Source organism: Pseudomonas sp. KSR10 (genome assembly GCF_022355455.1).
Lineage (GTDB): Bacteria > Pseudomonadota > Gammaproteobacteria > Pseudomonadales > Pseudomonadaceae > Stutzerimonas > Stutzerimonas stutzeri_E.
The window spans coordinates 1-56,437 of sequence record NZ_JAKOEN010000004.1 but is presented as its reverse complement, the minus strand read 5'-3'; the positions used below and the strand labels follow the sequence as shown (position 1 = coordinate 56,437).

Here is a 56,437-nt window from a genome sequence, read left to right as displayed (position 1 = left end):
GGCATTGACGCCGCCGAACCCGAACCCGTTCGACAAGGCGTACTCGATCGGCATTCTTCGCGCCGTCAGGCCAACTAGATCCAGGCCGTCGGCGGCTTCGTCGGGGTTGATGAGGTTCAGCGTGGGCGGGACGATTTGATCGCGTAGCGCCAGCACCGTGAAAATGGCTTCGATTCCACCGGCGGCGCCGAGCAAATGGCCGGTACTGGATTTGGTCGAGGTAATCGCTACGCCCGACCCTGTCCCGAACACGGATCGGATGGCGCCTAGCTCGCCCCGATCGCCCACCTGGGTGGACGTCGCATGGGCGTTGATGTGCTGCACCTCGCCGGGAGCAATACCGGCCTGCCGCAGCGCCTGCTCCATCGCGCGTCGGGCGCCGCGGCCATCCTCAGGGCCGGCCGTCAGGTGATAGGCATCGGCGCTGGTGCCGTAACCGACCAGTTCCGCAAGAGGCTGCGCGCCGCGTGCCAGAGCATGTTCCAATGACTCGATTACCAGCAGGCCAGCGCCCTCAGCCATGACGAAGCCCTCGCGATCACGATCGAACGGGCGCGACGCTTGCTGCGGGCGGTCATTGAAACCCGTGGACAGCGCACGCGCCGCCGCAAAGCTGCCGAGCGTGACGCGGTGGATGGCTGCCTCGGTCCCGCCGCACACCGCAATGTCCGCTTCGCCGCTGCGGATCATCCGGGCGGCATCGCCGATGGCTTGCCCCCCTGCTGCGCAGGCGGTTACCGGCGCGCCGAGCGGCCCCTTGAAACCATGCTGGATGGACACGTGGCCGGCCGCCATGTTGGCGAGAAAGGAAGGTGCGGTGAATGGCGAAAGCCGACGAGGTCCGCGTTGGTCCGTGGTGCGCACCGCCTCGGCGATCGCATCGAAACCACCCACGCCCGATGAGATGATGGTGGCGGTTCGCTCGCGTCTTGCCTCGTCGGTGGGGTGCCAACCTGCCTGGTCAAGCGCTTCGTGTGCGGCCACGAGCGCAAACTCGATGAAACGATCCATCTTCTTGCGATCTTTGGCAGAGATGTGGCGATCTGGGTCGTAGCCCGCCTCGCTGTCCTCGGCCAAGGTCGGTACCTGACCCGCGATGGCACAACCGGTGCCCTCCGATATATCGCCAGGCAACGGACGGATGCCTGACTGCCCTGCCAACAGGCGGGTCCATACCGCCTCCGTGCCACATCCCAGGGGCCCAACGACACCTGTTCCCGTCACTACGATACGGACTGAATTTCCACCACTCATTTCATACCTCGCTTTCAAATGGTCGACACACCATCAGGCTATGCAGGTGGCGGTCTGCGTACTGTCCTGCAGGGTCGCCGCAGAAAAGGCGCCTTCGACGGGCTTAGCCGCGAGCGCTCAGATCAAGAATCAGGCAACTGGTCGAGCCGATGGCATAGAGGCGGTCCTCTACGTCGTACAGCCGCCCCTCGGCGACAGCGGTCGATCGGCCTACATGCACCACCCTGCCCTCCGCGCGCACGGGCCCGACACCGGCGCGCAGTGCGCGAATGTAGGTGATCCGCAGGTCGGTCGTCGTATAGCCCTGCCCCGCCTGGAGTCGGGTATGCACCGCACAGCCCATGCAGGAGTCCAGAAGCGTCGCTGCGTAGCCGCCATGCACGCTTCCCAACGGGTTGTAATGGCGCTCGTCCGGGGTGCCCTGGAACAGGAAATAGCCTGACGCCCAATCCACCGGTACGAAGCCCATCAGCTCGCCCATCGGTGGACGCGGCAGTTCACCCCGACCAATGGCATCGAAGAATGCATGAGGCGTCATCGCGGCGGCCTCAGCGAGCGGCACGGTACCGAGCGTTCCCAATTGGGCGCGCGCAGCCTTCTCTGCATCCAGCCAGGTGGCCAGACGTTCTTCACGTTCTGCATATTTCATGGCGAGTCCTCGACAGATGGGCGGTTGCAAGCCTTATTAAATTATGGTCAACATATAAAACACATGATGACCATCATGTAAAGCACGCAGCATCCATCTATCGAGGAAAGCCCCATGCCACGGCCGCTATCGCCACCACGCCCCTTGCTGCCCATCCTCATGCTGCTGACAGCGCTGGGCGAAGTCTCCACGCAACTGATCATCCCCAGCCTCGGCGAGCTGGAAGAGGTCCTTGAGGCGGTGCCAGGCAGCGGTGTACATGCGCTGTCCGCGTTCGTCGCCGCCTTCGGGCTCGGACAACTGGTGCTCGGCCCGTTATCCGATCGCGTCGGCCGGCGACCGGTGATGATTGCTGGCCTGATCATCTACATCCTGGCGACGCTGTGGATGCTCGCCGCAACGAGCATGACCGAGTTCACCTTCGCCCGCCTGCTACAAGGGTTCGGTGCCTGCGCCTGCCTCGTGCTGGCACGCGCGATGGTGCGGGACATTTGGAAGGCGCAGGCCGGCCCAGCGCTGGCGAAGACGGTGATTGGCATGCTCGCCACCATCATGCTTTCTCTGATGGCGGGCGGCGTGCTCAATGCCTATGGCGGCTGGAAGGCCCCGTTGCTCGCTTCGCTGATGCTTGGCCTCGCTACGCTGATAGCGGTGGTGCTACTGACCAGTGAAACCAACGAGGCACCCGATCCGACGGCGGGTCGCCTTCGCACCCTTGCGCGGCAGTACGCCGACTTGCTTGGCAGCCGAGGCTTCTCCGCCTTGGCGTTGGCCATTGCCGGTACCTACGGTGCGATGTTCGCCATGATCGCTGGATCTTCGGCGGTATACGTCGGCCTGTTGCACCTGACGCCGGCCGAATATGGGTTTACGTTCGGCGCCATCGTTTCGGGGATGATCGCTGGCGCCTTTATTACCCAGCGCTACATCACGCGGCTCGGGCCACAGCGTCTGGTAGGCATCGGAATCGGCCTGGTCGCCGGAGGGGCGCTGATTACGGCGCTATTTGAGAGGCTGCTCGGGCTGAGCGTTATCGGCTTCTCGGCGCCGCAGCTGCTGGTGACCCTGGGAGGCGGGATGGTACTGCCCGCGGCGGTGGCCGGCGCAGTGATTCCCAACGCGCATCGGGCGGGTCTGGCTGCCGGCTTCATGGGCTTCGCTCAGATGGCCGGAGCGACATGCAGCGGGTTGCTACTCGTGGCCCTGAGCGATGGCAGCGCCTGGCCGCTGCTACTGGTTCATCTGCTGTTCGCGGTGGCCGGTTTCGCGGCATTCCATCTTCTAAACGCAAGGCTCGTCGCTCGGCTGGCCGATGCCCATGCCGACTGATTCGGCAAATCTCTAGAGACATTCCATGCACATCGCCTACACCCACGAAACGGCACTGATCACCGGCGCTTCCAGCACCGAAATATGGGAGCGCAGCGGAGGCGGCCTCGACCACGTGCCGGCGCAGATGGTGATGGAAGTGGAAGCGATGGTGAACTCCGCCTTGTGCGGGTTCGACCTGGGCGAGACAGTCACCCTGCCGTCGTTGCCGGACGTCGAGGACTGGAACCGCCTGCTAGCGGCACGCGCGGCGTTGGGGCCGAATCTCTCGCGTAACCAGCCGGCACCGCGCTACAGAGCGAACGCCTAGGACTGCGGTATATCCGCGCCAGTCAGCTTCAGCAGGCTGGCGCGGGTGTCCTCGAGCAAGCGGTCAGACAATTGCGGATCGACCACGCTGCGCGACAACATCAACGCGCCTACCATGGCGCTGAGCACCATCGCCGCGTGCTGGTCATCTTCAAGGTGGGCGCCAATCTGCGCCAATCGGTTGCTCACCGACTCGTCGGTGACCGGGCTGGCCTGACCACGCTGGCCCAGCTCGGCCGACAGAGTGGGAAACGGGCAGCCCTGCGCCGGGGTGGCGCGGTGGCCTTTCGACAGGTAATGACGAATGAACGTGGCCAGCGGTTGGTCGCCTGAGAGGCTGCTGGTGGTGATTTCGTCGAGCTCACTCGCGCAATAACGCAGTGCCTCCTCGACCAGCTCATCCTTGGATTTGAAATGGGCGTAAAACCCACCGTGCGTCAAGTCCAGCGCTTTCATCAATGTCTGCAGGCCGGTGGCGTGCACACCGTCGCGGCGAAAACGCCGTGCGGCCTCTTCGACGATGCGTTGGCGGGTCTGGGCTTTGTGATCTTCGGAATATCGCATCAGTGCCTCGATGATTCATATGCTACCCGTCATGCTACGCCTTTAGGCTGGTTGGGCAAGTCCACAGTCGCGGCGAATCCCAAGCGGTGGCAGCGAATAACAAGGGCGGCCTGGGCGATCACGTCAGCCCCCATCGGCCTGCGCCCACGGCGCGGCGGCGAAGCGTTCGGCCAGGTATTCGATCAACGCTTGCACGCGAGCCGGACGGCTGCGCCCTGGCGGGGTCACGATGTGCAGCGCGATCGACTCGACTTGCCAATCGTCCATCGCCGTCTCCAGCGCTCCCGATTGCAAGTCTTTCCAAGCCAGGAACTCCGGTTGCAGCGCCATCCCCAGTCCCGATCGCAATGCCGGTGCCAACGCCTCGGCATTGTTGGCCAACAGCGACGCGGACAGCGCCTGGGCGAACTCTCCATGCCGTTTATGGCGAAACCGCCAGTTGTTGCCACCGCGAGAGTAGCTGTACTGCAATATGCGATGTCCGGTCAGATCGCGTGGGTGGCCGGGACGCCCATGGCGTTCGAAATAGGCCGGTGAGCCAACCAGCAGGATGCGCACGGCGCACAAGCGCCTGGCCAACAAGCTGGAATCGACCAGGGTCGAAATCCGCAGTGCCAGATCGACCCCTTGGGCAACCAGATCGACCATCTCGTCGCTGAAACTGACGTCGAGCACCACGTCGGGATGACGCGCCATGAATTCCGGCAGGAGCGGCGCGAGGTGCGAAACACCGAACGACATCGGTGCCGCAATCCGGATGGGCCCGCGCAGGCTGGTTGATTGCTCGGTTACCTCGGCCTCCACCGCCTCGCCCTCGGCCAGGATGCGAGCGGCGCGCTCCAGCGCGGCATGCCCGCTTTCGGTTAGCGACATCCGCCGTGAGGTCCGGTGGAAGAGCATGGTTTTCATGCGCGCTTCCAGTCGCGTGATGGCCTTGGAAATGGTGGCTTGCGACAGGCCCAGCTCGGCTGCGGTCCGGGCGAAGGAACCCGTTTCGGCCACCTTGGCGAAGATCGCCCAGGCTTCGAGATCCGGTAGCCTCTTCATAACACGCCTCGAATTAATTCGATCATGACCATTCCTGACTTCCTCGCGGTTACTTAGCAGGCGCCTGATATTAATCTAATAAATGGAAAGTATCTTATTCCATCCATTCCATTCTAAAGATTGTTCCTGCTGCCTATAGTGGCTCCATCGAAAACGAATCGACCTGGAGAAACAGCATGATCGAACATCGCCCTTTTAATACCCTTGGTGGCGCCCATCACGGTTGGCTCGATGCCAAGCATCATTTTTCGTTCGCCGAGTACCATGATCCGGAGCGCGTGCACTGGGGAGCACTGCGGGTCTGGAACGATGACACCATCGCTGCCAACACTGGCTTTCCACCACATCCCCACGCCGACATGGAAATCATTACCTATGTGCGTGAAGGAGCGATCACCCATGAGGACAACCTCGGCAACAAGGGTCGCACCGTGGCAGGTGACGTACAGGTAATGAGTGCCGGCACCGGTATTCGCCATTCCGAGTACAACCTCGAATCGGAGGTCACGCAGATCTTTCAAATCTGGATCATCCCCGACCGCCGTGGCGAGCCGCCAGCCTGGGGTTCCAAACCGTTTCCCAAGGATGACCGTTCCGGCCAGTTCGTGGCCTTGGCCAGCGGACTGAAAGGTGACGAGGATGCGCTGCCGATCCGCGCCGATGCGCGAGTGCTAGGCGCAACTCTGAAGGCCGGTGAGACGATCGAGTACCGCTTCGCCGATGCTGACCGCTACGGTTATCTAGTGCCGGCCAAGGGCAAGGTGGAAATCAACGGCGTGGCGCTGGAGACGCGCGATGGCGCCGCTATCCACGGCGAGACGCTCATCAGGGTCACCGCCCATGAGGACGCCGAACTGGTGCTGGTGGACGCCGCAGGCTAAACGGCCCTGGGCATGTAAGGACGCCCAGTCGGTCGAAGATGGCAGATGTTGGCGCGATGCAGCGATGCCGGGCAACCGCATTTGGCATCGCTGGGGTCGTAGGAAACGCGGGATTGCTTCGAGATAGCGGCAGCCGATCATGCCCGGCTGCCGTCTATCGATCAGTCGGTGGTACTTAAAACGCCACGCTGAATCTGATCACGCTCGATGGATTCGAACAGCGCCTTGAAGTTGCCTTCGCCGAAGCCACTGTCGCCCTTGCGCTGGATAAATTCGAAGAACACCGGCCCCAGCAAGGTGCCGGAGAAGATCTGCAGCAGCAACCGCTGTTCGCCGTTCTCGGAGGCGCCATCGAGCAGGATGCCGCGGGACTTTAGCGCTTCCACCGGTTCGCCGTGGTTGGGCAGCCGCCCTTCGAGCATCTCATAGTAGGTTTCCGGCGGTGCAGTCATGAAAACCGTGCCACTGGCCTTCAGCTTGTCCCAGGTCTGGATCAGGTCGTCGGTGAGGAAGGCGACGTGCTGGATGCCTTCACCGTTGAACTGCATGAGGAACTCCTCGATCTGCCCCGCCCCCTTCGACGACTCCTCGTTGAGCGGGATACGGATCATGCCGTCCGGCGCGGTCATAGCCTTGGAAGTGAGGCCGGTGTACTCGCCCTTGATGTCGAAGTAGCGAATCTCACGGAAGTTGAACAACTTCTCGTAGAAGTCCGCCCAGTAGGCCATGCGACCGCGGTACACGTTGTGGGTCAGGTGATCGATGATTTTCAGCCCGGCACCCACAGGGTGACGATCGACACCTTCGAGGAAGACAAAATCGATGTCATAGATCGAGCTACCTTCGCCGAAGCGGTCTATCAGGTACAGCGGCGCACCGCCGATGCCCTTGATCGCAGGCAAACGCAGTTCCATCGGGCCGGTAGGCAGCTCGATGGCCTGAGCACCCAGCTCCAGCGCACGGGTATAGGCCTTCTGCGCATCTTTCACACGAAACGCCATGCCACACACCGACGGGCCGTGCTCGGCGGCGAAATACGCCGCGACGCCCTTGGGCTCGCGGTTGACGATGGCGTTGATTTCGCCCTGACGGTACAGCGCCACATCTTTCGAGCGGTGATTAGCGACATGGGAGAAACCCATGCTCTCCAGCACCGGTTCGATGACGTTCGGGGTGGGCGAGGCGAATTCGATGAACTCGAAGCCCATGAGGCCCATTGGGTTTTCAAACAGGTCGGCCATGATTGGCTCCTTGATTAACTGTGCATGAGAGGGTCGACGCGAAAGCGTCAGGCCGGTGGTGCACAGGAAATGCCCCGAACGCTGCGACCGAGGTGGTCGCCAAGCGTGAGGCGGAAGCCAAGGATTTTCATTCAGCGACTCACTGGGGCTTCGCTGATCATCGGATAGAAATCAGCGGATCGCGGCGCCACCACCCTGCTCTGCCGGGTCAAGGTGAAACGGCGCGACTGCTTATGCTCATCAGCGTGACAGCACCGAATAGCCGGAACCGTGAGGCCATTCATCTCTCTGGACGCCCAGGCGCTCCGGAGCCGACGAGGCGAAGGGGTACGGTAGTAGGTGTGTGCATCCATATTCTTTGCCACGACTGCATGTTGGGGCGCGCTATTGTGAACGCCATTCTTATTTTCGCGTAATCAGATTACGTTTAGCGCAATCTGCGGTAGCCATGCTCGACTGTCAAGCCTTTATCGGTGTGGTCACCACAGCGCCGACGATCACGCCACTCATCCACTGCTGAGAACGAGTTGTCGCACGACGATGCCAAACCTTATGACAACGACAAGCCACATAAGGAACCATCATGAATCGACTTTTCGACAAGGCCCCTCCCCAGAATGTGCATGGCTGGGAACGCAGCGCGTCAGTCGCTGGCGGGCTAGTGCTGTTGGGCAAAGGCCTGCGCCGCGGAGGCATAAGCGGCCTGCTGCAGCTGGCAATGGGCGGCATGGCATTGGCGCGCGGGATCAGCGGACGCTGCGAGGCCAAGCGCATCCTGACCGAGGTCGAGCAACGGACACGGCATCAGAACGTGACGGATAAGCAGCGGTACAGCCACATGCCCCTCGATTCGGAAGTGCACAGCCCCGACTTCGCAGAGCCTGAAGTGACGCTGCCCAACACCACGCCGATGGGGCATGAAACGCATCCAGGGGAGCCGCGCAGAAGTACTTGATACGGCACTGGGGCGCCACGGGATTCGCTCATTTCGATGAGGCGCCAGTCAGGGTCGGCACAGGCAGCTTGTCGGCTTATTTGCATTTCTGAGCGCTAAAGCCGACCTCCTTTAGCCCTGCCGCCGAACGGCAATTGTCGATCTTTTGACGGCATGCTATCTATGCGCCGTGATTCCGTCACACCTCGTAACATTTCTAAGGAAGACATCATGGACATGACGAAAATGGACACAGAAGACGCTGGCCAGTGGGGAGTCGTTTACTCCTACGGCAGCGTGCTGGCAGTGTTTCAAAACGAGCAGGATGCCCAGTACGAAGCCGCTAGCTTTGGCGGTGCGGTCGTTCGCATAGCGCGAAACCTTTTCACTGCGGTCAGCGAAATGGGTGCAACCGCTACATTTGGCAATCAGTCCCGACCGGCATGATTCAATCGGTTAACGTGAACCGCCTCCCCATTCACGCTAGAAGGACCCAGGGCGTCCAACCACGCCCCGACTTGGCCTCTGGCAAAGGCATCGGCACCGAGACTGGCGGCGCCGAAGATAAGGGACGGGACTCATGGTGATACGGGACCAGACCGGTCCCGGTTCGCTGGAACTCGACGAAGCTGTAGCCGTCTGCCCAGATTTCCGCCTCGTCTTGAAGCTTGTTCATTGTTCCTGAACCTGCTGAACGATCCCATCCGGCTGGCTGCGCAACTGGCCCCGCTCCATCACTTTCTGACGCTGTTGGAAAACGAGGTCCAGGGCGCGGCTGGGCTGTATCTCGATATCGTCGAAGGTGATCAATTGCCCTTGCTCGACGGCCCGTTTGAGCACGGTGTTGCGCAGCAGACCGATGGGCACATGGTCGAGTTCATCGGCGAGCCGCACCGCTTCGCCGCGCACATCGAAGCCGCCAATACCCCGGCTGATCATGTCGCCCGCCCGCATATCGCGCTTAGCGATGGCCGCAACACCTAGGGTGGGCTCAGTGGAGTTGTTCAGTAGCACGCCGCCGCCGGCCAGAACACGGCGCACTGTCTTTCCGACCTCGAGTGAGCACAGATGAAACGGGCGTGTCAGCACGTAATACGGGCCGGGACCCAGTTTGAAGTACTCGATCGCCGGGGCTTGCTCCTGGTCGTGACGGCAGACCAGAAAGACCCCGCCAGCCGGGTAGCCGCTTGGCAGAACGTAATCGACGATGGGTTGGCCGATGCCATCAGCGATCAGCCCAAGGATATTGCCGCTGCGGTTCAGATCGGTAGAAGCCAGGCCTTCCAGGCCACGTCGAGTAATGGTCGCGCCGAAACCATTGCCGACCACCACCTGCTCGATCTGCACTTTGGTGCCATCGGTGAAGGAGGTGGTCTGCTCGATGCTGATGCCCTGCCGCTTGGACCAGTAGGCCATTTCTTCGCGGCTCGGGTCGTGGTTCAGGTAGCCCTTCATGTTGCCGTATACGAGCGGCTGAAAGCCCATCTGCAGGGCCTCCTCGCGTAACGCGGCCAATGACCCGGGCTGGTCGCCTTCGGCTTCGGTCAACAAACCCTTGCCGGCCAGATAGGACCCAGTGGTGACCTGGAGTTCAGCATTGACGGTAACGACCGGCAATCCGGCTTCGAATGCCCGCTCGATCACTTCCGTCCCGAAGAATACGTCCCCAGTGCACTCGACGATGATGTCCGAGTGAGCAATGAGTTCGTCAATGGAATTCGTCAATGTTTCCGGCAAGGGGAAATCGCCTAACGTGCCGATAGTTCTGCGGGTCAGGACCCGGCTGACGTGCAGGTCCTTATAGTGCTGCATGATCAGCCGAACGAAACAGTGCGAGATCATCCCTGTACCTGAAACACCTACGCGTCGAACAGCTGAATCGGTCATCACGGAATTCCATTCGCTAAACGTGCAGCTCAGACCGTTACATTCGGAAAAAGTTTTCACCCTGAACGGTTCAGCGTTGGCCTGCTCCTTGCGCAATCGCAAATCGGGCCAGGCTAGGCCCTTCACCGCCAATCTGTGGATAGGCTCTGAACGGTACACGGCTGGGTGCCGGCCCGAAGGGCACGGACGGAACATCGTTCATCTGCCTGATCACATGGCGCAGCTCGTCGCGCCACGGCTTGGGCTTGATGCCAAAGGTAGTTTCGATCCGACTGCAATCGAGCACCGACCAGGCCGGTCTGGCCGCAGCGCGCGGCAGGCTCCCGCTGGTCACCGGCAACACCTTGGGCGCCTTGTCGATCAAGCCGACCCGCTCGGCTTCCCGGAAAATCTCGACAGCGAACTCAGCCCACGAACAGGGCGACGTGCCGCTGTAATGATAAAGCCCCCATTCGAGATCGCCGTCGCGGCAGTAGCGCAGCGCCAACTCGATCAGCACCCGCGCAACACTGCGTGAGCGGGTCGGGCAGCCGATCTGGTCACTGACAACTGAAATTTCGTCGGTCTTGCGGCCCAAACTCAGCATGGTCTTGACGAAGTTGTTGCCGTGCTCACCGTAGATCCAGCTGGTGCGCAAGATCAGGTATCGGTCCAATGTCTCGCTGATGGCGATCTCCCCTGCCCGACGCGTTTCGCCATAGACGCAGATCGGCACTGCCGGGTCGGATTCCCGATAAGGCACCGAGGCTTCGCCCGAGAAAACGTACTCGCTGGACAGGTGGAACAATGGAATCCCGAAGTGCTTGGCGGCCTGAGCCAGATTGGCTGCACCGTCGCTGTTCACCGCTTCGGCATGAGCGACCTCGGCTTCGGCATGATCGAGGTTGGTATAGGCCGCCGCGTTGATGATGAGCGCCGGCTGGTACTGTTCGATCGCCCGATTGATCTGCGCAGGAAGGGTTATATCGAGATCCTGATGCGTCAGCCCGATGGCCTCCAGCCCAAAGCTGGCAGCTTGATTGACCAGACAGCTGCCCACCTGGCCTCCGGCGCCACACACCAGGACACGCATGTTCGACTTGGGTTGAGGTGCAAGCGCCGAGCCCATGGTTTCCTGCGTCACTGTAAGCTCACTTGCTACAGCGGTTGGCGCATCGACCGGAGCCTGTGAAGGGTCAGCTGCCTTCAGAACAGCACTCGACAACTTTGGGATCAGTTCGCGCACGCTTACACCCAGCGCCTCCACCGGTGCGTCGGCCGCTTCTGGCTCTGGCGAAAAGCGCACGCTTTCAAGCAGGCCATTCACAACAATCCTGGCCTTGGTAAATTGACGGCGCCGCAGCATCTGCAGGACTTGCCCCATGCGTGAGAACAGCAAGCCCAGGATACGGCGCTTGCGAAAGTATTTACGCGCCACGAAGAGTTCGTTGCGCACCAGATGTCGATGCAACGCAACCCGCTTCGGATCCGTTTCCCGGAGGATATCGATGGCACCGCTGACCCGCCGCACATGCAGCACCCTGCTCGCCGCCACCAGATAACCCGGTACCTCCTGGCTGATGCGCAAGGTGAATTCGGTATCGTCGCCCCACATGAACATGGGTGCGATAGGCAGGCCATGCTGTTGCAACGACGCCCGAGGCACGAGGATCGAAACGAAAGTAGCCGGACGTACGGGGATCACCCCAATGTCGAGCAGTGCCGGCCAATTTTCATAATCAATCGCATTGGTACGTTCATCGATGCGGGGAACATTAGTCAGCAGCCCCTCGTCGGTATGAGCCGTCGAAATGAGGAATGAGCATGGCTTTTCACGCTCCCGGAGCCGCTCATTAGCCTCTACCAGCTTTTCCAGAGCATCCGGTTCGGGGATGACGTCATCATCCATCATCCAGACAAAATCGGCTCCTTGCTGATAGGCGATGCGAAACCCGGCACTGAACCCCCCCGAGGCACCGGTATTGCGCGACAGCACGTATACCTTGAGATTTGCAATTCCTGAGTCGAGCAGCATCTCCTCAGTTCCGTCATGGCTGGCGTTGTCGACGACGATGATGGCGTCGCATGGCCGGGTCTGAGCACTGATGCCATCCAGGCAACGCTTAAGCAAGCCTTTACGCTTGTACGACAATACGACGGCGTATATCTGATCCATAAGTCGCTTGATCCATGATCGAGAGGCAGGTGTCATTCCGGTCTGGCGTTTGAGCACAGCGCTCAGCTCGGACCGAGGAACGCGTATGAGGTTCAGTGCCCCGCAACGAAATGAAGCAAAAATCGAACGTGACCTATTGACACGCGCAAAGAGCGACCGTTTCAGCCGTTTCGAAAGGGGCCCAAACGCCGTACTTGCCTGGCTAAGCCGCACCGGTAGCGGCAATGCGCGCCCGTCGCCAAAGCTTCTCGAACTCGGCTGGCCCGCCCTGTTCAGATGCTGGGCAGCCTGGCGACGGCAAACGATCCAAGCGTCCCTGGTGAACACAGCGTTAGATACACCCGCCCGCTGAACATCGGCACAGGCTGCTCCCTCCATCAACTTCATTTCGGCTATACGTTGCCCAGACGTTGGAGACACCTCGATGACCCAGAATCCGCAACATAACCGTCGCGTTCACCTCGCCTCCCGTCCCAACGGCGCACCGACGCCCGATAACTTCCGCCTGGAAACCGCTCCAGCCCCTAAACCCGAGGACGGCCAGTTGCTGCTGCGCACTGTTTACCTGTCCCTGGACCCTTACATGCGCGGACGCATGAGCGCCGGGCCGTCCTACGCCGCGCCCGTGGAAGTAGGTGATGTCATGGTCGGCGGCACGGTCAGTCGGGTCGTCGAATCCCGCCATGCGGAGTATCGCGAAGGTGACTGGGTGCTTAGCGGCAACGGCTGGCAGGACTACGCCGTGTCCAGCGGTGAAGGCCTGCTCAAGCTCGACCGGGAAATGCAACATCCCTCCCATGCCTTGGGTGTGCTGGGCATGCCGGGCTTCGCCGCGTACATGGGCCTGCTCGATATCGGCCAACCGAAGGCCGGGGAGACGCTGGTGGTTGCCGCAGCCACAGGCCCCGTTGGCGCTACTGTCGGCCAGATCGGCAAATTGAAGGGCTGCAGGGTTGTCGGCATCGCGGGCGGGCCCGAGAAGTGCCGGCATGCGGTCGAGACGCTTGGCTTCGACGCTTGTATCGACCACCGCGCGGACGATTTCCCGCAGCAGTTGGCCGAACGCTGCCCGAACGGTATCGACGTGTATTTCGAGAATGTCGGTGGCAAAGTCTTCGATGCGGTGTTGCCGCTGCTCAATACCAGCGCACGGGTACCGGTCTGCGGGGTGGTCTCGCAATACAACAGCACCCAGCTGCCAGATGGACCGGATCGCCTGCCGCTGCTGCTCGAAACCATCCTGAAGAAACGCATGCGCATGCAGGGCTTCATCATCTTCAACGACTACGGCCATCGCTACAGCGAATTTGCCCGGGACATGAGCGCCTGGTATGCCGAAGGCAAGATCAAGTATCGCGAGCAGATTGTGCAGGGATTGGAAAACGCACCCGAGGCATTTATCGGCCTGCTCGAAGGCAAGAACTTCGGAAAGTTGGTGGTGCAGGTGGGCGAGGCCTGATAGGCCTGTCGTTGTGCTTTATTGTGGCAGGCTAAAACCACCCTATGCCGGACAGGCTGGCGTGGAGCGTCGCTTGTTTTCAGCAAAGCGCTCATCTGCACCCCAAGCGGATCAGCCCGTGCTCAGGCCTGTCGACGCATCGCAGCGGCGTGCATCTCTGGCCTGCCCCGTGGGCGGCGGACGCACGCCGGGAATCGGATTAGCCAGGCGGATTTTCAGGAACTCGGTTACGTCCGCATTCAAGGCCCGCCCTCCTCCGTAAGGAAAATTGTTGTCGTTGACGACCAACAAGGTGCGCGAATCGAGTGGTAACAAGCTCTCGATGGTCGCGTAGGGGAACGTGAAGGTGCGTTTGCCGTCGCCGTTCAGGTCATCGGGGTCGGCCAGCCGCATGAGGTCGACCACCTCTGTCTTGGGCACTTCCGCGCCACTGGCGACACCGCGGATGTCGATCAGGTAGATCTTCTTGAATGGAGTGCCGTTAGTGGCCGTCGCGCCATTGCGCTCGATAACCAAAAAGCGTGTCTCGTCGATCGCAGTCATTTCGCCGATGGCGAGTTCGGGCTCTTGCAGCCGGTAGAGCAACACCTTACCGGTGTAACGCTCCTGATTGATGTCGAACTCGTTGATGCGCAAGGTACCGGTTGCATCACCGCTGACGGTCTTCTCCAGCAACGCGTACAGTCGGTCCCCAATCGGATTGATCGCCATGCCTTCGAAACCGCCTGAGCCTTCCAGGTTCGCGGTTGCGCTTCCAGCCACCACATCGACATGCTGCGGCGCGTAGACGCCTGGCAGTGAGATGGCGCTGCGGGTGACGGTGCCCGACGCATCGGTCTTGATCAGGTAGGGTCCGAACTCGTCGCCAAACCACATCGCGCAATTCTTGTCACGGCGCACCGATTCGATGTCCAGGTCAGCGCCTGTCAGCAAGCGGCCGAACTCGATTGCACTGTCAACGCGTGGCCTGGAGTCGTCGTTGTAATAAAAGCGGTAATCGGCCTGTATCGGCAGTTCGAGCTTCTGGTTGATGTCGTTCAGAGTGAGGCGCGACGCGTGAGTGAAGCGAGCCAGTGGCGCACCGCTGAGATAATCGCTCGCACTGACATTCCCGCTCCCGCCCTTGGCCGAGCGGAAATCAGGCCGCACGCTATAAAGCCGCAACAGCGTATCTGCAGAGTTTGTCTGACCACCGAAGCCGTTGTCGGTCATGAATATGAAGCTGTTTTCATCCGCACCCGGCAGCACGGCGGAAAAACCCTGCACAGGCTGACGATTCTCATACGGGGGCACGAAGGTGCCGTAGGGGTTGGCGTTGGCCATCTGAGCCGATGTCGGACCGTCAGAGAAGGTGTCGGCAGGCATCATCGCCCAACCCACCAGGGTGTTGCTGCCGGCCATCGCAGCGGTGGAGATCGCAGCGGCCAAAGCCACGACCAGCGGCTTCGAGATTCCCATGAGCAGTGTCTCCATCCGGCGGAGCCGGCTAGCTGACGCTAGACCACTCAATTACGCGATGCAACTGGCCTCAAGCTCTCGTACTAGGCCACCCCGTGTCCACGTGCCGCCTGGGCGAGATGGAACCATGTAGGCGTATCCAGCTGCAGATCGGCTCCCTGCAAGGCCTCCTCGATGCGCTCCCAGCGCAGGCTACCGAGGATCGGCACTGGCTTGCCTGGCAGTTTACGCAGCCAGGCCAGGGCGACCTGATTGGCTGTGGCGCCCAGCGCCGCGCCAACCTCTTCGAGCGCCTGTTGCAATTGAGGGCCGAAACGTCCACCTCCCATCGGTGACCAGGCCAGCACATGCAACCCTTCGCTTTCCATGGCGTGCAGCCGCCCATCCCACGCCGCCGACTGCGCCTGCAATGACAGCTCGATCTGGTTACAGCGCAGGGGCAGCTCGCGGGCCAGTATCTGGCAGTGCAGGAGTTCGGCGTTGGATACGCCAAGCCAGCCGATCTTGCCGCTGCCGACCAGATCGTCCAGCGCCCGGGCAACCTCGTCGACCCGCAGCAAGGGGTCTGGGCGATGCAGCAGAAAGCCATCCAGGCGTTCCACGCCCAGCCGCTTCAGCGAGCCCTCCACCGCCTGGGTGAGATAGTCCGCCTGGGTGTTGTAATGCTTGACCTGCCAGCGCGACCGGTCCTGCGCAGCCGGCACGATGTCGGCCTTGCCGATCAACTGGATCTGCTCGCGCAAGGCAGGGCGCAATTTCAAAGCGGCACCGAAATGCGCCTCGCATTCTCCCGCACCATAAATGTCGGCATGGTCGAAAGCGGTTACACCGCGATCCACGCAGCGTTCCAGGAAGCCGAGCAGCGCCTGAGGCTGCGCCAGTTCGGGGTACTGCATCAGGCGCATCATGCCCAGCAACAAAGGATGTTCGACGACCTTGTTCAAGTGATCTCCGCGATTCATCAGTGATTGAGGCAGGCGGCAAGGTTAACCGTGCCGAGGTTTGGACGTCGTACTGACCGAGCCCGCCACGCAAGGTTCGGCTCCGCTCGGTTGCACCAGTCGTTTTCAGATGGGCGACGGCAGACGAATCGCCCCAAAAAAGGGAGCGGGTTACGAGTACCGCACCCTTGTGGTTCGCGTGGACAAATAGGTCCGGTATGTAGGGTGAGCTCCAGCCCACCAAATACGGCAGTCAGCCCCGGCGCACTACCCGCTACACACCGCTGGCACGCAACCTGCTATGGGACAGGTATCGCCTGCCGAACGATCCGGCAGCGCATCCCGCCGGTCAACGAAGACCATCAGCCGCGAACGGCACGGGACGGGTGCTACGAGCAACGCCGCTCGAACCATCACCTCACAATTCTTGAATACCAGGCAAAGGCGCCTGGAGCTGCCCGACAGCTCCAGGCGCCTTTTTGTTTTTGTACGACGACGCCGAACAGGGCTTCGACGGAGGAACCGGTCATGAACGCAATCGTCACCCCGATCAAGAGTGAAACGCTGGTGGTCATCGGCAATGGCATGGTGGGGCATCACTGCGTCGAGCAGCTGGTCGAGCGCGGCGCCCTTGGCCAGTACCACATCCATGTCTACGGCGAAGAACGCCAGCGGGCGTACGACCGAGTTCATCTCTCCGAGTATTTCGGTGGCCGCGACGCCGAATCGCTGGCCATGTGCGAAGCCGATTACTACGCCGCTCACGGCGTGCACATCCACCTTGGCGTGCAGGTGTTGGAGATCGACCGCGAGCGCAAGGAAGTGGTCACCGCCGAGGGCCGCCAGCCCTACGACAAACTGATCCTGGCCACCGGCTCCTACCCGTTCGTGCCGCCGATTCCAGGCGCCGAAGGCAGTTCGCGCCTGGTCTACCGCACCCTGGACGATCTGGATTCGATTCGCGCCGCTGCCAACAACGCCAAGCGCGGCGTGGTCGTCGGTGGCGGCCTGCTCGGACTGGAAGCGGCCAACGCACTCAAGTCGCTCGGCCTCGAAGCCCATGTCGTCGAGTTCGCCCCGCGGCTGATGCCGGTACAGCTCGATGACGAAGGCGGCAAGGCGCTCAAGGCCCGTATCGAGGCGCTGGGCGTCGGCGTGCACCTGTCCCGCGCCACGCAGGAAATCGTCATCGGTGAGGAATACGCCTACCGCATGAACTTCCAGGACGGCGAATACCTGGAAACCGACTTGATCGTGTTCTCCGCCGGCATCCGCCCGCAGGACGCGCTCGGCCGCAGTGCCGAACTGGAAATCGCACCGCGCGGCGGTGTGGTGATCGATGCTGACTACCGCACCAGCGACCCCTCGATCTATGCCATCGGTGAGTGTGCCTCCTGGAACGGCATGGTCTTCGGCCTGGTCGCACCGGGCTACACCATGGCGCGCAACCTGGCCGCCCTGCTCTGCGGCGAGCCGCACCAGCCCTTCAGCGGTGCGGACATGTCGACCAAGCTCAAGCTGCTCGGTGTCGATGTCGGCTCCATCGGCGATGCCCACGCTGCCACGCCAGGCGCCAAGAGCTATCGCTTCATCGACGAAGCCAACGCCAGTTACCGCCGCCTGGTGCTGTCTGAAGATGGCAAGCGCGTCATCGGCGCCGTGCTGATCGGCGACAACAGTTATTACGACACCTTGCTGCAGTACGCACAGAACGGCATCAAGCTGCCGGCCGATCCGTCCAGCCTGATCCTACCCCTGTCCGATGGCGCACCGACGCTGGGCGCCGATGCCCTGCCGGACACCGCAACCATCTGCTCCTGCCACAACGTCACCAAGGGCGCAGTGTGCTGCCAGGTGGACGCCGGGATCACCGATCTTGGCGAGCTGAAAGCCGCGACCAAGGCCGGCACCGGCTGCGGTGGGTGCTCGGCCCTACTCAAGCAAGTGTTTGAGCACGAGCTGACCGCCCGTGGCATGGAAGTCGACAAAAGCTTGTGCGAACACTTCGCCCACACCCGTCAGGAGCTGTACGGCATCGTCCGGGTCGAGGGCATCATCAGTTTCGAGGAGCTGCTGGCCAAGCACGGCCGCGGTCACACCGGCTGCGATATCTGCAAGCCGGCGGTGGGCTCGATCCTCGCCTCCTGCTGGAACCAGCCGATCACCGACCCTGGGCTGATTCCGCTGCAGGACACCAACGACACCTTCATGGCGAACATGCAGAAGAACGGCACCTACTCCGTGGTACCGCGCATCGCCGGTGGTGAAATCACCCCAGACAAGCTGATCGCCCTCGGTGCGGTGGCCAAGAAATACGACCTCTACACCAAAATCACCGGCGGCCAACGCATCGACCTGTTCGGCGCCCAGCTGCATGAGCTGCCAGACATTTGGGGCGAGCTGATCGAGGCCGGTTTCGAGACCGGGCACGCCTACGGCAAGTCGCTGCGCACGGTGAAATCCTGCGTCGGCAGCACCTGGTGCCGCTACGGCGTACAGGACAGCGTCGGCATGGCGCTGCGCCTGGAGGATCGCTACAAGGGTTTGCGTTCGCCACACAAGATTAAATTTGGCGTTTCTGGCTGTACCCGTGAATGCGCCGAGGCGCAGAGCAAGGACATCGGCGTGATCGCCACCGAGAACGGCTGGAACCTCTACGTCGCGGGCAACGGCGGCATGCGTCCGCGCCACGCTGAGCTGTTCGCAACAGACCTCGATGACGAGACCCTGGTGCGCTACATCGACCGCTTCCTGATGTTCTATATCCGCACCGCGGACAAGCTACAACGCACCTCGGTGTGGCGCGAATCCCTCGAAGGCGGTCTCGACTACCTCAAGGAAGTCATCATCAACGACAGCCTGAGTCTCGCTACCGAGCTCGAAGCGCAAATGCAGCTGGTGGTCGATCGCTACGAATGCGAGTGGGCCAACGCCATCAAGGACCCGGAAAAGCTCAAGCGCTTCCGCACCTTCGTCAACGACCAGCGCGGTGACCCGGACATCCACTTCGTCAAGGAACGCGGCCAGCGCCGACCGGTACACGCACACGAACTTCACCTGATTCCCGTAACCGAGGAGGTGCTCTGATGAGCCAGTCCAACGCCGTACGTGTCGATTCCGTTCAACCCGCCGGTTGGCGCGCCCTGTGTAGCCGCCGCGATCTGGTGGCCAATTCCGGTGTGGTTGCCTGGCTCGACGGCGAGCAGGTCGCCCTCTTCCACCTTCCCGAGACCGAGGCCGGCGAGCAGGTGTTCGCCATCGCCAACAAGGACCCAAAGTCCGGCGCCAATGTCATCGGCCGCGGCATCGTCGGGCAGCTCAAGGGCGATCTGGTCATCGCCTCGCCGCTGTACAAGCAGCACTTCCGGCTGCAGGACGGCACCTGCCTGGAATATCCCGAGCAGCGCCTGCAGGTTTGGCCGGTGCGCCTGAACGGTGAAGCGGTGGAAATCGCCGCAGCCTGAGCCTTACCGCAGCGGGCCTTCTGTGCGGTACGCCAGCACCGCCCAGGCCCACGAAAAGAGAAACCCGACCTCAGTCGGGACCGGATCGCCAATACAGAGAATCGAATATGTCCTACATCATCCCTTCGGAATTCGTCACCAAAATGGTCGACGCCGGTGAGTCCAAGATTTACATGTCTACCCGGGACACCTTGATTCGGGCCTTCATGGCCGGCGCGATCCTCGCCCTCGCGGCGGTCTTCGCCATCACCATCACGGTGCAGACGGGCTCGCCGCTGGTAGGCGCCATGCTCTTCCCGGTCGGTTTCGTCATGCTGTATCTGATGGGCTTCGACCTACTGACCGGCGTGTTCGTGTTGACGCCCCTGGCGCTGCTCGACAAACGCCCGGGCGTGACGGTCAATGGTGTGCTGCGCAACTGGGGGCTGGTATTCCTCGGCAACTTCGCCGGCGCGCTGACGGTGGCGGTGATGATGGCCTTCGTCTTCACCATGGGTTTCTCAACCGACCCCGGCGCAGTGGGCGAGAAAATCTCCCATATCGGCGAAGCACGCACCTTGGGCTATGCGGAATTCGGCGCAGCGGGCTGGACGACCATCTTTCTGCGCGGCATGTTGTGCAACTGGATGGTGTCGATGGGTGTGGTCGGCGCAATGATCTCCACGACGGTCAGCGGCAAGGCCATCGCCATGTGGATGCCGATCATGCTGTTCTTCTATATGGGCTTCGAGCATTCGGTGGTGAACATGTTCCTGTTCCCTTCGGCCATGATCCTGGGCGGCGACTTTTCGGTGATGGATTACATGATCTGGAACGAAATCCCCACCGCGTTGGGTAACCTTGTCGGCGGCCTGGCATTCACGGGTCTGACGCTCTACACCACTCACATCAAAACCGCACCCAAGCGCGCCCTGCGTTGAGTAGCCCAGCGAACCCCGGCCCTCCCTGGGTTCGCTGCATTTCATGACCGCACAACTCACGGTTTCGGTGGGCCAACACACCGACAAGGGTCCCAAGGAAAGTAATCAGGATTTCCACGGTGCCTATATTCCCAAAGAACCGCAGCTGAGCGCCAAGGGCATCGCCCTCGCCATCGCCGATGGCATCAGCAGCAGCACCGTCAGCCATATCGCCAGCGAATCGGCCGTTACCGGATTCTTCGCCGACTACTACTGCACCTCCGACGCCTGGTCAGTCAAAACCTCTGCGCAGCGGGTGTTGATGGCGACCAACTCCTGGCTGCATGCGCAAAGTCAGCAGAGCCAGTATCGCTACGACAAGGACCGCGGCTACGTCTGCACCTTCAGCGCACTGGTAATCAAATCGACCACCGCGCACATCTTCCACGCCGGCGACTCGCGCATCTATCGCGTTCAGGGCAAGACGCTAGAACAGCTCACCAACGACCATCGTCTCTGGCTATCCGAAGAAAAAAGCTACCTGAGTCGGGCCCTGGGTATTCATCCGCAGCTGGAAATCGACTACCGCGCCGAACGGGTGGAACTCGGCGATACCTTCATCCTGGCCACTGATGGGGTATACGAGTTTGCCAGCGCGCAGTTCATGAGCGAGACCATCGCACGACATGCAGCCGATCTGGACGCCGCCGCGAGGGAGATCGTCAACGAAGCGCTGCAACGCGGCAGCGACGACAACCTCACGGTGCAGATCCTGCGCATCGAGCAGCTTCCGATTCAGGCCCCGGACGAGCTCTACCAGCACCTCACCGAACTGCCCTTCCCGCCCATGCTCGAGGCACGGGCGCGGTTCGATGGCTACACCATCGTTCGCGAGGTGCACGCCAGCAGCCGCAGCCACGTCTATCTGGCGACCGACGACGACAACGACACGCCGGTGATCATCAAGACGCCGTCGATGGAGCTTCAACAAGATGTGGCCTATCTCGAACGCTTCCTCACCGAGGAGTGGGTCGCGCGACGAATCAACAGCGCACATGTGGCCCAGCCGTGCCGGCAGATGCGTAAGCGCAACTTTCTCTACAGCGTCAGCGAATTCATCGATGGCCAGACGCTTACGCAGTGGATGATCGACCATCCGCAGCCGGACCTGGAGACGGTGCGCGGCATCATCGAGCAGATCGCCAAGGGCCTGCGCGCCTTTCACCGGCTGGAAATGCTGCATCAGGACCTGCGCCCCGAGAACGTCATGATCGACGCGACCGGCACGGTGAAAATCATCGATTTCGGCTCCACCCGAGTTGCCGGCATCATGGAGATCGCCTCGCCAACCGAACGCAGCGAGTTGCTCGGCACCGCTCAGTACACGGCGCCGGAATATTTCCTTGGCGAGAGCGGCACGCCTCGCTCGGATATGTTCTCGCTGGCCGTCATCACCTATCAGATGCTGACCGGCAAGCTACCGTATGGCTTTCAGGTCGCGCAGTGCCGCACCCGCGCCGCGCAGAACAAGCTCAGCTACAGCTCGATCCGCGAGCACGACCGCGAGGTGCCGGCCTGGATCGACGATGTGCTGCGCAAGGCACTGCATCCTGATCCGTACAAACGCTACGAGGATCTATCGGAATTCGTCTTCGAGTTGCGCCACCCCAACAAGGCCTTTCTCAACAAGGCCCGGCCGCCGCTAATGGAGCGCAACCCGGTACTGTTCTGGAAAGGGGTATCGCTGGCGTTAGCCATTGCCCTGGTCGTACTGCTGGTGCGTTGAAGGCTGCCGCCCCACCGCGGGCGATCTCACTCGGGGCGCTGCGGCGCGTAGACGTTGAGCGCAGGATCGGTGATGCCATCTTTCGAAGGGTCGAGAATCCAGCGCAGCTGGGTGACCAGTTCCTCGCAGTTCTCACCGCGTTGCAGCCAGTCCTGGAAGGCAATTCGCGATGCCGTCAACGCCACTTCGGCTACCTGCTCAATCTCTGACGCCCGATTGCCAGGCTGCCACTGGTCAAACACAGCCTTGAGTGCCTGCTGCGCTTCCTCGGCGCCCAGCTCCCCATCCGACCAGCGTGAAGTGATGTCCTGAGCCTTCTGCAAGGCCGCTACCGTGGGGTTCGGTGATTCCATCTTGAGCTACCTCCCGCAATTCGTTGTATAGCTTGGAGTCTGCATGCGTCGCTGAATTCGTCTCCGCCCATCAGCGCCGTCTCTGATCGTACCGTTGATCCGTACATGCTCCATGCAATAGTGCCGGCCGCGCCTGCCCGTGGTCGGATCAACAAAGCCCACCGCCCATCGGAGCTGCGGCATGTACCTGACCCAGTTGCTGCTTCCCCTTTATGACAATGACGGACAAGCGCTGCCCAAGGCCCTTTTCGCCGAGGTGAGGAACGAGCTGGTGGAGCAGTTCGGCGGGCTCACCGCCTATGCCCGTGCGCCCGCGAACGGCCTGTGGCGCGATGATGACAGCCGAGCGGTGCGCGACGATCTGGTCATCTACGAAGTCATGATCAGCGAACTCGACCGTATCTGGTGGGCCAACTACCGGACCTCGCTGGAAGCCCGGTTCCGCCAGGAACAGCTTCTGATCCGGGCCCACCCGGTGGAAGTGCTGTAACGTCGTCCCTGAGCACGGCCAGCGTTGGCCGGAACGAGCTCGACCTAGCATGAAATGATGAACATTCAGTGAACCTACAGCGCTCCCTGCTGTCAGTCCTGTCTGCAGGACCATGTGGGGCCTAGGCTCAACCGGAGAGAACGCATCCTCCCGCTCACCCATCAGCACATCCGACCAGCCAGCTGCCGCCCGTAGCGGCAAGCTGACGGCACAGTGCCAGCTCCGGATCCGCTTTTGTTTCGGCCCGTTCATCGGGGCCATCATTCTTTTGTCAACGCGAAGACCACCATGTCCATATCCCGTCATCTTCTCGCCCTTCTCACCCGTGTTTCGGGATCTGCCACGCAGCGCCGCGCGTTGCGTGGCAGCCTGTTCGGTACCCTGCTGGCCGTCATCGTGCCGGCCCATGCGCAGCAAGCGACCAATGAACGCTGGGTCAGCGACAGCCTGACCACTTACGTACGCAGCGGCCCAACCGACGGCTATCGCATCGTTGGCTCGCTCACGTCCGGCGAGAAGGTCGAATTGCTCGATACCCAAGGCGATTACAGTCAGGTTCGTGGCGCAAATGGCGACCGAGTGTGGATCCGCAGCGCCGATCTGCAAGAGATGCCCGGCCAGGCGGAGCGCTTGCCGGAGCTGGAGCAGAAGGTTGCCGAGCTCAGCGAAGAGCTGCGCACCATAGACGACAGCTGGAAGACCCGGGTACAGGGCATGCAGGAGACACTCGACTCCCGCAAGGCGCTGATTGATGAACTAGAAGCGCGCCGCCAGGCGCTGGATACCGCGCTCACCGCAACCGAATCGGATCTGCGCGATGCCCAGGCGCGTCTCGGCGACGAAAACAATCAGGTACTGATGCGTTACATGGTCTATGGCGGCAGCATCGCCGGCGCAGGCTTGCTGGCCGGGCTGATCATTCCGGTGATGACACGCGGCCGCAAGCGCAACGACCGCTGGTTCTGAGCAAGCTGAAGAGTCGCCGGTGCGGTTAACCCCTGCTTACCCGGCGAGAGTGCAGGCCGGCTCGACCCGCGCGCGCTCGGCGCGCTCAAGTACCTGTGCCGCAGTCATCGGTCGATCAAGCAGAAAGCCCTGGAGCGTTTCACAACCGAGATCTGTGAGGAACGCCTGCTGTTCAGGTGTTTCCACACCTTCGGCGACTATCTCTAGACCCAACGCTTTGGCCAGTGCAACGATCGCCGAGACGATGACCGAATCTTCGTTGCCAACGCTCATTTCCTTGACGAATGCGCGGTCGATCTTCAGCTCGCTGGCGGGTAACCGCTTCAGGTAGAGCAGACTCGAATAGCCCGTTCCAAAATCGTCGATGGAGGCCTTGACGCCAAGATTCGTGAGTTTCTCCAACGTCTCGATGGTCACTTCCGGATTACGCATGGCAACGGTTTCGGTGATTTCGAGCGTCAGCTGGACCGCCGGAATGGCATAGCGATCGAGAATCTCGGCCACCATACCCGGCAGATCCGGCTGGTCGAACTGCACCGCTGAAAGGTTGACCGCGATCGTCCACTGGCTGAAGCCTTGTAGATGCCACTCGCACAACTGTCGGCACGCCTCCTCCAGCACCCATTTTCCCATCGGGATGATCAGACCGGTTTTCTCAGCCAGCGGCAGAAACGCATCAGGGCTGAGCAGGCCACGTTTCGGATGCTGCCACCGCAACAATGCCTCGAAGCCACGTACGGGACCGGCGGGTGCCTCGAACTTCGGCTGATAATGCAGGCGTAACTCACCGCGCGCTTCGGCCAGCCGCAAGTCATGCAATAGCTGCAAATGCTCCGCGGCGTTGGCGTTCATTGAAGGTTCGAAGAAGCTGTAGCCGTTCCGGCCGGCGCTTTTGGTGTGGTACATGGCGGCGTCGGCGTGCAGCAGCAGATCACGGGTGCCCTCGCCATCATTGGGGTATATCGCAATGCCGACGCTGAGCGAGACACGGAGCTCGTAGCGCGACAGCTCAAAAGGTTCGTCGATGCGCTGCACCAGCTTGTCGGCCAGTGTCGCTGCATCATCCGGGCTTGTAACGACCGCCAGCAACACGAACTCATCTCCGCCAAGGCGTGCGAGTGTGTCCTGGGCGCGAATGCACGAACGCAACCGTTCAGTGACGCTAACCAGCAGCTCATCGCCGATATGGTGTCCATAGGCATCGTTTACGGCCTTGAAGCCGTCCAGATCCATGAACATCACGGCAAAGCAGGAGCGCTCGCGCTTGGCGATCTCCAACGCCTGACTCAGGCGATCCTCCAGCAGGAGTCGGTTGGGTAAGCGGGTGAGGTTGTCATGCAATGCCAGCTGGACCAGCTCGCTGTTGGCCTTCTCCAATGAAGTCGCCAGCAACGATGTACGCGATTGCATTCGGCTATCCAGAATCGAGACGATCAGCGTGATGGCCAGCACGGCCAAGGTCAGCACGATCACCAACAGCGCCAGCCAATGGGTTTCCACACCCGTGATGGAAGCCCCGCAAAAGCTACCTTCGGGAAAGCGCGCCGCTGCCATGCCGGTGTAATGCATGCCGGTGATCGCGAGCCCCATCACCAGGGCGGCCAATGTACGCCAGAGTTTCAGGTGGGCCAGATTGCCGCGCAGGCGAAACGCCAGCCACAAAGCGGCTGCCGAGGCGAGCACGGCAATGGCAACCGAGGCAATGAACCAACCCGTGTGATAGTCAATGCCTGGCTGCATGCGCAGCGCCGCCATCCCGCTGTAATGCATTGCGGTAATTCCGGCACCGATCAACAACGCCCCCACCCCGATACGGGACCAGGGCAGCTCACGCTGACATACCAGCCACAGCGCAACGGCAGAGGCAGCAATGGCAATCACGAGCGAGCCGGCAGTGATCAGCGGATCGTAGCCGAGCGGAATCGGCAGACTGAACGCCAGCATGCCGATGAAGTGCATCGACCAGATTCCCAGGCCCATAGAGAAGGCGCCACCGGCCCACCACAGGCGCGCCGCACGACCTTCGGCAGTCGCGACCCGTCCCGCCATGTCGAGCGCGGTATAGGAGGCAAGCACAGCGACGACGAACGAGAAAAACACCAGGACGTCGTTATAGCTACCAACTAGCATGGTCAGGTTCCTGCGTGGGCTGCGAATGTTCGGTCTGGATCCGAGACGAGCGGCGCTCCGCCCGGACAGCCCCACGAAGAGGCCACGGTGAACCCGCAACGTGGCCGCCGCACCAGTTCATCGTTCGCTTGGAGATTTTCTGAAGTTTGCAATTGAAGCAGATGCCGAACGGTTGTTCGACCTGCCTTGGCCAAAAGGCGGCGAAGTGTACCTGCGGTTCGGTGGACCCGCTATTTCCTAGGAAAAATATCTAGCTAGAAGTTGCAGGCCGGAGGCTTAAGCTTTTTTCTCGTCCGGCTTGTCGGTGGCAATCAAATCGAACCCCCAATCGCCGTACAGGTACCAGTCGTCACCCATCATCTCCGCAGGATGCTGAGTACGACCTGCGCCGTTGCCGCAGGCAAGCGAATCCGCTGGACAATATCGATCGCATCCCCAGCAGATGCGCTCGGGATGCGGAGGATTCATCGGGAATTTCTTGGCCATCTCAGGGGCCTCGTCTTGATCTCAATCGAGCCTTCAGACTAGCCAGGCGTCCTTTGCAGGGACTTGATCAGGCTCAAGAACGCAGCCCTGGACGTTCACACCAATACCTCGCTCATCTTGAGAATGTGAGTGATCGCGCCCGACCGGGCATCCCACACGTAGCGCAGATGTGGCCCCTGCACCGGCAACGAGACCGCCCGCGGACGAAAGGCCGCGACGCATTCGTGCCCTTCCAACCGCACACTTCGATAGAGCAAACCCCAGGTCTTGCCGTCCCGTTGCTCACGGGCGAATGCCTGACTATTGCCATAGGCGGCCGGATCGGGTTGGTGCAGCTCGGGCATGTCGCGCACGTCGATCAGCGGTTTGACGACCTTGTTGACGTACGCGCGCATGGTGATTTCGACGTTCGCCTCGCGGGTGGCTGCCAGAAAACGCTCTTGATGGAATTTGGTCTCGGCGATGGCGGCATCCAACGAACTGGCACAGTAATAGACACCGTAGCTGCCGTCGCTGAAGCGGCTGGCATTGCCGATATGGGTAAAGGCCGCCATCACCGCAGTCGAACCCGGCCCGCTGACACGGTCACCCGGCGCGACGCGCTGCAGGGCGCCCAGTTCCTCGCGCAGCCGATCGTTGGTCATGGCTTCCAGCGCGAAGGCGATCTCCAGGTCATCCGGGCTGAGCGTGTCCTCGAACACGTCCAGTGGCGGGAACGAGCTGTTGATGATGCGATACGCTCGCCGCCAGGCCGGCAGGATTTCCTGCATCAGCCCCGCACCCAGTCGAGATAGCGACGTACATCGGCCAGATCGACCACCTGCCCACCGAGCATGTAATCGAGCGCGCTCACGCCATTGAACGGCGCGGCATCATTGGGCTTGTGCACCCACTCATATGCCCGCTCCGCCTGATTGCTGAAAAGGATACGCAGCGCCTTGTGAATACCCATCAGGTAGGAAATACGCTCCAGCGTATCGCGCGGCAGACGAACTTCAGGAAGTTTCTTGTACTTGAAGTAAGTCGTATTACCCACCGAGCCAAGCAATATCCGCTGCTGCTCGGCGCTGCAGTTCCATAACCGCATGAGGTTGAAGAAGAACGTCAGCGCGACTCGCCCTGCCTCGGGCGAAGCAGTGTCTGGCTTGCTGACCGCCTGTTCGAGTTTCATTTCCGCTCCGCCTGGTTATTGCCACAGGACACAGATTACGCCATATATGAATAATCTCAACGTTTAACTACGCATGCGGATAGCATTAATTCCGAACTTGACGATAGACCCACAACAGAACGGGAATGGTGCAAGGTCATCAGAGAATGGCCGGTCGAATGGTTTGCTCGATCGACTCGAGGCGACGCAAGGGGTAATCAGCTTTTTAGAGCGCCACCGCAGCTCGATCCCTGTCCAGCGGTACAGGCGTAGCAGTGATCACGCGTGACGATGGAGTTACCGTCCAGCCTCAAGGGCGTCAGCAAATCGCGCAGGTGCGCGCGGTCCCGGCTGATGAGCTCGGGAAGCGACATCGGCAGGTTGAGCATCTGATTGAAATCACAGTCGTACAGGTAGCCCTGCCAATCGACGCTCACCAGGTTGCGGCACATCACCGCGCCGAGATTTTCAGGCCGATAGCTGTCGCGCAGGAGTTGCATGTAGTCATTGAACTGCCCCCTGCTCACCAATGTACTGCCGAAGCGCGCGATCGGTTGATTGGTGATGGTCAGCAAGTGATTGAAGTGGATGCCGAAATCCTCGGCCAGATGCGCTTTGTAGTCGGTTTCCAGCTGCGCCTGTGGCGGCGGCAACGACGGCCCCTGCGGGTTATAGACGAGGTTGAGCACCAGCCCACGGCCCTCTTTTCCATAGCCCAACGCGTTGAGCTGACGCAGCCCGGCAATACTCGCCTCGAACACGCCATCGCCGCGCTGCTTATCGACGTTTTCCTGCGAGTAACACGGCAGTGATGCCGTCACTTCAACCCCTTGTTCAGCAAGGAACTCGGCCAGATCCTCATGACCCGGCTCGCTCAGAATGGTCAGGTTGCAGCGATCGATCACCCGCAGCCCTTCGCGGCGGGCATGCCGAACGATCTCGCGAAAGCGTGGGTGCATCTCCGGCGCGCCGCCAGTCAGGTCGAGTGTCTGCACCGGGTGCGCCTCGATCACCCGATGCAGCAGGGCCAGGCTCTCGTCGGTCATCGCCTCCTTGCGCGTCGGCCCTGCGTTGACGTGGCAGTGCAGACAGCGTTGGTTGCAACGGTAGGTCAGATTGACCTGCAATGCCTCCAGACGACTGCGTCGGATCGGCGGAAAGCGCAACGCATCGAGCAGCGGTAAAGTGTCACGCATGACAATGTTTCAACCTTCAAGACGTCTCAAGGAAGCCGACGCGTAGATCGCTCGCAATCGGCAACCGTTTCATCAGCGTAGTCAACGCACGCGCAAGGTTCTGCCTTTGCTTCCAGGGGAAACCGATTTGACCTCAGATCCTGCCATGCCCTGCCTGGTCCTGCTCTGTAAAAGACCCGCACTGGGCCACGCCAAGCAGCGACTGGCAGCGACACTCGGGCAGCATGCCGCGCTGTCCATCGCTCAGGCACTGCTCGCCTGTGCACTGGAGGACCTGCAGCAATGGCCAGGGCCGAGGGCGATCGCACCGGATCACGTGCAGCATCTGAACTGGGCGCGATCGCTGGCTGGCGAGGCGCTCTGCATGGCGCAGCCAGACGGCAATCTCGGCGAGCGCCTGAACGAACTGGACCGCACGCTACGCGACCAAGGCCAGCGCAAGCTGATCTTCATCGGCAGCGACTGCCCTGCCCTGCGCCCCGCCGACTACCTGTACGTCGCCCAGCTGCTGCAGCGGGTCGACACCGTGCTGTTCGCCGCCCGTGATGGCGGCGTCGTACTGATGGCCTCCAATCGCCCCTGGCCAGATCTTTCCCGCCTGCCCTGGAGCACTGATCGACTCGGCAATGCGCTCGAGCAGTTGTGCCGACGGGCAGGTCATGAGGTCGTCATTGCGGGCGAGTCCTTTGATATCGACCATGAGCAAGACCTGCTGCCCCTTGCCGCGGCGTTGCGCGAAGACAGGCGCCCATCGCGTCGAGGCCTACGCGCGGTGCTCGAAGCACTTGGGACTCGTCACGATGCCTGAGCAGAGCGCAATCAGCGTGATCATTCCATGCTGGCGCGACGAGCAGGCGCTGACGCAACTGCTGAGCAGCCTCGTCCCGCTTTTCCAAACGACCGAGGTGAATGGCGAAATCATCGTCGTGGATGGCGCCAGCAGCGAGGCGTGCCGATTGCTCTGCGCGCGCCATGGCGCATCCTGGCTGCCGACCGCGCCCTGCCGCGGTACGCAGCTTCGCTTGGGCGCCAGCCATGCGCGGTATCCAGTGCTGTGGTTCCTGCATGCCGACGCCCAGCTACACGGCAACCCGTTGCCCTCGATGCTGACGGCGATCGCCGACGGTGCGGTGGGAGGCTATTTCAAGTTTCGCTTTGCCGGCCGAACCGGCTGGCAGGGCGCGCTGCTCGAGCGCCTGATCACGTTGCGCACTCACTTCGGCGTGCCCTACGGCGACCAGGGGTTGTTCGTAACGGCGGAGGCCTATCAGCGCTGCGGCCAGCACAGCCCTTGGCCGCTGTTCGAGGAGGTCGAACTGGTGAAATGCTTGCGCCGAAATGGCCGGTTCGTACGGATGAATGACGGCGTCCGCGTCGATACACGCCGTTGGCAGCGCGACGGCTGGTGGCGACGCTCGCTGCGCAATCGCCTGCTGGCGCTGCAGTTCGCCTGCGGCGTGCCCGTCGGACGCCTCGCCGAGCGCTACAGCGCGCCTCGCTCCGACCGATCGGGTGGCTAGAGTCAGCTAATCAGAACAGCCCGAGCTGCTCGTCGATCAAACCACTGAAGCTGTCGCCGACGAAAGGCAGAATGGCATCGGCGATGGGCTGCAGCTGGCGTGTCACGTAGTGGTCGTAATCGATTGCCGCGCGCCGCACTTCCAGAGGCTCCGGGCCGCCCACGGTAATCAGATAGCTGATCCAGCCACCATTCTGGTATTGCCGCTGACGGCCCTGCTGCAGGTTGTAGTCATCGGCAATCCGTGCGGCGCGTACATGTGGCGGGACGTTGCGTTCATAGTCATCCAGGCGCCGGCGCAATCGCTTGCGCAAGATCAGCAACTCGTCCAGCTCACCGTCCAGGGTGCGGCGTACATAGTCGCGCACGTAGTCCTGATAGGGTTCGCGGTTGAAGATGCGCCGGTACAGCTCCTGCTGAAATTGCTGGGCCAGCGGCGACCAGTCGGTGCGCACCGTTTCCAGGCCTTTGAACACCAGCCCGTCGCTGCCGTCCGGGCGGGTGACCAGGCCGGCATAGCGTTTTTTGCTGCCTTCTTCGGCGCCGCGAATGGTCGGCATCAGGAAGCGCTTGAAGTGGCTTTCGAACTGCAGCTCCAGCGCACTTTGCAGGCCGTACTCACGCTGAAGATGCTCGCGCCACCACCCATTGATCTGCTGCACCAGTTGCCGGCCGATGCGCGCCGCATCCTCGTCGCGGTGTGCTTGCTTGAGCCAGACGAAGGTGGAGTCGGTGTCGCCATAGATCACGCTGTAGCCTTCAGCTTCGATCAGCTCGCGGGTGCGGCGCATGATTTCGTGCCCGCGCAGGGTGATGGATGAGGCCAGGCGCGGGTCGAAGAACCGGCAACCGCTGGAGCCGAGCACGCCGTAGAAGGCATTCATGATGATCTTCAGCGCCTGGGACAAGGGCTTGTTGCCCTCGCGCTTGGCAGCTTCGCGCCCTTCCCAGACACGCTCAACGATGGCCGGCAGGCAATGCCGGTCGCGTGAGAAACGGGCACCGCGAAAGCCCGGTACCGAGTTGCTGTCGTCAGGATTGCGCATGCCTTCGACCAGCCCCACCGGATCGATGAGAAAGGTGCGGATGATCGACGGATACAGGCTCTTGTAATCCAGCACCAGCACCGATTCGTACAGGCCCGGCTGGGAGTTCATCACGAAGCCACCGGGACTGGCTTCCGGTGGCCGCTCACCGAGGTTGGGCGCAACGAAGCCCTGGCGATGCATCAGCGGGATGTAAAGATGCTCGAACGCGGCCACCGAGCCACCCATGCGATCGGCGGGCAAGCCAGTGACCGTGGCGCGCTCGAGCAGAAAAGTCAGCAGCTCGGTCTTGTCGAAGATCCGCGTGACCAGTTCGCAATCCTTGAGGTTGTAACGCGCCAGCGCCGGCTTGTCCTCGGCGAACATACGGTTGATCTCGTCCATGCGCTGATAAGGCGTATCGATCGCCTTGCCCTCGCCGAGCAACGTCTGAGCGACGTTCTCCAGGCTGAACGAGGGGAAACTCCAAGTCGCCGAACGCAGCGCCTCGATGCCATCGATGATCAGCCGCCCCGCCGCTGCTGCGAAGAAATGATTGCTGCGGCTGCCGTGTTCGCGCCAGGCCATCTCCTCACCGCCGCGCCCCAAACGCAGCGGCACCTGATAGCGCTGGGCCTGTTCGCGCAGTACACGCAGATCGAACTGCACCAGATTCCAGCCGATGATCACATCCGGATCGTGCCGCGCCAGCCAATTGTTCAAGCACTCGATCAACTGCTTGCGGCTGTCGCAATACTCCAGCTGGAAATCCACCGTACTGGCATCGCCGTTGGCCGGGCCGAGCATATAGACCTGGCGCTGGCCGCAGCCCTCCAGGGCAATGGAGTACAGCTCGCCGCGCATGGTGGTTTCGATATCCAGCGAGACCAGCCTGAGTGGTGGCCGATAATCCGGTGCCGGCTTGATCTGCGCCTCGACGAGAACGCCTTGCGTATCCGGCCGGCCGGTAAAGCTGACCGGTGCGGTGATAAACCGCTCCATCAGATAGCGCTCCGGCGGTCGGATGTCCCCCTCGTAGACGTCAAGCCCCGCCCCGCGCAGACGCTTGTCGAGATTCATCAACTGGCGGTGCTGTTTGCAATACAACCCGACCACCGGCCGATGGCGGAAGTCGGTCAGGCTCAGCGGACGCAGCTCGACGTCGCGCTCGCCCTTGAGCAGGATTTCAACCTTGCGCTGCTGTGCCGCCGGAATGAAGGCAACCGACGGTTGGTAAGGCACGCGCAGACGACGCGGGCCGGTATCGGTGGCCACCCAGAACTCCACCTCGGTACCGGCCGCCGTGTCGCGCCAATGTCGGGTCAGGACAAAGCCCTGTTGCAGATTCACCGTCCGCCGTCCTTATTCTTTCGGGGCGCCCATTCTACGTGGCAACGTCCAAGCGAAGGCGACAAACGAGTCGAACCAACTCATACGACGTCGAACAAGATACAGAAGGCGTTAAAGATCTTCGTTCATCAGCAAGAATAGGCTTTGACAAGCGGTCATACCCTAACAATACTCATCGAGGTTGTACGACAACATCACCCTACAATAACAATGGATAGTCGCATGCCCCCTTCTCCACGCCCGACCGCCGAGCGCGTTCTGCCGTTGTTGCGCCACGCACATAGCCCGCCTCGACTGAATAGCTGACCCCTCGCGTATCGCCTGACCGCCTATCCCGGTGGAACGGGCTCGCTCGCCCATAAAAACTTCACGTAGGACGCACGCCATGACCACAACGAATGACGATTCCGCCAACGACCCACGCAATGCCCGCCGAGCCTTCCTGAAAAACTCGCTGATGGTGTCGGCTGGAATCGCCTCGATGGGCAGCCTGGGCCTGCCCCGGCTCGCCTTGGCCGAACCATTGACCCAGCGCTACCCGGATGAACTCGTCGAAATCCTCGATGAGAGTTTCACCAAATATCGGTTGTTCAACGCCAGCGTCGAGAAGATCGCCAGCGGCATGCGCTGGGCCGAGGGCCCGGTCTGGGTCGGCGATGGCCGTTACCTGCTGGTCAGCGACATTCCGGAAAATCGCATCATGCGCTGGGATGAGATCACCGGTTCGTTCGACGTCTATCGCCAGCCCTCGAATCATTCCAACGGCCTGAGCCGCGATCTGCAAGGACGGCTGCTGGCCTGCGAAGGCTCGACGACCAATGACCAAGGCCGTCGCGTCACACGCACCGAGCCGGACGGCAGCATCACGGTGCTGGCCGATCAGTTCGAAGGCAAACGTTTCAATTCGCCGAACGATCTGGCGGTCAAGCAAGACGGATCGATCTGGTTCACCGACCCGCCTTTCCAGACCAGCAACTTCTACGAGGGACACAAGATTCAAACCGAGCTGCCGGACGCCGTCTATCGCATCGATGGCGAAACCGGTGCCGTGACCCGCGTGATCGACTCGATCGCCGGCCCCAACGGACTGTGCTTCTCGCCCGACCAGAAGACGCTGTATGTCGTCGAAGGCCGGGCAAAGCCCAATCGGCTGGTCTGGGCCTACCCGGTCAACGCGGACGGCACGCTGGGCGAGCGTCGCAAGCACATCGAGGCGCCTGCCTTCGGCGCGTTGGATGGCATCAAGTGCGACGAGGATGGCAACCTGTGGTGCGGCTGGGGCAGCTCGGGCTCACCGGAAGCCGTGACCGCCGATCTGGATGGCGTGATGATCTTCAATCCACAGGGAAAGGCGATCGGAAAGATCAGGCTGCCGGAGCGCTGCGCCAATCTCTGCTTCGGCGGCAGCAAGGGCAACCGGCTGTTCATGGCCAGCAGCCATTCGTTGTACGCGCTGTACGTCAACACGCGTGACGCGGCGTTCGGCAAGTACGGCGCCTGACCGAGCCTAGGCGGAGGTGGCCGATCCGGAAGCCACCGCCGCTACCAACCAGGTTCTCAAGCGACCGAGGTGTCCTCACCGAGATGAATCACCCGCGCCGCGCGCAGCATGCACTTGGCCATTTCCGGCGGCGAGAACTTGGTGAGGATGTCATTGGCGCCGGCGGCCTTGGCCTTATCGGTGCTGATGGTGCTGTCGAGAGAGGTATGCAGCAGGACGTAAATGGACGCGTAATCCGGATGCTTGCGCAGCGCCTGGGTGAATGAATAACCGTCCATTTCCGGCATCTCGATATCCGACACCACCACATTGATCGCTTCGTAGCTGTCCTTCAGGCTGTCGAGCTTCTCGAAGGCCTCGCGAGCGCTGCGTACCGAATGGCAGGTAACGCCCATCTTCGTCAGCGCCGACACCGACATGTGGATCGCCACCTGGCTGTCGTCGACGATCAGGGCGCGCGTTTCGGTCAACAGTTGGGCGTCCTGATCATCGAGATGGGAAATGTCCGCCTCGCCGGGAACCGGCGCAATGTTGTGGATGACCTTTTCCACGTCTAGGATCTGGATCAGTTCGCCGTCCACTTCAGCGGTACCGGTAATGAAGGAATTGTTTCGCGCGCCGTAGGGCGGCGGCAGGATCTTCGATGATTGGATGTGCACGATCTTGACCACTGCCTGCACATGCAATCCCTGCTTCGAACGACTGATTTCGGTGACGATCAGGCAACCGCCTTTGGGATCCTGCAAGGGCGCCATGCCGATGGCCAGGCTCAGGTCGATGACCGACAACGGATGGCCGCGCAACGTGGCGACGCCTCTGACATGGGGGTGCGACTCGGGCAGCCGGGTCAACGACGGCGTCGGGATGATCTCGCTGACCTTCAACAGGTTGATCGCCATCTGCTTGCCGCTGCGAAGCGTGAACAGCAGAAGCGATAAGGCGTCGGTGGCGGATACGTTGTTCATGAATAGTCCTGTGGGAAAGCCGGTCTCTTGGCGGAGATATCACCCTCGTCAAAGCATGTCGGCCGTCCCGGCAGAATCTTCAATCGAAACGGCCATGCCCGACGAGCGCGAACGCAGCCTCCGTCAGCACCGCTCGAAGACCGCCGCGATACCCTGCCCGCCGCCGATACACATGGTCACCAACGCATAGCGGCCCTGAATGCGCTGCAGCTCATGTATGGCCTTGACGCTGATGATCGCACCGGTCGCGCCCACTGGGTGCCCGAGGGAAATACCGGAACCATTGGGATTGACCCGCGCCGGATCCAGCCCGAGCTCCTGCATCACGGCACAGGCCTGAGCGGCAAAGGCTTCGTTGGCTTCGATCACGTCGATCTGCTCCAGCCGAATGCCGGTGCGCTCCAGTACCTTGCTTACCGCCGGCACCGGGCCGATGCCCATATAGGCCGGCTCGACCCCGGCGTGGGCATAACCGACCAAGCGCGCCATGGGCTTCAAACCCAAGGTTTGAGCCCGTCCGGCCTCAGCCAGCACCAGCGCCGCGGCGCCGTCGTTCAACCCGGAAGCATTGCCCGCGGTGACTGTACCGTTTTCCTTTTTGAAGATCGGCGTCAATGCTGCGAGCCGCTCGACGGTGAGGTCGGCGCGGATATGTTCGTCGACCTCGAACTGGACGGTCCCCTTGCGGGTCGCGACGGTCACCGGAACGATCTGCTCGCGAAAATAGCCACTTTCCACTGCACGCGCGGCGCGTTGCTGACTTTGCAGCGCCAGCGCGTCCTGCCGTTCACGGCTGATGCCGTAGCGCTCGGCGACGTTTTCAGCCGTCACACCCATGTGAAACTTGCCCCAGGGATCGTGCAGCAGCGTATTCATGTAGTCGATCGCCTGGCTGTCTCCGAGGCGGGCGCCCCAGCGCATGTTCGGCAAGATGAATGGGCCACGACTCATGCTCTCCGCGCCGCCACCGATGGCCACATCGGTATCGCCGAGCAGAATCGACTGCGCCGCCGAGATCACCGCCTGCAGGCCGGAACCGCACAGGCGGTTGACGTTGAAGGCCGGGGTTTCCAGCGGAATGCCCGCGTCCACCGCGGCGACCCGTGCCAGGTAGCCGTCTCGAGGCTCGGAGGGTATTACATTCCCCATCACCACGTGGCCCACGGCATCGGCGGGCGTACCGGAGCGTTCAAGCACGCCGCGGCAGACTGTGGTTGCCAAGGTGATCAGATCGACATCCTTCAGCGCGCCACCAAAGGAGCCGATCGGGGTGCGCACCGCACCGACAACGACGATTTCACGTTCAGCCATGGAGTCCTCTTCGGAGCAAAGGGTCAGGCGCGCCGATCCGGTCCGGCGCACGGAATCGGCCGATCCTAACGAACTCAGGCAAAGGAACAATAGCCATGTGCGCAGAACCGCTGTGCAGCGTTGCAGAACCGGCCGGTCAGGTGGCGTTTACGATCAGCCGCTCCGATACGGCCAGATCGTTGATCCTCAGGGTGCCGGTAGCGGCCTCGGAGCCATGGCGTCGGTTACGATCAGACCGTCGTGACCGCGGCGCCCAGCCTTTTCGGCCCTCTTGCGCGCACTGACGGTCGCCACGCATTGATCCTCGTTGTTGAGTATGACGATGCATTCCAGACACTGGATGCATTCGTCATAGTCGATGCGGCCATCGCGTTTGATGGCGCCGATCTCGCAGTGGTTCTTGCAGTGTTGGCACGGCTTGCCGCAAGCATCGATGCGGGTGAGCCAGGCGAACAGGTGGAACTTGCCGAGCATCGCCAACCCAGCCCCCAACGGGCAGACGTAACGACAGTAGAACTTGTGCACGAACAGCCCGAGGCCGAGCAGAATCACCGCATAGAGCACGAACGGCCATGAGCGCACGAAGAACAGTGTGATGCTGGTCTTGAAAGGCTCCACCTCGGCGAGCCGCTCGGCCAGCGTCAGCGAGTAGAACGCTGTCGGCACCAAGCCGATCAGGATCAGGTACTTCAACCATTGCAGGCGCTGATGATTGCGATCCGATATTTTCCACTGACGGATGCGCAGACGCTTGGCGACCCAGCCGAGCATCTCCTGCAGCGCACCGAACGGACACAGCCAACCGCAGAACACACCGCGCCCCCAGATGAACAGGCTGACGAAAGTGAAGCTCCAGAGCATGAAGATCACCGGGTCCATCAAAAACACCCGGATATCGAAATCCTGTCGCAACGCTAGAAGCAGCGTAAAGATGTTTACCACCGACAGCTGGCCCTGGGCGTAGAGCCCGATAAAAACCAGGGTGAACAATAGAAAACCCGCACGGAAGAGATGAAAGCCCTTGCTGTGGCGGCTGATGCGGTGCTGCCAAATGAACACGGCGGTCAACACCAGCAATGACAGTCCCACCAAGCCGACCTGCCACCAGCGTTCATGCCACATGCGCAACCAGACCGGAACCGGCTCGGCAGCGACCTGCGCCTGCTGGATGTCGAACAGTGCGGGATCGAGCCAAAACGCTCGGCTGAAATGGGCGTTGGTTTCCATCAGGTGGTTGCGCCGCAATTTGACGTTGAGCCGCAGACTGGCCGGCTCGACCGGATTGAACGCGCTGTGGGCCTTGATACGGAATATGTGCGCTTCGCTCGCCTCCACCGGCACGTTCAACGCGTCGAGGACCGCTCCATTGTTGAAGTTCATGTCATGCAGTTCGATCGCATGATCGTTCTGCATCAGCACCAGCCGATCCGGTGCGGTAGCCGGCACGAAGTCGTCCGGCACGTGGCGATACATGCCGGATGACATCACCAGCAGCGCCTGCTCGTTGGGTAGCAGCTCCTCCCTAAGCCGTTGGAATCTCGTCTCACCCAGCAGGTTACGGCCGATACTCGGCGCATTCAGATAGGCGAAATACAGGTCGCTGAAAGGTTCGTCTTCGGCGTCCGCCTCGAGGTCCTGATAGCCGTCAAGCGAATGGCCTATGGCCTCCTCGACCTCGTCGTCGCTCAGCGTCCAGTGCTGGACGAAGCCCCGCTCCAGCAGCTCGTTCCAGCCGAGCGGTTGATATACGTCTGGTTTGGCGGTGGCCAGCGGGCCACTAGCGAACCCATCGAGCAGCTGCCGTGCGACGTTCAAGGCGGAAAGCAGAACGGTTTCGTTGAGGATCACCACCGAGACCGTCGCCTTGCTGACCCCGTCGATGCGGGTCACCGAGTCGCTGTCAGCTGTGGCCCCTTCACGATTGCCCACGACGATGGGCCTACTGATCGATTTCTGCCGATATTGCTCGACGAAGTCGAACAAGGACTGCTCGCCAAGCCCGTGCAGAAATACCGGCTCATGATGTTCCAGCACCTTGATGCCAGCCAATACACCCTGCGGGTCCATGCCGATCAGCAGCCGTATCGGCTTGCCGGAAAAACCCTGCAGATTGGAGTAATCAGTGGACTCGAAGGCGTAACCGAGCAGCTCGTCGAGCTGATACGCACGGTAAACCGGCGGGTTCTCCTGCTTCGGCTCGATGCGCGTCGCCCTGGGAAACAACTGTCTGATCTCGGTCTCCAGGCCCTGCTCATCTGGCGCCTGAGCGTAGAGCATCGGACTGACGACCAGGACGCAGAACAACACAAGCGTACGTACGCACGGAAGGAGGCTGACGCTTCGAGTCATGGGTGCCTCTGGGCTTGTCGTTACGCCCCATGCTAGCCAGCGACAGCTCCGACACCATGCGACTTGCAGGTGGTAAAGGCTGTACTTCAGTCTAGGTTTGGTGGCGCCGATAGCGGGCCGGTGAGCCGTGCGCTGGCAGGTTCACGTTCATCGCGCGCATCGCCACCGTCGGGAACGATGCGCCGCTGCCTCGGCCCAATCCAGACAACCCAAGGAGGTCCAGCGATGAGCAAGGCCGTCAAACCGGACGCCGAACAGCCCTACTTCGACATGCCCGCGCACATCCCCAGCGGCAGCGATCACCAGATCCCTCATAGCCACCGGCTGGTCTACCGCGATCACGAGGTGATCGTGCACATCACTGGGTACGAGTATGAAACTTACGGCGAGACGCTCTGGGCCGTGGGCGCGGAAGTGGTGAAAGACCGTGAAATCGTCGTTCCGGTAAGCGTCGATCAGACCCAGCACTACCGCAGTTTCGACGAAGCGCTCGAGCGCGGCTGCGAGATGGGACGAAAGCTGGTCGACTCGCTGTAGCGGCTACACCCTGCCCGGTTGCTATACAGGCCGGGCCTGATTTCCCTACGGATGGAACATTTCGATGAACGACGCAACAGTACGACACGACGAGAATGCGCACCGCTACGTGCTGAACGTCAATGGCCAGGACCTCGGTTTCGCCGAGTACCGTGAGGAAGGCCCGCGCCAAGTGTTCACTCACACTGAAGTGGACCCGAGCCTCGCCGGGCAGGGAATGGGCAGCAGGCTGATCCACGAATCGCTCGACGATGCCCGTCGACGCGGCAAGCGCGTCGTGCCGGTATGCGGTTTCGTCGCCGACTATGTGAGCAAGCATCCTGACTGGAACGACATCATCGATACGCCCTCGCCGTGAAAAAGGCCGGCGCGGAGGAGAATTATCCCGTTTGGCCGAATACTATTCGCGCCCCGAAACAGGCGCCCCCTGATGAGCTGCACCAACCGCAAGATCGACCAGCTGCGCCGAAAAATCCCAGGCTTCGCCTGCGAACCCGGCTGCCACGACTGCTGTGGACCGGTGACGGCATCTTCCGAAGAAATGGCGCGACTGCCTCACCGCAGCGACGCCGAGCACGACGCCGCCCTGGCGCACTGGAACTGCGTACACCTAGGCCCCAACGGCTGCGAAGCCTATGCCGAGCGTCCGCTGATCTGCCGGCTGTTCGGCACCACCGCGAGCCTGCCCTGCCCCCGTGGCCGCGGCCCGGAACAGGCCACTGCGGCCAAAGTGGAAAAACAGGTGCACCAGCTTATCGCCAGCACCCGCCAGGTGCTGGTCTAGCCCGGATCATCCAACGAGAAAAACAGATGAACGACGAACTGCAGATCGAGGACCTTCAAGTCGGCGACGGCAAGGAAGTGGTTAAGGGTGCCCTGATCACCACTGAGTACCGCGGCCAGCTGGAAGACGGCACCACTTTCGACTCCAGCTACGCACGTGGCAAGCCATTCCAGTGCGTGATCGGCACCGGGCGGGTAATCAAGGGCTGGGACATCGGACTCATGGGCATGAAGGTGGGTGGCAAACGCAAACTCTTCGTCCCCGCCCACCTCGCTTACGGCGAACGTCAGATCGGCGAGCACATCAAGCCGAACTCCAACCTGCTGTTCGAAATCGAGCTGCTGGAGGTACTGACTCGCGACGATTGACGACCGCGGCGTTGCCGCAGTCGCCAATGCTGGTCACGCCAGCGCAGCCTCCGGACGCGAGCCGGTCATCGAGGTAGCCGAGCCCAGCGACTGGCTCACCACATCGCCGATCATGTCCGCGGTTATTGCGCTCAGGGTCCAGCCGAGGTGCCCATGGCCGGTGTTGTAGAACACGCAGGCCGAGCTGCCGCGGCCGACCTTGGGCATCATGTTCGGCATCATCGGACGCAGCCCCGCCCAGGGCACCACGCTCTGGGTGCTGACGCCGGGGAAGCACTCGGCGACCCAATCCACCAGGGGGCGAATCCGATCAGCGCGGATGTCACGGTTGTAGCCGTTGAACTCGGCGGTGCCGGCCACTCGGAGGCGGTTGTCGCCGAGGCGGCTGGTGACCAGCTTGGTTTCATCGTCCAACAGGCTCACGGTCGGCGCGGCAGCACGGCTGGCCTCGTCATTGAGGTTGACGGTTATCGAATAGCCCTTGACCGGATAGATGTTCACTCGATCGCCCAACTGAGTGGCCAAGGCACGGCTGGCTGTACCGGCGCAGATCACCATGCCATCGAACTGCAGGGTTTCGTCGCCTCCTGGCGTGCCGAAAATGACGCTGGCCTGCCTGCCATCTGTCGCCACGCCCTTCACATCCTGGCCATACCGGCACTCGACGCCTAGGCGGCTGGCCGCTGCGGCGAGGCCGTTGGTGAATAAGTGAATGTCGCCGGTGGAATCGCACTCGGTGTAATAGCCACCGTAGTATTGCCCTGCAAGCGTCGGTTCGATGGCACGCATCTCGTCCGGCGTCACGCTGCGGCGCGGTAGGCCACCCTGGGCTAACAATGTGGATACCTTGCCCGCGTGGTCGAAGCCGGCCTTGTCGCGGTAGATGTGCAGGATGCCGGCCTTCTTCAGGTCGAAGTCGATGCCCTCTTCCTCGGCCCAGGCGAACAGGTGCTCACGCGCGGCGATGGCCAAACGTGCGGTTTCGATGGTGTTCTGACGGTATTGCGGAATGGCACCGATGAACTCGGCGAACCAGGACAGCTTGTGCCAGCTGGGCTTGGGATTGACCAGCAGAGGCGCGTCGCTCTTGAGCATCCACTTGATGCCCTTGAGGATGGTCGACCAATGCGTCCACACCTCTGCGTTCGACGCGGAGAGCTGGCCGCCGTTGGCGAAGGAGGTTTCCATCGCCGCGTAGCGATGCTTTTCGAACAGGGCAACGGCGAAACCGCGTTTGGCCAGCGCATAGGCGGTAGTGATGCCGGTAATACCGCCACCAATGACAGCGATCGTTTTCATTTTGAGGCTCCAGAACGTCGGGGTTAGAGCTCGTCCGCTATTGCAGATCGAGCGCCCCCTCTGTTCTGGACCTGAGAGTTTCACGAACAGCCATTGTGTAGCGGCGTTCGTTTGCTCCTTCGGTGCAACGGGCGACGACTGCCCGTCGACTCTTCAGAGTTCAAAGCGGTGGTATCGGTCCTTTTGCCTGAGAGTTTCCGGGGCGGTTGCTCCTTCGGCGCTGCGACGGCGTTGCCGCTGCAGTCTCTCCCGATACCACTTCATTGCGCACCAGCGCGCTCCACGTCGCTCTGGCCGCTACAAATCAGATGGCAAAGGTGCCAGAAATTTCGGCGCACGGCACCCGCTTTTTTTTTCAGGCCCACTGATGGAGCCGTAAATCCATCTCACCCACAGCGCGAAATGCTCCTCAAGGGCCTGTCGCGTATGTGTCTCCCGCACGGGCAGGCCGCGGAAACTGGGCTACGTACGGCTTCAAGCTCCCACGATGGAAATCAACCGATCGATATCGACGGGTTTGGTCATGTGCACGTCGAATCCGGCGTCCAACGCTTTTTCCTTGTCGCTCGGCTGCCCCCAGCCGGTAATCGCCACCAGTCGAACGCAAAACGTCGAGGGCTGCGAACGAATCATCCGTGCCACCTCATCGCCACGCAGGCCGGGCATGCCGATGTCCAGCAGCACCACTTCCGGCTTGAGTTGCTGATAGCGCTCAAATGCCTCGTTGCCGTCGAAGGCCAGATGCACCTCATGGCCTTCCAGCCGAAGGACCTCAGCCATGGTTTCGGCGATATCCCGGTTGTCATCCGCGACGAGGACCCGCCGCGCATGGATCGCCGCCTTGCCCGGCTCGGCACGCTGCCCGTCGCTCGGCAATACCGCGAGGGCCGGCAGAGTCAACCTGAACTCCGCGCCCTGCCCCAGCCCTGCGCTGCTGACGCGGATATCGCCGCCATGAAGATTGGCCAGCCCCTTGGCCAGTGCCAGCCCGATGCCCAGACCCGTGTTGACCTGCGTCCGGTTTGTGGGCACCTGGGCGAAGCGTTCGAAAATCAGCTTGAGGTGTTCACGAGCGATGCCCAGGCCGTTGTCGGCCACCGAAATCATGGCCGTCCCACCCATCAGTGTGGCGCTGATACGAATCCGCCCACCCTGCGCGGTGAACTTGGCCGCGTTGTTGAGCAAGTTGACGAGTATCTGCTCGAGTCGAAGCGGGTCGGCCTCCAGCATGATCGGTTGCGCCGGCAACTCCACGATCAACTCGTGCTGTTTTGCCTCGATCTTGGCGCGAGCGGTTTCGACGGCTGCCTCGATGACCGCTCCAAGATCCAGCGACTCCTTGCGCAGCACCAGCTTGCCGAGGGTGATACGGGAAATGTCGAACAGGTCGTCCAATAGCAACGCCATGTGCCGAACCTGCCGCTCGATGATCTGTTGGCTGCGCAGCTTCTGCGCTTCGGACGCGCCGGGTGAACCGAAAAGGCCCGCAGCCAGACGTATCGGTGCGAGCGGATTACGCAGTTCGTGAGCCAGCGTCGCGAGGAACTCATCCTTGCGCCGGTCAGCCTCCAGGATGGCCTGTTCCTGGTGCTTGGCTTCCGTCACGTCAGCGAACCAGACGGCGATGCTCTGCTCGTACGGCGTCGCCACCAGACGTACCCAGCGATCGCCGCCGAACGCCGTACTGCGCAGCTCCAGATCATGCGGTTGTTTATAAGTAGCCACCGCCACCAGCGTTTCCATAACCCGAGAATTGGCGTTGGGGCCCAGCACTTCGCTCAAAACACGGCCGGTCAGTTCCGTCACCGATCCGCGCAGAAAGGCGGCCCCCGTCGGGTTGATGAAGGCCAACACGAAGTCCGTCACCTGTCCCGTCGAATCGTACAGCGTGGAAAGAATGCTGAACGGCACCGAGGACGAATCCAATGCAATCCGTAGACGCTGCTCGAACATGCCGGCCTTGGTCTGGGCTCGTGCTCGATCGATGAAGACGGCCGCGAGACCCGCCGCGAGATCGGCCAGGCGTATCTCGCGCTCCGTGGGCAAACGACTGTCCATGAGTTGCACGGTCAACACACCGAGAACGCTGCCATCGCTGTGCCTGATAGGCGTGGCATGCACCGAGCGGAACCCCTCGGCACGGGCGAGTGGGACGAGCGCGGCAAAACGCGGATCGGCTTCGGCATTCGCGACGGTCACTCGACGGCCTTCCAGGACGGCCGCACCGTCTACGCTGCCCTCAAGCGAAAGGTTGTTCAATTGCAACAGCGAGGACGCCGAAAAGCCTTTCGAAGCCTGAACGCGCAACGAGGAATTCCCCTCCCGGGTGGTCAGCAGGCCATGCTCGGCACCATGCAACTCGCACAGCACCTCGACAATCGCCTGCAGTTGATCGTCCAGCGTCGGCAATTGCAGCAACTGATTGCTGAGCGCCTGTAGCGATTCCAGATCGCTGACCTGCTCGGTGAGGTCCTGCTGAGCCAGCTCCAGCCGCGCCAACATGCTGTCACGCTCGGCTTCGCTCGCCTGGCGCGCCTGCGCTGCGGCGGCTAGCGCCCGCCCCACCTCGCGCACTTCCTCGATCTCGCTCTCCGGTGCCTGGTGCACCGACTGACCTCGACCGATGGCTTGGGCCGCCCGCCGCAACTGACGCATCGGGACATTGATCCGCCGCGTCGCGAACAACGCCGCAGCGACCGCAAACAACAACGAGAGCAGCAGCCCACCGCCGTAGAACGTGAAGGCCCTGACGGCGCCGGCTTGAACCTCGTCGGTGGAAACCCCGGTCGCCACCACCCATCCCGAGGGAGACAACCGCACAAACGCCGTGAAAACGGGCAGGCCTTCCACAGTCATGGTCATACCCATGCCTTCTTCTGCCTTATCTTCCTGCAGCAACTTCGCCAGGGTCGGAGAAGCGGGCAGCCCCAGCGTCTCAATATGCCGTTGAGACCGGGCGATTCGTGAACCACTGGCATCCAGCACAGTGGTCACCCAGCCCTTCGGCAACCGCCGATTGTTGATGACGTCTGCGATGGCGCCGGGTTCGAGCACTGTCGTCAGGATGTAGCGGATAGTTGCGCCATCATGTACCGGTACGCGCAAAGGAATGCCCCACGCGCCACCAGGCCCTTGCGCCATGTTGCCGATCTGAGGCTCTCCCGTGCCAAGCATTTCAACGAAGCTGCCAGGCTCGGCTATCACCTTCGACTCCGGGGAGTTATGCGACGAAACGCGCCGAACGACCTCACCCTCCGGCGTGATGATCAGCAGCGAATGCCAGCTGGGAACCGTCGGTAGTACACGCAGAACCATCTCGGCAAAGCTTTCGACGTCGCCTTCGTCGAGCAAGGGCGACTGCGACAGTGCCTGCAACAGGTTCATCGAGCGCACCAGCTCGATCTCGATAGCCGTAGCGGCCAGGCGCGTTACCTCGAGACTGCGTTGCTTGGCTATTTGCTTCTGCTCGCTGACGATCGATACCAGCCCCAGGCCGGCGACCAATGCCAAAGGCAGGATTCCGGCAAGCGCGATGGTCAGCAGACGACTGCGCAACGGTACCGAGCGGGCCGGTTTCGCTTCACTTGCGTGACTCAAAATAGCGTTACCCCTGATGCCTCGGCCAGAGGCATGAATATCGTGATATGCACAAACAGTGCGACGTCGACAGTGCTCAAGGTGTCCGACGTTGCGGGAACAAAGCGGTGCTGTGTCGAATGAATGCTTTAGCTTAAGCGATTCGTGGCAGCGATCCGTAAACTCCAATAGATTCGCGCCAGGCGGTCCACGCATTAACCGCCCCACCCGGTACGCGCACGGCATTTGATAGACCATCCAAAAAGGAAACTGACATGCTGGAACTCCGGCCCGGCTGCGAATGTTGCGATACCAATTTGCCGCCAGAATCTGCCGAGGCAGTGATTTGCTCCTTCGAATGCACCTTCTGCACGACGTGCGCCCAGTCCAAACTCGGCTTCGTCTGCCCCAACTGCGGCGGTGAGTTGGTCGCTCGTCCACGCAGGCCCGTCGAGAAACTTGCCGACAATCCCGCCTCCACCCAGCGCGTATACAAGCCGCAGGGTTGCAACCCGGAAAACCGGGACACTTAAAAAGGAACGAGCTCGTGCAATTGAACGCCATCCCCTTCGGCACTACCGACTGGTCACTGGTTCAACCCAGCGAACATCCGGGCGAAACCGGCAGCGCGCTCTGGCGCACCTGCCATTTTGGCGACATCCGCGTTCGGATAGTCGAATACAGCGCGGGCTATCTCGCCGATCACTGGTGCAGCAAAGGCCATATCCTGTTCTGTCTCGAAGGCGAGCTGCATACCGAGCTGGACGATGGCCGCACTTTCATCCTCAAACCTGGCATGAGCTATCAGGTTGCCGACAACGCCGAAGCGCACCGCTCATCCACCGCGGTCGGCGCCAAGCTGTTCGTCGTCGACTAAGCAATCTCTGGACAGCAAAAGGCCCGCGTTAAGCGGGCCTCATAGGCAGAGCAACTGGTTCGGGTTAGTCGGGGAGCCTGAAGGTAATGAAGCTCGCCCGTCCGTCCCGCAGGACACGCATCGACACGGAGCGGTTCTTCGGCAATGCCTTGACTACCTTGCTGAAGGTTTTAACCGAGTCGATCGCCTGGTTGTTGAGATGCGTGATGACATCTCCCGGGCGCAGGCCGATCATCGCTGCAGGGCCCTGACTGACCTCCCTGATGACCACTCCCCCGCTGATTTCGAGCGCCTGACGCTGCGCATCGGTCAGCTCGGTCACGGATACACCCAGGCGATTATCGCTGCTCGTGGCGCCGCCCGGGCCGCCGGCTGACGCCAGAAGATCGCCATCTTCGGGCAGTGCCCCGATCTCCAGTGTCACCGTCTTGCGGTCGCCCCCACGGACCACTTCGAGCTTGGCCGTGCTGCCCGGCTTCATCGCGCCAACCAGGTGCGGCAGGTCGCCGGACATGTCGATGGACTTGCCGTTCAGGCTCAGGATGACATCGCCAACCTTAAGGCCGCCCTTGGCTGCCGGGCCGCCGTCCATGACCTGCGCAACGAGCGCACCGGCTGGACGTTCGAGACCGAACGACTCGGCCAGATCCTTGTTCACTTCCTGAATGACCACACCGAGCCAACCCCGGCTGACCTTGCCGTCTTCACGCAGTTGATTGGCGACATCCATGGCGACATCGATCGGGATCGCGAACGACAGCCCCATAAAGCCACCGGAACGGGTGAAGATCTGCGAGTTGATGCCGACCACTTCTCCATCCAGATTGAACAGCGGGCCGCCCGAGTTACCGGGGTTGATCGCCACATCAGTTTGAATGAAGGGCACATAGCTCTCGTTCGGCAGGCTACGCCCAGTCGCGCTGACCACCCCAGCGGTGACTGTGTGATCGAAGCCGAACGGCGAGCCGATAGCAACGACCCACTCCCCCGCCTTCAACTTCTCGGAATTACCGATCTTCACGATAGGCAGATCGTCGCCATCGATTTTCAACAGGGCGACATCGCTGCGCGGATCGGCGCCTACCAGCTTGGCCTGCTGCTCACTACGATCAGGCAAACGCACCATGATTTCATCGGCATCGGCGACCACGTGGTTGTTGGTCAGGATGTAGCCGTCCTCGGAAATGATGAAACCGGAGCCCAGGGACTGCGCCTGGCGCCGGCGATCCGGTTGCTGCGGCATGCCGCGCTCGAAGAAGTCGCGGAACATCGGAGGTATGCCCTCGAGATCAGGCATCTGCATCGGCCCGCCGCGTACCGGCGTGGACTGCTTGGTGCTGATATTGACCACCGCCGGTGAGGCGCTCTCGACCAGCGGTGTGAAGTCCGGCAGCTCGGCATGAGCGACGAGCGTCTGCGCCAGCAACGCAACGCCAGCCACGACAGCCAGGAAATTTTTTTGAACGATCACGGTGACGGGTCTCCCCACGAAATGTTTAAACCAACCTGCTTTCGCACGATGCCAAAGTCTAGGTTAAAAAAGCAGCGGACCGCCGCGGCTGCAACAGCTGTCAACTCAACAACCGGGCCGCGGCGGGTCCACCCAATGGAGCCGGCTGTTCCATCAGCCTGACCAGGACTTTACGCTGCTGACGGTCAGCTTCGTGTGAAGCGGACGTAAAGGGAAAGTAAGGTTTTCCCCCGCCATCACGCCAGAGCTGGCACCGATGACGGCCGTTGTCACGCCAGAAGCGGACTTCACGTGAAGTCCGCTTCAGTTTTCCGACATCGGCGGGCTCGGTCAGCGCCGCCCGCCCAGTGACGTTCAGTCGGCGCCGCTGGCTTCGCGCACGAAGTCCTCGTAACTGCGCAGGCGGCGTCCCAGGATGGTTTGCAAACGCTCCACAGCCCCTTCGCCCCCTTGCATGCCGTGCTTCTGGATACCCACCATCATCAAGCACATGTCATAGGCCATCCAGGATGGGCCGAACGAAGCCATGTGTGCTTCGAAGGCGGCCACGTCATCACCGGCATAGGCGATCTCCCGACCCAGAGCGGAGCTCCAGACCTGCGCCGCAGAGGCGCCGGTCAGCACGTCCGGGCCGACAAGATCCAGCGTCACCGGCTCGAGCGCACCGGGGGCCTTATCGCGTTGGAGCAACTCGGCGACGGCGATATCCGCAATGTCGCGTGTATCGATCATCGCGACGCCCGCTGAGCCGATCGGCATCGGATAGACGCCATAGTCCTGAATGACCTGCTGAACCATGTACTCGTTCTGCATGAAGTAGGCCGGGCGCAGGATGGTGGCAGGTATGTCGAAGCTCTCGATCATGCGCTCGACGGTGTGCTTGCCGGTGAAGTGAGGCACGTTCGTGTACTTCTCGGCATGGATCACCGACAGGTAGACCACGCGTTCGATGCCGGCTTCCTGCGCGAGGTTGAGGGTGATAAGCGCCTGCGTCACCTCGTCCGGCGTGACGGCATTCAACAGGAATAGCGTTCGCACCGAAGAAAGCGCGGCGCGCATCGACGGCACGTCGGTCAGGTCTGCGACGACTTCGGTGACACCTGCCGGGAAGCTGCCCTTGCCCGGTTGACGAACCAGTGCGCTGATGTCCGCGCCTACAGTGGCGAGGCGTTGAATGATGAGAGAACCGATTGTGCCCGTGGCGCCCGTAACAAGAATGCTCATGTGAATCTCCAGTATTGGATGGGATGTAAAGGTGGGTTAGCGCGAGAAGTCCGCAACGACCTTGCCGAATCGCGAGGCGGTGCGGTTGCGTTCGATGGCCAGAGGAAGGTCGGCGACGCTGACGACCTCGCTGATGTGGGATTGCAGCGCGCCACTTGCGACCTCGGCAGCCAAAGTCTCCAGAAGCGAGGCGTCCGGTGTGTTCATGAACCACAGGCCACGGCGGCCTGCCGGCGTGCGGGCCAGGATGTCGGGCGATGTGGTGCCGACGATGGCGCCGTCCGCCGTCAGGACTTGCCATGACCGATCGAGGACTTCGCCCCCGACGTAATCGAGCATCAGATCGATGCTCTGGGCGATGTCCTCGAAGCGTTGACGTTGATAGTCGATGACATGGTCGGCGCCGAGACTGCGGACATAGTCGAGATGAGCCGAAGCCGCCGTGGCGAACACCTCGGCGCCTAGCCTTTTGGCGAACTGCACGGCAAAGCCACCCACGCCACCTGCCGCACCATGAATCAGGATCCGCTGACCCTGACGGATCGGCCCCGCATGGTGCAGGCTCTGCCAAGCCGCCACGGTTGCCACCGGGAGTGCCGCGGCCTGGACGTCGTCCAGCGTATCCGGCGTGCGGGCCAGGTTCGCCTCGGCGACCGCCACGCACTCGGCATAAGCGCCGAGCCCGCCTAACGGCCCCATGACTCGGTCACCGACACGAAAGCGAGAAGTGTTGGAACCGACCGCCTCGACGACGCCTGCCAACTCGATGCCCAGCACAGCCGGCAATTGCAGTGGAAAGGCATCCCGCACATAGCCCTCGCGAACTTTCCAGTCGAGGCCGTTCACCCCGGCAGCGCGAACCCGAACCAAGACTTCGCCCTGTGCCGCTTCTGGCATGGAAACATCCGCTACCTCGACGGCTTCAGCGCCGCCGTAAGCTCGGATGAGTAAAGCGCGTTGCATGGTGCTCATGGTGGTCACTCCTTATTGATCAGTGGTGACCAGACAATAAGCCGTTGCACATACAAAACGCAGATCACAAAATGAAGACACCTCGTCTCATATTTGGAATACCTATGGACATCAACGCACTGGTCGACTTCGCACTCGTGGCCACCAACGGCGGGCTGGGAAAGGCCAGCCGCGCGAGCGGTAGGTCCAAGGCGACCCTGTCACGCCGCATCGCCGACCTTGAGGATCAACTCGGTGTGCGGCTGATCGAGCGCAGCGCCCGTGGACTAAAGCTCACCGCGGCCGGCGAAATGTTGATGGCCCGAACCGAGGGGCCCATGAGAGAGGTGGCGGAAGCCATGACGGCCACTCGCGAGGGGCTATCCATCCCCCGCGGCCATCTTCGTATTGCTTCTCCGGTGCTGTTCTCACAGCTCGCCATGGGGCGGATCGGCGCCGAGTTCTGCGCCGCTTACCCGGAGATCACCATCGAGGTCCTGGCGGAGGACCGCCTGGTTGATCTCGTCGAGGAGCAGTACGACGTTGCCATTCGGGTCAACCCCAGCCCGGATAGCGACCTGGTTGGCCGATGCTTCGCCAAGGACCGACTGATCGTAGTGGCCACGCCGTCCATCGCGATCCCGCCACCCGGCGCGGCCAGGCAGATACCCGGCATTGTCTTTTCGAGCTTTCAGCCAACCAGTTGGAGCCTCGACGAGGGGCGCCTGATCATTGAGCCCGTGCCGAGGTTGAGGTTTTCCTCATTCCTGATGATCCGCGACGCGGCTGTCGCCGGCGGCGGTGCGGCGCTCATTCCGCAGTCCATTGCATGGAACCAGCTGGCGCGTGGGGAACTGGTTCAGTGGGGCACCGTGACCGGTGCCGAAACGTCGCTCTGGGTCCTACACACATCCAGGCGCCTCGCTGCACCGAAAGTCCGGGCGTTCGTTGAGTTTCTTTGTGACCGCTATCCGGGAGCGTCTCTTGTGTTGACGGATTAGTGTTGGAAGCAGGGCGGCTATCGGGCCAGGAGCGGACAGACTTTTTTGAAGGATCGGCCTACTCTACTTAAGCCATCTAGAGGGAGTGCGATTTCCAGCATGCTAGATGTCGTGGCGCGATGCGGAGTGCTTTACGGGCGTTCCCGCAATCGCAGAGCACTCTCAGCGCGCGAACACCTCTTTGCTCATGAGTATGTCTAATCGATAGACATGAGCCGGATAGGCAAGTATCGAATTCATCCGCGTTATGTCTCTGAATATTTTTCCACCGCCACCTTCCACGTGGGCCTGTCTTCCTGCCAGATTCGGGAACGCTTCGAATACGCCGAAAGTCGTCTGCGAGTACCGCACGCCATACCAAGGTCCGGTAGCCGGCTCCTGCTCAACACAGGCGAGAATGTCCCTTAGCATCTGCACGACCTGATCCTCGCTGCCAGGGATGGCCTCAATGTGAATGTAGAAGGCTTTGCGACCGTCATCGCCCTGTTCGCCACTAACCTGGACGCCGTGGTGGGGCAATACGGGTGTGGACGGAGCCGGGAATAGAATAGGGCCTGGTAGGGTTGTGTTGTCAGTCATGATCACCTCCTATCGAGAGGCTTCAAATATAGAGTCGGCATGGCTGGGCGGAGCGCTGGATTCATCCGTTTTCTAGCCTGATCATCCAGAATCAACTCACGTCGCTCAGTCCGCATGGCAGGATCAGGGTATGGCCGAGACGCTACTTGAAATTGTTCGCCGCCATACCGAAGGGGCGTGTGCACGTGACGGTGTTGCATCTACCGCTTGCGGGCTTATTGCTGTTCGCAAAACTGCGGCTACTTCATTGGAGCATACGCTGCCACGGCCGCTGTTGTGCCTGGTGCTGCAGGGCAGCAAGCGCGTTTCCATTGGTAACCAGCAGCTGGATTACGCTGCTGGCGACTCCATGCTGATCACTGCCAACCAGCCAATGGTCAGCCAGATCATGCAGGCGAGCGCGAGCATCCCTTATCTATCGCTCGCACTTGATCTGGACCTTTGCATAATCGCCGATCTGGTGCTGGAAATGCAGGCGCAGGCGTTAAGCGTCAATCCTCATGAACATACTTCAACATACGAGCAAGTCGCCGACACAGCGTTGCGTTTGATGCAACTGCTTGACCGTCCGGCCGCATTGGCCATGCTACATCAGCAATTGCTGCGCGAAATCCACTACTGGCTACTCACGGGTATGCACGGCGCAGCGATACGCCAACTCGGCACGCCTGACAGTCATGTTCATCGCATAGCCCGCTCCGTTGCCGTACTGCGAGCCGAGTACGCCAACGCGCTGCCGGCCGAACGGCTGGCTGCCGTGGCGGGTATGAGCCGCTCTTCGTTTCACCAACATTTCAGGGCAGTCACTTCACTCACACCGTTGCAATTCCAGAAGCAATTACGATTGATCGAGGCGCGGCGCTTGATCGTGTCTGAAGGCAGGTCATCCAGTAGCGCAGCGTTCGAAGTTGGTTATGAAGGTGCTTCGCACTTTGCAAGAGACTACCTACGCATGTTTGGCATATTGCCTGGCAAGGATCGGCTAGAAACCAGCAGACCGCGTCGCCAGGAGTAACGCCAATTGTCGCTAGATGCAGGAAGGATGCCTCCGCCATCTGCCGCTTTTGCCGATCGCCGTGACAGTCAGCTATCGGGCCGATTCTGTTGAAAAAGTCGCTCTCCGAGGGAGTTGCTTTTCGGCTGCTCAAAAAACGCTCGATTTTGGTGTTGCTACGTAAAAACCAAAACAACCCCGCCTTCTGAGCGAACCAGATTTCAACGTCGTTCACGCTCTTTCGTGGACCAATATCGAGGCGGGACTTTTTCAACAGAATCGGGCCAAAAGCGGACTCTCATATTCGTTCCGCTATCGACCCGAAGCGGATGTTTATAGTGGTGCGCGGGAACGGTAGTAGGTTGCGCATATGCTTTGCGCTCCCCTCCTCAAGATTCCAGCTGCCCCTCAAGTGCTTCAGAACCCTAAGCTGGCTGCCGTTTTGATTGAGCCGCTGAAACCAGTTCCCGATAGCGAAGGCGCATCAAAGAAAGGGGCGGGACGAAAGCTCAACCCCCAGCATAACCAGGAAGATCAGGAAGCATTGGCGGAAACGTTTCGGGCTGATCCGAACCTGTACCAACTGGCCCACCCACATCCCGACCAACGCTGGAACGACGGCCAACAAGGACGTACCTAGCTGCTCAACTTGAAATGCCCCGTGCGTGAATAGTCCTACGGCGAGTGCCACCGTGGAGGTAGTGAAAGACAAGCCAAGCGCCTGTAATAGCTCCTCTCGATCCATGTTCAACGATCCAAGATAGGGAACCGCCGGCATGACGAAAACGCCAGTAGCTCCGGTCACTACACCCGTAATCAAACCGATCACAGGCGAGAGCCATCTCTCGATGTACTTAGGAATAGAAAAGACCGGTGCAATGAGCGCGTAAACCGCATAAACAATAAGGGCTATGCCAAGGCCGAGCCCAGACCAAACTGGGTTCACTCGAACCAGCAAAGCCGAGCCAGCAATCGTGCCGACAATAATGCAAAGCATCATGGGCCAAAGCCGGCGCATCAGCAGCGATAGTGATGGGCCAGAAAACAGTTGCCACATGTTGGTTACAAAAGACGGAATCACGAGGGCGGCGGCAGCGGCAGCCGGAGGCATTACCGTTCCAAGCAACCCCATGGCAACGGTGGGAAGCCCCATTCCGGTGATGCCTTTCACTGCTCCGGCAGCTAAGAACGTACCGGCCAATAGCAGAATGTACAAAAGAGAATCATGCATAGCAGGCTCGTATAACAGAACAAAGCAGCCCGATTGAAGCTGGTAGTAATACTGGGCACAATGCGGAAAATATCCACTGATGCTTCGGATATTCCGAAGGCATAGTGAAGGTTTCCTATGCGGCTCGACTTAGCGGATCTCCAGCTTTTCCTATGTATCGTGGATGCAGGCAGTATCTCGGCAGGTGCTGTGAGTGCGAATCTGGCTCTGGCATCTGCAAGCGAACGACTGCGTAGGATTGAAGGTGCCGTCGGAGTGACTTTGCTGGATCGACGCCCAAGGGGAGTTGTAACAACTGAAGCGGGAGAGGCGCTTGCACGTCACGCACGCCTGATACTCAAGCAACAAGAGGTGTTAAAAGAAGAGCTTCAGGGCTTTGCTGTTGGTGCTCGCGGGACGCTTCACCTTTACGCCAACACTGCCGCACTCATTGAGTTTCTTCCCAGTCGTCTTGCTCCGTGGCTTTCTGAGCGACCGCATTTGCGCGTTGAACTCAAAGAGCGCACCAGTACCGATATTGTTCGAACTGTAGCATCTGGCCTGACTGAGGCCGGAGTGATTTCGGATGCCGTTCGAGTCGACGGCCTTCAACTGCAGCCCGTCGCGACGGATCACCTGGTGTTAATCACCGCTGCAGACCGTTTCTTCTCAGGTCGTAAGAAAGCGACTTTCTCAGACATTCTGGATCTGCCCTTCGTGGGGCTATTTCAAGGCAACGCGTTGCAAGATCACATTGACGACCACGCCAGCTCAGCGGGAAGACCACTCGACCTTCGGATTCGCGTGAAAACCTTTGAAGGCTTATGCGAAATGGTCGGTCAAGGGGTAGGCGTCGGGGTTGTGCCCCAGGACATTGCCAGGCGTTATAGGCGCCGCTATTCCCTTCTGGTGCTCGGATTGGAGGACGACTGGGCACGGCGCCAACTTTGCCTGTGCTTTAAGGAATGGAGTGGGCTGACTGGGCCGATGCAAAGCTTGCTTACTCATCTGGGAGGACGAGCAGAGGCAATGTAAACAGCCGGTTTGGCCAACTGCTGCCGGTTACGACGGGAGCTACCGGCCAGAAGCAGTCGTCCTTACTTCGGCACATCAGTTACACCAGTCCTTCCGGGCCGTATGCGGCGCTTGCCACTTCTCTACCTGACCGTCGCCGTGAACCATACGCTCAGCTCTGCTTAATTTGTAACCGCCCAGCCTCACGCTGCTGAAAAGGGAGGCACTCTTTTAGCCAATACTCAACCGTACAATCTGCTGTATTGAAAGCCTTATCGATACTTGCAAATAAAATTCACTCTAAAGATTGGGAGGCGCTTGCCGATATGCAAATAGGCTAATTTAAATTATTTAGACTATATGCTGGGGTATAACATGCATGGAATTCGTGCCGAAACTATTATGTCAACGATAGATAGGCAGGCAGGGTCATTATCCAAGTATATACAGATAGGAACTAACGAATTCCTGCCTCCCCTCCAGCATATTGCATCTAGCAGTTCCCCGAAGAATGACGTTTCCTTATCCTCCGCTGCTTTAGAAATAGCCACAATCCTTAAGCGTAGCACCACTAACTCGAATGCGTCCGCCGCCTCGTTTGATAGCTTCATCCAGAACATGCATAGCGAATTGTCCGCAAAAGGAAAAGATGCAGATATTCTTAAAGAAATACCGAAATCCAATGATCCAGGTCGAGTCGGGCTCGCCAAGCAAGCCGCTAATTATCTCCTGAACATTCAGTATGGTGCTGAATCCTTATATGACGACGCATCTTCGGACAATCCTTTTGAAAGTCTGGACCGGAAGTCTTTATCGTCGATAGCATTTGATGATTCTGGCGCTTTTACCTCTGCTGAACGGCAGGTAGCTTTCTTTGAATTATCGACGCGAGATGCTGAATTTCGTATCAAGGTTTATGATACACAACCTCATATTTCAGTGAGCGATGGTTTTCAGGGACAGATTACGACCTTGCTGGCGGATGCAAGCCTAGTTTCCGCGATGAGTGAAGCGGAGCAGTCCTGGAGAGAGTGGCCTTCTTCTGAAGAGCTTACTGCACGAGCAAGTTTAATCATGGATAGCTCCGGGAAAGAGGCAGCACCCCTTCCTTCCTACCAAAACCTCAAAGGAACTGATAATTCTGTGTTGGCAGCAGTTACGAATAAGGAAGGCTCAACCTCCTGGAAAAACATCTCTATCAAAGATCTAAATTCGTCGGTTCTGGCCGTAAGCCTAATAGACTCCTCGTTCGAACTCAATTTAAGCCCATTGAATAAAAGCAAAAGTGTTTCAGGCAGCTTGTGGGTGTCTCTATATACGGAGATTGACAGCTTTCGGAAGTAGCTGCCTAAGCCGGTGTCATTTCAAGTTACTCAGCGATAACTAGCGTGCGCACATGGTGCTCAGGAATATGGAGCGGATGCAACGCTAAAGGGTACTTTGGCATGCCCGCTTCCGGCCGATTCTGTTGAAAAAGTCGCTCTCCGAGGGAGTTGCTTTTCGG

The 56,437-nt window shown here is 60.8% G+C and carries 52 protein-coding genes and 1 riboswitch (1 of these 53 cut by a window edge); of the genes, 25 read left to right on the top strand and 27 right to left on the bottom strand.

From position 1 onward, the window contains the following. Both fabF and MCB86_RS01085 read right to left on the bottom strand, forming a co-directional pair. Positions 1-1,254, bottom strand: partial view of a beta-ketoacyl-ACP synthase II gene (gene fabF, locus MCB86_RS01090; protein ID WP_239609195.1) — the 5' portion only. The gene continues 36 nt to the left of window position 1, outside the view; 1,254 of the gene's 1,290 nt are visible here — the first part of the coding sequence; the start codon lies at positions 1,252-1,254; its stop codon lies off the left edge, out of view. Between the two features lie 103 nt (positions 1,255-1,357). Continuing rightward, positions 1,358-1,903: a PaaI family thioesterase gene (locus MCB86_RS01085; RefSeq protein ID WP_239609193.1), complete on the bottom strand. Its 546-nt coding sequence runs from the start codon at positions 1,901-1,903 to the stop codon at positions 1,358-1,360. 114 nt (positions 1,904-2,017) lie between these two features. On the opposite strand from MCB86_RS01085, the gene MCB86_RS01080 reads away from it, so the two are divergent. Further along, the gene (locus tag MCB86_RS01080) at positions 2,018-3,232 is read left to right on the top strand and encodes an MFS transporter (protein ID WP_239609191.1); all 1,215 of its coding nucleotides are present in this window, start codon (positions 2,018-2,020) and stop codon (positions 3,230-3,232) included. A 25-nt stretch (positions 3,233-3,257) separates the two neighbouring features. Then, a complete protein-coding gene (locus tag MCB86_RS01075) occupies positions 3,258-3,542 on the top strand; it encodes a hypothetical protein (protein WP_239609189.1) in 285 nt (94 codons plus the stop codon). Here MCB86_RS01075 and MCB86_RS01070 read toward each other — a convergent pair. Together MCB86_RS01070 and MCB86_RS01065 are read right to left on the bottom strand one after the other, a co-directional pair. Further along, positions 3,539-4,105, bottom strand: a complete 567-nt coding sequence (locus tag MCB86_RS01070) for a TetR/AcrR family transcriptional regulator (RefSeq protein WP_239609187.1) — start codon at positions 4,103-4,105, stop codon at positions 3,539-3,541. The genes MCB86_RS01075 and MCB86_RS01070 overlap by 4 nt on opposite strands. Before the next feature lie 123 nt (positions 4,106-4,228). Continuing rightward, positions 4,229-5,152, bottom strand: coding sequence for a LysR family transcriptional regulator (locus MCB86_RS01065; RefSeq protein WP_239609185.1), 924 nt, complete (start codon positions 5,150-5,152; stop codon positions 4,229-4,231). Positions 5,153-5,328: 176 nt separating this feature from the next. On the opposite strand from MCB86_RS01065, the gene MCB86_RS01060 reads away from it, so the two are divergent. Continuing rightward, positions 5,329-6,033 carry a pirin family protein gene (locus MCB86_RS01060; protein WP_239609183.1) on the top strand — a complete coding sequence of 235 codons (705 nt, stop codon included), beginning with the start codon at positions 5,329-5,331 and terminating at the stop codon, positions 6,031-6,033. Positions 6,034-6,194: 161 nt separating this feature from the next. On the opposite strand, the gene hppD is transcribed toward MCB86_RS01060, so the two are convergent. Further along, positions 6,195-7,274, bottom strand: a complete 1,080-nt coding sequence (gene hppD, locus MCB86_RS01055) for a 4-hydroxyphenylpyruvate dioxygenase (RefSeq protein WP_045161820.1) — start codon at positions 7,272-7,274, stop codon at positions 6,195-6,197. A 580-nt stretch (positions 7,275-7,854) separates the two neighbouring features. Here hppD and MCB86_RS01050 point away from each other — a divergent pair. Further along, entirely contained in the window at positions 7,855-8,229 is a 375-nt protein-coding gene (locus MCB86_RS01050) for a YgaP-like transmembrane domain (RefSeq protein ID WP_239609462.1), read from the top strand. 210 nt (positions 8,230-8,439) lie between these two features. Then, positions 8,440-8,655: a hypothetical protein gene (locus MCB86_RS01045; RefSeq protein WP_045161818.1), complete on the top strand. Its 216-nt coding sequence runs from the start codon at positions 8,440-8,442 to the stop codon at positions 8,653-8,655. A 31-nt stretch (positions 8,656-8,686) separates the two neighbouring features. Here MCB86_RS01045 and MCB86_RS01040 read toward each other — a convergent pair whose 3' ends face one another. The 3 genes from MCB86_RS01040 to rfbD all read right to left on the bottom strand — a co-directional run bounded on the left by MCB86_RS01040 (position 8,687) and on the right by rfbD (position 12,250). Then, positions 8,687-8,884 (bottom strand): hypothetical protein, encoded by a 198-nt coding sequence (locus MCB86_RS01040; RefSeq protein ID WP_239609181.1) that lies wholly within the window; start codon positions 8,882-8,884, stop codon positions 8,687-8,689. After that, on the bottom strand, positions 8,881-10,050 hold the full coding sequence (locus MCB86_RS01035) for an NAD(P)-dependent oxidoreductase (protein ID WP_239609459.1): 1,170 nt from the start codon (positions 10,048-10,050) through the stop codon (positions 8,881-8,883). The genes MCB86_RS01040 and MCB86_RS01035 overlap by 4 nt, the downstream gene beginning before the upstream one ends. A gap of 115 nt (positions 10,051-10,165) precedes the next feature. Beyond that, entirely contained in the window at positions 10,166-12,250 is a 2,085-nt protein-coding gene (gene rfbD / locus MCB86_RS01030; protein WP_239609179.1) for a dTDP-4-dehydrorhamnose reductase, read from the bottom strand. 424 nt (positions 12,251-12,674) lie between these two features. Here rfbD and MCB86_RS01025 point away from each other — a divergent pair, with 424 nt between their 5' ends. Further along, a complete protein-coding gene (locus MCB86_RS01025; protein ID WP_239609177.1) occupies positions 12,675-13,709 on the top strand; it encodes an NADP-dependent oxidoreductase in 1,035 nt (344 codons plus the stop codon). A 111-nt stretch (positions 13,710-13,820) separates the two neighbouring features. Here MCB86_RS01025 and MCB86_RS01020 read toward each other — a convergent pair whose 3' ends face one another. Next, positions 13,821-15,167 carry an esterase-like activity of phytase family protein gene (locus MCB86_RS01020; protein WP_239609175.1) on the bottom strand — a complete coding sequence of 449 codons (1,347 nt, stop codon included), beginning with the start codon at positions 15,165-15,167 and terminating at the stop codon, positions 13,821-13,823. A gap of 83 nt (positions 15,168-15,250) precedes the next feature. Then, positions 15,251-16,075, bottom strand: a complete 825-nt coding sequence (locus tag MCB86_RS01015) for an aldo/keto reductase (RefSeq protein ID WP_345772234.1) — start codon at positions 16,073-16,075, stop codon at positions 15,251-15,253. Positions 16,076-16,636: 561 nt separating this feature from the next. On the opposite strand from MCB86_RS01015, the gene nirB reads away from it, so the two are divergent. From nirB to MCB86_RS00995, 4 genes are all read left to right on the top strand, one after another. After that, positions 16,637-19,195, top strand: coding sequence for a nitrite reductase large subunit NirB (gene nirB, locus MCB86_RS01010; protein ID WP_239609171.1), 2,559 nt, complete (start codon positions 16,637-16,639; stop codon positions 19,193-19,195). Continuing rightward, positions 19,195-19,572 carry a nitrite reductase small subunit NirD gene (gene nirD / locus MCB86_RS01005; RefSeq protein ID WP_239609168.1) on the top strand — a complete coding sequence of 126 codons (378 nt, stop codon included), beginning with the start codon at positions 19,195-19,197 and terminating at the stop codon, positions 19,570-19,572. Before nirB ends, nirD begins: the two co-directional genes overlap by 1 nt. Positions 19,573-19,679: 107 nt before the next feature. Next, the gene (locus tag MCB86_RS01000) at positions 19,680-20,492 is read left to right on the top strand and encodes a formate/nitrite transporter family protein (RefSeq protein ID WP_045161810.1); all 813 of its coding nucleotides are present in this window, start codon (positions 19,680-19,682) and stop codon (positions 20,490-20,492) included. 43 nt (positions 20,493-20,535) lie between these two features. Beyond that, a complete protein-coding gene (locus MCB86_RS00995) occupies positions 20,536-22,257 on the top strand; it encodes a bifunctional protein-serine/threonine kinase/phosphatase (RefSeq protein WP_239609165.1) in 1,722 nt (573 codons plus the stop codon). 26 nt (positions 22,258-22,283) lie between these two features. On the opposite strand, the gene MCB86_RS00990 is transcribed toward MCB86_RS00995, so the two are convergent. Then, positions 22,284-22,610: a hypothetical protein gene (locus MCB86_RS00990; RefSeq protein WP_239609162.1), complete on the bottom strand. Its 327-nt coding sequence runs from the start codon at positions 22,608-22,610 to the stop codon at positions 22,284-22,286. A gap of 181 nt (positions 22,611-22,791) precedes the next feature. Between MCB86_RS00990 and MCB86_RS00985 the strand changes: the two genes are divergently transcribed. Then, entirely contained in the window at positions 22,792-23,100 is a 309-nt protein-coding gene (locus MCB86_RS00985) for a hypothetical protein (protein ID WP_239609159.1), read from the top strand. A 288-nt stretch (positions 23,101-23,388) separates the two neighbouring features. After that, a complete protein-coding gene (locus tag MCB86_RS00980; protein WP_239609158.1) occupies positions 23,389-24,066 on the top strand; it encodes a TIGR04211 family SH3 domain-containing protein in 678 nt (225 codons plus the stop codon). 36 nt (positions 24,067-24,102) lie between these two features. Here the strand turns inward: MCB86_RS00980 and MCB86_RS00975 are convergent, their stop codons facing one another. From MCB86_RS00975 to arsS, 5 genes are all read right to left on the bottom strand, one after another. Next, a complete protein-coding gene (locus tag MCB86_RS00975; protein WP_239609157.1) occupies positions 24,103-26,196 on the bottom strand; it encodes a bifunctional diguanylate cyclase/phosphodiesterase in 2,094 nt (697 codons plus the stop codon). Positions 26,197-26,472: 276 nt separating this feature from the next. After that, positions 26,473-26,682, bottom strand: coding sequence for a DUF3079 domain-containing protein (locus MCB86_RS00970; protein ID WP_239609156.1), 210 nt, complete (start codon positions 26,680-26,682; stop codon positions 26,473-26,475). Between the two features lie 95 nt (positions 26,683-26,777). Beyond that, positions 26,778-27,452: an RES family NAD+ phosphorylase gene (locus tag MCB86_RS00965; RefSeq protein WP_045161802.1), complete on the bottom strand. Its 675-nt coding sequence runs from the start codon at positions 27,450-27,452 to the stop codon at positions 26,778-26,780. Then, positions 27,452-27,853, bottom strand: a complete 402-nt coding sequence (locus MCB86_RS00960; protein WP_045161800.1) for an MbcA/ParS/Xre antitoxin family protein — start codon at positions 27,851-27,853, stop codon at positions 27,452-27,454. The genes MCB86_RS00965 and MCB86_RS00960 overlap by 1 nt, the downstream gene beginning before the upstream one ends. A gap of 197 nt (positions 27,854-28,050) precedes the next feature. Beyond that, on the bottom strand, positions 28,051-29,028 hold the full coding sequence (gene arsS, locus MCB86_RS00955; RefSeq protein ID WP_239609155.1) for an arsenosugar biosynthesis radical SAM (seleno)protein ArsS: 978 nt from the start codon (positions 29,026-29,028) through the stop codon (positions 28,051-28,053). A 127-nt stretch (positions 29,029-29,155) separates the two neighbouring features. Here arsS and MCB86_RS00950 point away from each other — a divergent pair, with 127 nt between their 5' ends. Beyond that, a complete protein-coding gene (locus MCB86_RS00950) occupies positions 29,156-29,836 on the top strand; it encodes a DUF2064 domain-containing protein (RefSeq protein ID WP_239609154.1) in 681 nt (226 codons plus the stop codon). Then, positions 29,829-30,548 carry a glycosyltransferase gene (locus tag MCB86_RS00945; RefSeq protein WP_045161797.1) on the top strand — a complete coding sequence of 240 codons (720 nt, stop codon included), beginning with the start codon at positions 29,829-29,831 and terminating at the stop codon, positions 30,546-30,548. Before MCB86_RS00950 ends, MCB86_RS00945 begins: the two co-directional genes overlap by 8 nt. Positions 30,549-30,558: 10 nt before the next feature. Here MCB86_RS00945 and MCB86_RS00940 read toward each other — a convergent pair whose 3' ends face one another. Beyond that, positions 30,559-32,922 carry a DNA polymerase II gene (locus MCB86_RS00940; RefSeq protein WP_239609153.1) on the bottom strand — a complete coding sequence of 788 codons (2,364 nt, stop codon included), beginning with the start codon at positions 32,920-32,922 and terminating at the stop codon, positions 30,559-30,561. Between the two features lie 385 nt (positions 32,923-33,307). Between MCB86_RS00940 and MCB86_RS00935 the strand changes: the two genes are divergently transcribed. Further along, positions 33,308-34,423: an SMP-30/gluconolactonase/LRE family protein gene (locus MCB86_RS00935; RefSeq protein WP_239609151.1), complete on the top strand. Its 1,116-nt coding sequence runs from the start codon at positions 33,308-33,310 to the stop codon at positions 34,421-34,423. Between the two features lie 56 nt (positions 34,424-34,479). Here MCB86_RS00935 and MCB86_RS00930 read toward each other — a convergent pair whose 3' ends face one another. The 3 genes from MCB86_RS00930 to MCB86_RS00920 form a co-directional block, all read right to left on the bottom strand. Then, positions 34,480-35,388: a chemotaxis protein gene (locus MCB86_RS00930; RefSeq protein WP_239609150.1), complete on the bottom strand. Its 909-nt coding sequence runs from the start codon at positions 35,386-35,388 to the stop codon at positions 34,480-34,482. 123 nt (positions 35,389-35,511) lie between these two features. Beyond that, positions 35,512-36,699: an acetyl-CoA C-acyltransferase family protein gene (locus tag MCB86_RS00925; protein ID WP_239609148.1), complete on the bottom strand. Its 1,188-nt coding sequence runs from the start codon at positions 36,697-36,699 to the stop codon at positions 35,512-35,514. A gap of 186 nt (positions 36,700-36,885) precedes the next feature. Continuing rightward, a complete protein-coding gene (locus MCB86_RS00920) occupies positions 36,886-39,048 on the bottom strand; it encodes a NosR/NirI family protein (protein ID WP_239609147.1) in 2,163 nt (720 codons plus the stop codon). 225 nt (positions 39,049-39,273) lie between these two features. Here MCB86_RS00920 and MCB86_RS00915 point away from each other — a divergent pair, with 225 nt between their 5' ends. The 4 genes from MCB86_RS00915 to MCB86_RS00900 all read left to right on the top strand — a co-directional run bounded on the left by MCB86_RS00915 (position 39,274) and on the right by MCB86_RS00900 (position 40,737). Beyond that, on the top strand, positions 39,274-39,585 hold the full coding sequence (locus MCB86_RS00915) for a hypothetical protein (RefSeq protein WP_045161791.1): 312 nt from the start codon (positions 39,274-39,276) through the stop codon (positions 39,583-39,585). A 58-nt stretch (positions 39,586-39,643) separates the two neighbouring features. Continuing rightward, complete coding sequence (locus MCB86_RS00910) at positions 39,644-39,943, top strand: GNAT family N-acetyltransferase (protein WP_045161790.1); 300 nt, start codon at positions 39,644-39,646, stop codon at positions 39,941-39,943. Positions 39,944-40,015: 72 nt separating this feature from the next. Beyond that, positions 40,016-40,369, top strand: coding sequence for a YkgJ family cysteine cluster protein (locus MCB86_RS00905; RefSeq protein ID WP_045161788.1), 354 nt, complete (start codon positions 40,016-40,018; stop codon positions 40,367-40,369). Positions 40,370-40,395: 26 nt separating this feature from the next. Continuing rightward, the gene (locus MCB86_RS00900) at positions 40,396-40,737 is read left to right on the top strand and encodes an FKBP-type peptidyl-prolyl cis-trans isomerase (RefSeq protein ID WP_045161787.1); all 342 of its coding nucleotides are present in this window, start codon (positions 40,396-40,398) and stop codon (positions 40,735-40,737) included. Positions 40,738-40,770: 33 nt separating this feature from the next. Here MCB86_RS00900 and MCB86_RS00895 read toward each other — a convergent pair whose 3' ends face one another. Both MCB86_RS00895 and MCB86_RS00890 read right to left on the bottom strand, forming a co-directional pair. Continuing rightward, complete coding sequence (locus MCB86_RS00895; RefSeq protein WP_239609144.1) at positions 40,771-42,036, bottom strand: D-amino acid dehydrogenase; 1,266 nt, start codon at positions 42,034-42,036, stop codon at positions 40,771-40,773. 165 nt (positions 42,037-42,201) lie between these two features. Continuing rightward, positions 42,202-42,298: riboswitch (glycine riboswitch) on the bottom strand. A 212-nt stretch (positions 42,299-42,510) separates the two neighbouring features. Further along, a complete protein-coding gene (locus tag MCB86_RS00890) occupies positions 42,511-45,633 on the bottom strand; it encodes an ATP-binding protein (RefSeq protein WP_239609142.1) in 3,123 nt (1,040 codons plus the stop codon). Positions 45,634-45,887: 254 nt separating this feature from the next. Between MCB86_RS00890 and MCB86_RS00885 the strand changes: the two genes are divergently transcribed. Together MCB86_RS00885 and MCB86_RS00880 are read left to right on the top strand one after the other, a co-directional pair. Beyond that, positions 45,888-46,145 (top strand): DUF1272 domain-containing protein, encoded by a 258-nt coding sequence (locus MCB86_RS00885; RefSeq protein WP_239609140.1) that lies wholly within the window; start codon positions 45,888-45,890, stop codon positions 46,143-46,145. Positions 46,146-46,159: 14 nt separating this feature from the next. Beyond that, positions 46,160-46,489, top strand: coding sequence for a DHCW motif cupin fold protein (locus tag MCB86_RS00880; RefSeq protein ID WP_045161784.1), 330 nt, complete (start codon positions 46,160-46,162; stop codon positions 46,487-46,489). Between the two features lie 64 nt (positions 46,490-46,553). Here MCB86_RS00880 and MCB86_RS00875 read toward each other — a convergent pair whose 3' ends face one another. The 3 genes from MCB86_RS00875 to MCB86_RS00865 all read right to left on the bottom strand — a co-directional run bounded on the left by MCB86_RS00875 (position 46,554) and on the right by MCB86_RS00865 (position 50,156). Beyond that, complete coding sequence (locus tag MCB86_RS00875) at positions 46,554-47,960, bottom strand: DegQ family serine endoprotease (RefSeq protein WP_045161783.1); 1,407 nt, start codon at positions 47,958-47,960, stop codon at positions 46,554-46,556. 354 nt (positions 47,961-48,314) lie between these two features. After that, complete coding sequence (locus MCB86_RS00870) at positions 48,315-49,184, bottom strand: NmrA/HSCARG family protein (protein WP_239609138.1); 870 nt, start codon at positions 49,182-49,184, stop codon at positions 48,315-48,317. Between the two features lie 36 nt (positions 49,185-49,220). After that, positions 49,221-50,156 carry an NADP-dependent oxidoreductase gene (locus tag MCB86_RS00865; RefSeq protein WP_239609136.1) on the bottom strand — a complete coding sequence of 312 codons (936 nt, stop codon included), beginning with the start codon at positions 50,154-50,156 and terminating at the stop codon, positions 49,221-49,223. 104 nt (positions 50,157-50,260) lie between these two features. On the opposite strand from MCB86_RS00865, the gene MCB86_RS00860 reads away from it, so the two are divergent. Beyond that, entirely contained in the window at positions 50,261-51,136 is an 876-nt protein-coding gene (locus MCB86_RS00860; protein WP_239609134.1) for a LysR family transcriptional regulator, read from the top strand. Between the two features lie 162 nt (positions 51,137-51,298). On the opposite strand, the gene MCB86_RS00855 is transcribed toward MCB86_RS00860, so the two are convergent. Further along, the gene (locus MCB86_RS00855; RefSeq protein ID WP_239609132.1) at positions 51,299-51,715 is read right to left on the bottom strand and encodes a hypothetical protein; all 417 of its coding nucleotides are present in this window, start codon (positions 51,713-51,715) and stop codon (positions 51,299-51,301) included. Between the two features lie 130 nt (positions 51,716-51,845). On the opposite strand from MCB86_RS00855, the gene MCB86_RS00850 reads away from it, so the two are divergent. Further along, positions 51,846-52,730 (top strand): AraC family transcriptional regulator, encoded by an 885-nt coding sequence (locus tag MCB86_RS00850; protein WP_239609130.1) that lies wholly within the window; start codon positions 51,846-51,848, stop codon positions 52,728-52,730. Positions 52,731-53,193: 463 nt separating this feature from the next. On the opposite strand, the gene MCB86_RS00845 is transcribed toward MCB86_RS00850, so the two are convergent. Continuing rightward, positions 53,194-53,940, bottom strand: a complete 747-nt coding sequence (locus MCB86_RS00845) for a sulfite exporter TauE/SafE family protein (RefSeq protein WP_239609128.1) — start codon at positions 53,938-53,940, stop codon at positions 53,194-53,196. Between the two features lie 117 nt (positions 53,941-54,057). Between MCB86_RS00845 and MCB86_RS00840 the strand changes: the two genes are divergently transcribed. Together MCB86_RS00840 and MCB86_RS00835 are read left to right on the top strand one after the other, a co-directional pair. Then, positions 54,058-54,954, top strand: a complete 897-nt coding sequence (locus MCB86_RS00840; protein WP_239609126.1) for a LysR substrate-binding domain-containing protein — start codon at positions 54,058-54,060, stop codon at positions 54,952-54,954. Positions 54,955-55,308: 354 nt separating this feature from the next. Beyond that, positions 55,309-56,277 carry a hypothetical protein gene (locus MCB86_RS00835; RefSeq protein WP_239609123.1) on the top strand — a complete coding sequence of 323 codons (969 nt, stop codon included), beginning with the start codon at positions 55,309-55,311 and terminating at the stop codon, positions 56,275-56,277. Positions 56,278-56,437 lie beyond the last annotated feature (160 nt).

Excerpts from the sequence above, each read along its gene's own strand:
- MCB86_RS01085 (WP_239609193.1), bottom strand. The coding sequence starts at position 1,903 with ATGAAATATGCAGAACGTGAAGAACGTCTGGCCACCTGGCTGGATGCA.
- MCB86_RS01080 (WP_239609191.1), top strand. The coding sequence starts at position 2,018 with ATGCCACGGCCGCTATCGCCACCACGCCCCTTGCTGCCCATCCTCATG.
- MCB86_RS01075 (WP_239609189.1), top strand. The coding sequence starts at position 3,258 with ATGCACATCGCCTACACCCACGAAACGGCACTGATCACCGGCGCTTCC.
- MCB86_RS01070 (WP_239609187.1), bottom strand. The coding sequence starts at position 4,105 with ATGCGATATTCCGAAGATCACAAAGCCCAGACCCGCCAACGCATCGTC.
- MCB86_RS01065 (WP_239609185.1), bottom strand. The coding sequence starts at position 5,152 with ATGAAGAGGCTACCGGATCTCGAAGCCTGGGCGATCTTCGCCAAGGTG.
- MCB86_RS01060 (WP_239609183.1), top strand. The coding sequence starts at position 5,329 with ATGATCGAACATCGCCCTTTTAATACCCTTGGTGGCGCCCATCACGGT.
- hppD (WP_045161820.1), bottom strand. The coding sequence starts at position 7,274 with ATGGCCGACCTGTTTGAAAACCCAATGGGCCTCATGGGCTTCGAGTTC.
- MCB86_RS01045 (WP_045161818.1), top strand. The coding sequence starts at position 8,440 with ATGGACATGACGAAAATGGACACAGAAGACGCTGGCCAGTGGGGAGTC.
- MCB86_RS01040 (WP_239609181.1), bottom strand. The coding sequence starts at position 8,884 with ATGAACAAGCTTCAAGACGAGGCGGAAATCTGGGCAGACGGCTACAGC.
- MCB86_RS01035 (WP_239609459.1), bottom strand. The coding sequence starts at position 10,050 with ATGATCTCGCACTGTTTCGTTCGGCTGATCATGCAGCACTATAAGGAC.
- rfbD (WP_239609179.1), bottom strand. The coding sequence starts at position 12,250 with ATGGATCAGATATACGCCGTCGTATTGTCGTACAAGCGTAAAGGCTTG.
- MCB86_RS01025 (WP_239609177.1), top strand. The coding sequence starts at position 12,675 with ATGACCCAGAATCCGCAACATAACCGTCGCGTTCACCTCGCCTCCCGT.
- MCB86_RS01020 (WP_239609175.1), bottom strand. The coding sequence starts at position 15,167 with ATGGGAATCTCGAAGCCGCTGGTCGTGGCTTTGGCCGCTGCGATCTCC.
- MCB86_RS01015 (WP_345772234.1), bottom strand. The coding sequence starts at position 16,075 with ATGATGCGCCTGATGCAGTACCCCGAACTGGCGCAGCCTCAGGCGCTG.
- nirB (WP_239609171.1), top strand. The coding sequence starts at position 16,637 with ATGAACGCAATCGTCACCCCGATCAAGAGTGAAACGCTGGTGGTCATC.
- nirD (WP_239609168.1), top strand. The coding sequence starts at position 19,195 with ATGAGCCAGTCCAACGCCGTACGTGTCGATTCCGTTCAACCCGCCGGT.
- MCB86_RS01000 (WP_045161810.1), top strand. The coding sequence starts at position 19,680 with ATGTCCTACATCATCCCTTCGGAATTCGTCACCAAAATGGTCGACGCC.
- MCB86_RS00995 (WP_239609165.1), top strand. The coding sequence starts at position 20,536 with ATGACCGCACAACTCACGGTTTCGGTGGGCCAACACACCGACAAGGGT.
- MCB86_RS00990 (WP_239609162.1), bottom strand. The coding sequence starts at position 22,610 with ATGGAATCACCGAACCCCACGGTAGCGGCCTTGCAGAAGGCTCAGGAC.
- MCB86_RS00985 (WP_239609159.1), top strand. The coding sequence starts at position 22,792 with ATGTACCTGACCCAGTTGCTGCTTCCCCTTTATGACAATGACGGACAA.
- MCB86_RS00980 (WP_239609158.1), top strand. The coding sequence starts at position 23,389 with ATGTCCATATCCCGTCATCTTCTCGCCCTTCTCACCCGTGTTTCGGGA.
- MCB86_RS00975 (WP_239609157.1), bottom strand. The coding sequence starts at position 26,196 with ATGCTAGTTGGTAGCTATAACGACGTCCTGGTGTTTTTCTCGTTCGTC.
- MCB86_RS00970 (WP_239609156.1), bottom strand. The coding sequence starts at position 26,682 with ATGGCCAAGAAATTCCCGATGAATCCTCCGCATCCCGAGCGCATCTGC.
- MCB86_RS00965 (WP_045161802.1), bottom strand. The coding sequence starts at position 27,452 with ATGCAGGAAATCCTGCCGGCCTGGCGGCGAGCGTATCGCATCATCAAC.
- MCB86_RS00960 (WP_045161800.1), bottom strand. The coding sequence starts at position 27,853 with ATGAAACTCGAACAGGCGGTCAGCAAGCCAGACACTGCTTCGCCCGAG.
- arsS (WP_239609155.1), bottom strand. The coding sequence starts at position 29,028 with ATGCGTGACACTTTACCGCTGCTCGATGCGTTGCGCTTTCCGCCGATC.
- MCB86_RS00945 (WP_045161797.1), top strand. The coding sequence starts at position 29,829 with ATGCCTGAGCAGAGCGCAATCAGCGTGATCATTCCATGCTGGCGCGAC.
- MCB86_RS00935 (WP_239609151.1), top strand. The coding sequence starts at position 33,308 with ATGACCACAACGAATGACGATTCCGCCAACGACCCACGCAATGCCCGC.
- MCB86_RS00930 (WP_239609150.1), bottom strand. The coding sequence starts at position 35,388 with ATGAACAACGTATCCGCCACCGACGCCTTATCGCTTCTGCTGTTCACG.
- MCB86_RS00925 (WP_239609148.1), bottom strand. The coding sequence starts at position 36,699 with ATGGCTGAACGTGAAATCGTCGTTGTCGGTGCGGTGCGCACCCCGATC.
- MCB86_RS00920 (WP_239609147.1), bottom strand. The coding sequence starts at position 39,048 with ATGACTCGAAGCGTCAGCCTCCTTCCGTGCGTACGTACGCTTGTGTTG.
- MCB86_RS00915 (WP_045161791.1), top strand. The coding sequence starts at position 39,274 with ATGAGCAAGGCCGTCAAACCGGACGCCGAACAGCCCTACTTCGACATG.
- MCB86_RS00905 (WP_045161788.1), top strand. The coding sequence starts at position 40,016 with ATGAGCTGCACCAACCGCAAGATCGACCAGCTGCGCCGAAAAATCCCA.
- MCB86_RS00900 (WP_045161787.1), top strand. The coding sequence starts at position 40,396 with ATGAACGACGAACTGCAGATCGAGGACCTTCAAGTCGGCGACGGCAAG.
- MCB86_RS00895 (WP_239609144.1), bottom strand. The coding sequence starts at position 42,036 with ATGAAAACGATCGCTGTCATTGGTGGCGGTATTACCGGCATCACTACC.
- MCB86_RS00885 (WP_239609140.1), top strand. The coding sequence starts at position 45,888 with ATGCTGGAACTCCGGCCCGGCTGCGAATGTTGCGATACCAATTTGCCG.
- MCB86_RS00870 (WP_239609138.1), bottom strand. The coding sequence starts at position 49,184 with ATGAGCATTCTTGTTACGGGCGCCACGGGCACAATCGGTTCTCTCATC.
- MCB86_RS00865 (WP_239609136.1), bottom strand. The coding sequence starts at position 50,156 with ATGAGCACCATGCAACGCGCTTTACTCATCCGAGCTTACGGCGGCGCT.
- MCB86_RS00860 (WP_239609134.1), top strand. The coding sequence starts at position 50,261 with ATGGACATCAACGCACTGGTCGACTTCGCACTCGTGGCCACCAACGGC.
- MCB86_RS00855 (WP_239609132.1), bottom strand. The coding sequence starts at position 51,715 with ATGACTGACAACACAACCCTACCAGGCCCTATTCTATTCCCGGCTCCG.
- MCB86_RS00850 (WP_239609130.1), top strand. The coding sequence starts at position 51,846 with ATGGCCGAGACGCTACTTGAAATTGTTCGCCGCCATACCGAAGGGGCG.
- MCB86_RS00845 (WP_239609128.1), bottom strand. The coding sequence starts at position 53,940 with ATGCATGATTCTCTTTTGTACATTCTGCTATTGGCCGGTACGTTCTTA.
- MCB86_RS00840 (WP_239609126.1), top strand. The coding sequence starts at position 54,058 with ATGCGGCTCGACTTAGCGGATCTCCAGCTTTTCCTATGTATCGTGGAT.
- MCB86_RS00835 (WP_239609123.1), top strand. The coding sequence starts at position 55,309 with ATGCATGGAATTCGTGCCGAAACTATTATGTCAACGATAGATAGGCAG.